Annotated in this window: 54 protein-coding genes (1 of these 54 running past the window's edge); 29 read left to right on the forward strand and 25 right to left on the reverse strand. The window is 69.3% G+C overall.

What is annotated here, in order from left to right:
• On the reverse strand, positions 1-826 hold the 5' portion of the coding sequence (locus ACFWNN_RS05795) for a pirin family protein (protein WP_382438699.1). It extends 116 nt beyond the left edge of the window; the window shows 826 of its 942 coding nt (coding positions 1-826); its start codon is at positions 824-826; the stop codon falls past the left edge of the window.
• A gap of 32 nt (positions 827-858) precedes the next feature.
• On the opposite strand from ACFWNN_RS05795, the gene zapE reads away from it, so the two are divergent.
• Both zapE and ACFWNN_RS05805 read left to right on the forward strand, forming a co-directional pair.
• Positions 859-1797 (forward strand): cell division protein ZapE, encoded by a 939-nt coding sequence (gene zapE, locus ACFWNN_RS05800; protein ID WP_382438700.1) that lies wholly within the window; start codon positions 859-861, stop codon positions 1795-1797.
• 64 nt (positions 1798-1861) lie between these two features.
• Positions 1862-2635 (forward strand): ion transporter, encoded by a 774-nt coding sequence (locus tag ACFWNN_RS05805; RefSeq protein WP_382438800.1) that lies wholly within the window; start codon positions 1862-1864, stop codon positions 2633-2635.
• A 277-nt stretch (positions 2636-2912) separates the two neighbouring features.
• On the opposite strand, the gene ACFWNN_RS05810 is transcribed toward ACFWNN_RS05805, so the two are convergent.
• From ACFWNN_RS05810 to ACFWNN_RS05830, 5 genes are all read right to left on the reverse strand, one after another.
• Positions 2913-3632 (reverse strand): hypothetical protein, encoded by a 720-nt coding sequence (locus ACFWNN_RS05810; protein ID WP_382438701.1) that lies wholly within the window; start codon positions 3630-3632, stop codon positions 2913-2915.
• Positions 3629-4489, reverse strand: coding sequence for a hypothetical protein (locus ACFWNN_RS05815; protein WP_382438702.1), 861 nt, complete (start codon positions 4487-4489; stop codon positions 3629-3631). Before ACFWNN_RS05815 ends, ACFWNN_RS05810 begins: the two co-directional genes overlap by 4 nt.
• Positions 4490-4616: 127 nt before the next feature.
• Complete coding sequence (locus ACFWNN_RS05820; protein WP_382438703.1) at positions 4617-4853, reverse strand: hypothetical protein; 237 nt, start codon at positions 4851-4853, stop codon at positions 4617-4619.
• Positions 4854-4881: 28 nt separating this feature from the next.
• The gene (locus tag ACFWNN_RS05825) at positions 4882-7758 is read right to left on the reverse strand and encodes a nitrous oxide reductase family maturation protein NosD (protein ID WP_382438704.1); all 2877 of its coding nucleotides are present in this window, start codon (positions 7756-7758) and stop codon (positions 4882-4884) included.
• A gap of 252 nt (positions 7759-8010) precedes the next feature.
• Positions 8011-8649 carry a TetR/AcrR family transcriptional regulator gene (locus ACFWNN_RS05830; RefSeq protein ID WP_382438705.1) on the reverse strand — a complete coding sequence of 213 codons (639 nt, stop codon included), beginning with the start codon at positions 8647-8649 and terminating at the stop codon, positions 8011-8013.
• Positions 8650-8727: 78 nt separating this feature from the next.
• On the opposite strand from ACFWNN_RS05830, the gene ACFWNN_RS05835 reads away from it, so the two are divergent.
• The 3 genes from ACFWNN_RS05835 (at position 8728) to ACFWNN_RS05845 (ending at position 12038) form a co-directional block, all read left to right on the forward strand.
• Complete coding sequence (locus tag ACFWNN_RS05835) at positions 8728-9876, forward strand: MFS transporter (protein WP_382438706.1); 1149 nt, start codon at positions 8728-8730, stop codon at positions 9874-9876.
• A 243-nt stretch (positions 9877-10119) separates the two neighbouring features.
• The gene (locus ACFWNN_RS05840) at positions 10120-10974 is read left to right on the forward strand and encodes a geranyl diphosphate 2-C-methyltransferase (protein ID WP_382438707.1); all 855 of its coding nucleotides are present in this window, start codon (positions 10120-10122) and stop codon (positions 10972-10974) included.
• On the forward strand, positions 10974-12038 hold the full coding sequence (locus tag ACFWNN_RS05845) for a family 2 encapsulin nanocompartment cargo protein terpene cyclase (protein ID WP_382438708.1): 1065 nt from the start codon (positions 10974-10976) through the stop codon (positions 12036-12038). Before ACFWNN_RS05840 ends, ACFWNN_RS05845 begins: the two co-directional genes overlap by 1 nt.
• Positions 12039-12060: 22 nt before the next feature.
• Here the strand turns inward: ACFWNN_RS05845 and ACFWNN_RS05850 are convergent, their stop codons facing one another.
• The 6 genes from ACFWNN_RS05850 to ACFWNN_RS05875 form a co-directional block, all read right to left on the reverse strand.
• A complete protein-coding gene (locus tag ACFWNN_RS05850; RefSeq protein WP_382438709.1) occupies positions 12061-12951 on the reverse strand; it encodes an alpha/beta hydrolase in 891 nt (296 codons plus the stop codon).
• Positions 12948-13766, reverse strand: a complete 819-nt coding sequence (locus tag ACFWNN_RS05855) for a carbohydrate ABC transporter permease (protein WP_382438710.1) — start codon at positions 13764-13766, stop codon at positions 12948-12950. The genes ACFWNN_RS05850 and ACFWNN_RS05855 overlap by 4 nt, the downstream gene beginning before the upstream one ends.
• Entirely contained in the window at positions 13756-14643 is an 888-nt protein-coding gene (locus ACFWNN_RS05860) for a carbohydrate ABC transporter permease (RefSeq protein ID WP_382438711.1), read from the reverse strand. The genes ACFWNN_RS05855 and ACFWNN_RS05860 overlap by 11 nt, the downstream gene beginning before the upstream one ends.
• Positions 14640-15740 carry an ABC transporter substrate-binding protein gene (locus ACFWNN_RS05865; RefSeq protein ID WP_382438712.1) on the reverse strand — a complete coding sequence of 367 codons (1101 nt, stop codon included), beginning with the start codon at positions 15738-15740 and terminating at the stop codon, positions 14640-14642. Before ACFWNN_RS05865 ends, ACFWNN_RS05860 begins: the two co-directional genes overlap by 4 nt.
• A 111-nt stretch (positions 15741-15851) precedes the next feature.
• Positions 15852-17447 (reverse strand): FAD-dependent oxidoreductase, encoded by a 1596-nt coding sequence (locus ACFWNN_RS05870; RefSeq protein WP_382438713.1) that lies wholly within the window; start codon positions 17445-17447, stop codon positions 15852-15854.
• Between the two features lie 16 nt (positions 17448-17463).
• Positions 17464-18453 (reverse strand): LacI family DNA-binding transcriptional regulator, encoded by a 990-nt coding sequence (locus tag ACFWNN_RS05875; RefSeq protein WP_382438714.1) that lies wholly within the window; start codon positions 18451-18453, stop codon positions 17464-17466.
• A 136-nt stretch (positions 18454-18589) separates the two neighbouring features.
• Between ACFWNN_RS05875 and ACFWNN_RS05880 the strand changes: the two genes are divergently transcribed.
• The 4 genes from ACFWNN_RS05880 (at position 18590) to ACFWNN_RS05895 (ending at position 21576) form a co-directional block, all read left to right on the forward strand.
• The gene (locus tag ACFWNN_RS05880) at positions 18590-20368 is read left to right on the forward strand and encodes a hypothetical protein (RefSeq protein ID WP_382438715.1); all 1779 of its coding nucleotides are present in this window, start codon (positions 18590-18592) and stop codon (positions 20366-20368) included.
• 130 nt (positions 20369-20498) lie between these two features.
• Entirely contained in the window at positions 20499-20675 is a 177-nt protein-coding gene (locus tag ACFWNN_RS05885; RefSeq protein ID WP_382438716.1) for a hypothetical protein, read from the forward strand.
• A gap of 90 nt (positions 20676-20765) precedes the next feature.
• On the forward strand, positions 20766-21071 hold the full coding sequence (locus tag ACFWNN_RS05890; RefSeq protein WP_382438717.1) for a hypothetical protein: 306 nt from the start codon (positions 20766-20768) through the stop codon (positions 21069-21071).
• Between the two features lie 37 nt (positions 21072-21108).
• A complete protein-coding gene (locus ACFWNN_RS05895; RefSeq protein WP_382438718.1) occupies positions 21109-21576 on the forward strand; it encodes a general stress protein in 468 nt (155 codons plus the stop codon).
• Here ACFWNN_RS05895 and ACFWNN_RS05900 read toward each other — a convergent pair.
• Entirely contained in the window at positions 21564-22487 is a 924-nt protein-coding gene (locus ACFWNN_RS05900) for an anti-sigma factor RsbA family regulatory protein (RefSeq protein WP_382438719.1), read from the reverse strand. The genes ACFWNN_RS05895 and ACFWNN_RS05900 overlap by 13 nt on opposite strands.
• 196 nt (positions 22488-22683) lie before the next feature.
• On the opposite strand from ACFWNN_RS05900, the gene ACFWNN_RS05905 reads away from it, so the two are divergent.
• On the forward strand, positions 22684-23013 hold the full coding sequence (locus ACFWNN_RS05905; RefSeq protein WP_382438720.1) for an STAS domain-containing protein: 330 nt from the start codon (positions 22684-22686) through the stop codon (positions 23011-23013).
• Here ACFWNN_RS05905 and ACFWNN_RS05910 read toward each other — a convergent pair.
• Entirely contained in the window at positions 23010-23381 is a 372-nt protein-coding gene (locus ACFWNN_RS05910) for a VOC family protein (protein WP_382438721.1), read from the reverse strand. The two genes, ACFWNN_RS05905 and ACFWNN_RS05910, sit on opposite strands and share 4 nt — an antisense overlap.
• Before the next feature lie 217 nt (positions 23382-23598).
• Between ACFWNN_RS05910 and ACFWNN_RS05915 the strand changes: the two genes are divergently transcribed.
• Complete coding sequence (locus ACFWNN_RS05915) at positions 23599-24282, forward strand: M15 family metallopeptidase (protein ID WP_382438722.1); 684 nt, start codon at positions 23599-23601, stop codon at positions 24280-24282.
• A 39-nt stretch (positions 24283-24321) separates the two neighbouring features.
• Here the strand turns inward: ACFWNN_RS05915 and ACFWNN_RS05920 are convergent, their stop codons facing one another.
• The 3 genes from ACFWNN_RS05920 to ACFWNN_RS05930 all read right to left on the reverse strand — a co-directional run bounded on the left by ACFWNN_RS05920 (position 24322) and on the right by ACFWNN_RS05930 (position 26222).
• Entirely contained in the window at positions 24322-24762 is a 441-nt protein-coding gene (locus ACFWNN_RS05920) for a hypothetical protein (RefSeq protein ID WP_382438723.1), read from the reverse strand.
• A gap of 72 nt (positions 24763-24834) precedes the next feature.
• Positions 24835-25383 (reverse strand): DUF305 domain-containing protein, encoded by a 549-nt coding sequence (locus ACFWNN_RS05925; RefSeq protein WP_382438724.1) that lies wholly within the window; start codon positions 25381-25383, stop codon positions 24835-24837.
• The gene (locus ACFWNN_RS05930) at positions 25368-26222 is read right to left on the reverse strand and encodes a lytic polysaccharide monooxygenase (RefSeq protein ID WP_382438725.1); all 855 of its coding nucleotides are present in this window, start codon (positions 26220-26222) and stop codon (positions 25368-25370) included. The genes ACFWNN_RS05925 and ACFWNN_RS05930 overlap by 16 nt, the downstream gene beginning before the upstream one ends.
• A 201-nt stretch (positions 26223-26423) precedes the next feature.
• Between ACFWNN_RS05930 and ACFWNN_RS05935 the strand changes: the two genes are divergently transcribed.
• Together ACFWNN_RS05935 and ACFWNN_RS05940 are read left to right on the forward strand one after the other, a co-directional pair.
• Positions 26424-26768, forward strand: a complete 345-nt coding sequence (locus ACFWNN_RS05935) for a VOC family protein (RefSeq protein WP_382438726.1) — start codon at positions 26424-26426, stop codon at positions 26766-26768.
• Positions 26769-26853: 85 nt separating this feature from the next.
• Positions 26854-27099 (forward strand): DUF2630 family protein, encoded by a 246-nt coding sequence (locus ACFWNN_RS05940; protein WP_382438727.1) that lies wholly within the window; start codon positions 26854-26856, stop codon positions 27097-27099.
• Here the strand turns inward: ACFWNN_RS05940 and ACFWNN_RS05945 are convergent, their stop codons facing one another.
• Both ACFWNN_RS05945 and ACFWNN_RS05950 read right to left on the reverse strand, forming a co-directional pair.
• Positions 27100-27591 (reverse strand): GtrA family protein, encoded by a 492-nt coding sequence (locus ACFWNN_RS05945; RefSeq protein WP_382438728.1) that lies wholly within the window; start codon positions 27589-27591, stop codon positions 27100-27102.
• A gap of 75 nt (positions 27592-27666) precedes the next feature.
• On the reverse strand, positions 27667-28587 hold the full coding sequence (locus ACFWNN_RS05950) for an AraC family transcriptional regulator (RefSeq protein ID WP_382438729.1): 921 nt from the start codon (positions 28585-28587) through the stop codon (positions 27667-27669).
• 70 nt (positions 28588-28657) lie between these two features.
• Here ACFWNN_RS05950 and ACFWNN_RS05955 point away from each other — a divergent pair, with 70 nt between their 5' ends.
• The gene (locus tag ACFWNN_RS05955) at positions 28658-29281 is read left to right on the forward strand and encodes a class I SAM-dependent methyltransferase (RefSeq protein ID WP_382438730.1); all 624 of its coding nucleotides are present in this window, start codon (positions 28658-28660) and stop codon (positions 29279-29281) included.
• 123 nt (positions 29282-29404) lie between these two features.
• On the forward strand, positions 29405-31378 hold the full coding sequence (locus ACFWNN_RS05960; protein ID WP_382438731.1) for a WD40 repeat domain-containing serine/threonine protein kinase: 1974 nt from the start codon (positions 29405-29407) through the stop codon (positions 31376-31378).
• Here ACFWNN_RS05960 and ACFWNN_RS05965 read toward each other — a convergent pair whose 3' ends face one another.
• Positions 31379-31846, reverse strand: a complete 468-nt coding sequence (locus ACFWNN_RS05965) for a hypothetical protein (RefSeq protein ID WP_382438732.1) — start codon at positions 31844-31846, stop codon at positions 31379-31381.
• A 78-nt stretch (positions 31847-31924) separates the two neighbouring features.
• Between ACFWNN_RS05965 and ACFWNN_RS05970 the strand changes: the two genes are divergently transcribed.
• Together ACFWNN_RS05970 and ACFWNN_RS05975 are read left to right on the forward strand one after the other, a co-directional pair.
• Complete coding sequence (locus ACFWNN_RS05970; RefSeq protein WP_382438733.1) at positions 31925-33538, forward strand: purine-cytosine permease family protein; 1614 nt, start codon at positions 31925-31927, stop codon at positions 33536-33538.
• A 51-nt stretch (positions 33539-33589) separates the two neighbouring features.
• Positions 33590-35287, forward strand: coding sequence for a cation:proton antiporter (locus ACFWNN_RS05975; RefSeq protein ID WP_382438734.1), 1698 nt, complete (start codon positions 33590-33592; stop codon positions 35285-35287).
• Between the two features lie 5 nt (positions 35288-35292).
• Here ACFWNN_RS05975 and ACFWNN_RS05980 read toward each other — a convergent pair whose 3' ends face one another.
• Positions 35293-36054, reverse strand: coding sequence for a GntR family transcriptional regulator (locus ACFWNN_RS05980; protein ID WP_382438735.1), 762 nt, complete (start codon positions 36052-36054; stop codon positions 35293-35295).
• A gap of 278 nt (positions 36055-36332) precedes the next feature.
• On the opposite strand from ACFWNN_RS05980, the gene ACFWNN_RS05985 reads away from it, so the two are divergent.
• From ACFWNN_RS05985 to ACFWNN_RS06005, 5 genes are read left to right on the forward strand one after another with little or no spacing between them, the layout of a single operon-like run.
• Entirely contained in the window at positions 36333-37469 is a 1137-nt protein-coding gene (locus ACFWNN_RS05985; protein WP_382438736.1) for an extracellular solute-binding protein, read from the forward strand.
• Positions 37466-38410 (forward strand): carbohydrate ABC transporter permease, encoded by a 945-nt coding sequence (locus ACFWNN_RS05990; protein WP_382438737.1) that lies wholly within the window; start codon positions 37466-37468, stop codon positions 38408-38410. The genes ACFWNN_RS05985 and ACFWNN_RS05990 overlap by 4 nt, the downstream gene beginning before the upstream one ends.
• Entirely contained in the window at positions 38407-39231 is an 825-nt protein-coding gene (locus tag ACFWNN_RS05995) for a carbohydrate ABC transporter permease (RefSeq protein ID WP_382438738.1), read from the forward strand. The genes ACFWNN_RS05990 and ACFWNN_RS05995 overlap by 4 nt, the downstream gene beginning before the upstream one ends.
• Positions 39228-40631, forward strand: a complete 1404-nt coding sequence (locus ACFWNN_RS06000; RefSeq protein WP_382438739.1) for a beta-N-acetylhexosaminidase — start codon at positions 39228-39230, stop codon at positions 40629-40631. Before ACFWNN_RS05995 ends, ACFWNN_RS06000 begins: the two co-directional genes overlap by 4 nt.
• A complete protein-coding gene (locus tag ACFWNN_RS06005) occupies positions 40616-41983 on the forward strand; it encodes a cellulose binding domain-containing protein (protein ID WP_382438740.1) in 1368 nt (455 codons plus the stop codon). Before ACFWNN_RS06000 ends, ACFWNN_RS06005 begins: the two co-directional genes overlap by 16 nt.
• Positions 41984-42022: 39 nt before the next feature.
• Here ACFWNN_RS06005 and ACFWNN_RS06010 read toward each other — a convergent pair whose 3' ends face one another.
• Positions 42023-43117, reverse strand: a complete 1095-nt coding sequence (locus ACFWNN_RS06010; RefSeq protein WP_382438801.1) for an RES family NAD+ phosphorylase — start codon at positions 43115-43117, stop codon at positions 42023-42025.
• Positions 43118-43129: 12 nt separating this feature from the next.
• Positions 43130-43762 carry a hypothetical protein gene (locus ACFWNN_RS06015; protein WP_382438741.1) on the reverse strand — a complete coding sequence of 211 codons (633 nt, stop codon included), beginning with the start codon at positions 43760-43762 and terminating at the stop codon, positions 43130-43132.
• Between the two features lie 156 nt (positions 43763-43918).
• On the opposite strand from ACFWNN_RS06015, the gene ACFWNN_RS06020 reads away from it, so the two are divergent.
• From ACFWNN_RS06020 to ACFWNN_RS06050, 7 genes are read left to right on the forward strand one after another with little or no spacing between them, the layout of a single operon-like run.
• Entirely contained in the window at positions 43919-45076 is a 1158-nt protein-coding gene (locus tag ACFWNN_RS06020; RefSeq protein ID WP_382438742.1) for a hypothetical protein, read from the forward strand.
• A complete protein-coding gene (locus ACFWNN_RS06025; protein ID WP_382438743.1) occupies positions 45066-46940 on the forward strand; it encodes an AAA family ATPase in 1875 nt (624 codons plus the stop codon). The genes ACFWNN_RS06020 and ACFWNN_RS06025 overlap by 11 nt, the downstream gene beginning before the upstream one ends.
• On the forward strand, positions 46934-47551 hold the full coding sequence (locus tag ACFWNN_RS06030; protein WP_382438744.1) for a 4Fe-4S single cluster domain-containing protein: 618 nt from the start codon (positions 46934-46936) through the stop codon (positions 47549-47551). Before ACFWNN_RS06025 ends, ACFWNN_RS06030 begins: the two co-directional genes overlap by 7 nt.
• Positions 47539-48027, forward strand: a complete 489-nt coding sequence (locus tag ACFWNN_RS06035) for an FHA domain-containing protein (RefSeq protein ID WP_382438745.1) — start codon at positions 47539-47541, stop codon at positions 48025-48027. The genes ACFWNN_RS06030 and ACFWNN_RS06035 overlap by 13 nt, the downstream gene beginning before the upstream one ends.
• On the forward strand, positions 48024-48746 hold the full coding sequence (locus ACFWNN_RS06040) for a PP2C family protein-serine/threonine phosphatase (protein WP_382438746.1): 723 nt from the start codon (positions 48024-48026) through the stop codon (positions 48744-48746). Before ACFWNN_RS06035 ends, ACFWNN_RS06040 begins: the two co-directional genes overlap by 4 nt.
• Positions 48743-51349, forward strand: a complete 2607-nt coding sequence (locus tag ACFWNN_RS06045) for a hypothetical protein (RefSeq protein WP_382438747.1) — start codon at positions 48743-48745, stop codon at positions 51347-51349. The genes ACFWNN_RS06040 and ACFWNN_RS06045 overlap by 4 nt, the downstream gene beginning before the upstream one ends.
• Entirely contained in the window at positions 51349-55407 is a 4059-nt protein-coding gene (locus tag ACFWNN_RS06050; protein WP_382438748.1) for a CHAT domain-containing protein, read from the forward strand. The genes ACFWNN_RS06045 and ACFWNN_RS06050 overlap by 1 nt, the downstream gene beginning before the upstream one ends.
• 13 nt (positions 55408-55420) lie before the next feature.
• On the opposite strand, the gene ACFWNN_RS06055 is transcribed toward ACFWNN_RS06050, so the two are convergent.
• On the reverse strand, positions 55421-55822 hold the full coding sequence (locus ACFWNN_RS06055; protein WP_382438749.1) for an MmpS family transport accessory protein: 402 nt from the start codon (positions 55820-55822) through the stop codon (positions 55421-55423).
• A 76-nt stretch (positions 55823-55898) separates the two neighbouring features.
• A complete protein-coding gene (gene kstR, locus ACFWNN_RS06060) occupies positions 55899-56474 on the reverse strand; it encodes a cholesterol catabolism transcriptional regulator KstR (RefSeq protein WP_382438802.1) in 576 nt (191 codons plus the stop codon).
• Between the last annotated feature and the right edge of the window lie 58 nt (positions 56475-56532).

Below are 56532 nucleotides of genomic sequence, written 5' to 3' on the forward strand. Positions count from 1 at the left end.
CGCGGTACGCGGCGATCTCGTCGTGGGTGCGGCCGACGAAGTTCCACCACATGACGATCTCCTCGCCGAACGGTTCGCCGCCCAGCAGCACGACCCGCGCGCCCTCGACCGTTGAAAGCGTCAACGACGTGTGCCCGGTGCCGAGGTAGCCGAGCGAGTTCGGGTCGAGCGAGGTGTCGCCGAGGCGGAGGTCGCCGGTGTCGAGGAGGACGCCGTGCTCGAACTCCTCCGACACGTCGAGGGTCAGCGAGGTGCCCGGCGGGAGCACCAGTTCGGCGCCCAGGAGCGGGGTGAAGGTGCGGACCGGGGAGGTGGAGCCGGCCAGGGTGCCGAGGAAGACGCGGACCGAGGCGCCGTCGACGTCGACGGTCGGCGGGGCGTAGTGCTGGAAGTCGCGCGGGGCGTCGCGGTGGGCGTCCGGGAGGGCCAGCCAGAGTTGGACGCCGTGCAAGGTGGTGGAGGACGGGGTGGACTGCTCGGAGTGGCAGATGCCCCGGCCGCCGGTCATGAGGTTCAGTTCGCCGGGCCGGACGTAGGCGTGCACGCCGTGGCTGTCGCGGTGTTCGATCTCGCCGGTGAAGAGCCAGCTCACGGTCTGCAGGCCCGTGTGGGGGTGCGGGGCCACGTCCATGCTGGTGTCGTCCGGGCCGTAGTGGTCGCAGAAGCACCAGGCGCCGATCAGCGAGCGTTGTTTCTGGGGGAGCGTGCGGCGGACCGACATCGCCCTCGGGCCGCCCAGCGGGACGTCGCGCGGGGTGAGGACTTCCACGCCGCCCGGGGTGGAGGTGCACGTCACTTCTGCGGGCTCGGCCTCGACATTGCTCACGGTGGTGATCGTAGGCTGGCGCGGGGGTAACTGTGGATCTTCGTGCGCACGTGTCCGCCGGCGGGTACGAGCTCGATGCGGCCCAACTCGCGGCCGTGGAACGGTTGGAGGAGCTCCAAGGGCGACGCAAGGGTGTCTACCTGCACGGGCCGGTGGGGCGGGGGAAGAGCTTTCTGGCCGACGCGGTGTTCGACGTGCTGCCGGAGCCCAAGAAGCGGGTGCACTTCCACGCGTTCTTCCAGGAGCTGCACCGGCGGATCTCCGCACGGCTGCACGTGCGCGGGGCGGTCGCGAAGGCGGTGCGGGAACTCGTCGGGCGGGCGAAGGTGCTGGCGTTCGACGAGCTGCACGTGCACGACGTCGGCGACGCCGTGCTGATGACGCGGTTGTTGGAGGAGCTCCAACGGCGGCAGGTGATGATCATCGCCACCTCCAACTACCCGCCGGACGGCCTGCTGCCGAACCCGCTCTTCCACGACCACTTCCTGCCGGGCATCGCGCTGATCAAGCAGCTGATGGACGTCGTCCACCTCGACGGCCCCACCGACTACCGGCACCTGCACGGCGCGCCGCGGTCGCGGTTCGAGACCGGCGCGATCGTGACGGCGGCGGCGCTGCCCGCGACCCCGGTCGTGCTGGAGGTCAACGGCCGGGCGATCACCGCGCTCGGCGAGGAATGCGGCAAGGTCTGGTTCGACTTCGGCGACCTGTGCGAGAAACCGACCTCGACCCAGGACTACTTGGAGCTCGTCCAACGCTACGACGACTGGGTGATCGCCGGCGTGCCGAAGCTCGAGAACCGCGATCGCGAGGCACGGCAACGGTTCGCGAACGTCGTCGACGTGCTGGTCGACGCCGACGTCAGGTTGACACTGGTGAGTGAGCACCCGCTGGCCGAGATCCTGGGCGGCGAGGTGCGTGACCTGGATCGCACCGCCAGTCGACTGGAGCTGATCAACACGACCGGGTGAACAGTTGGCCCCGCTCCACCGCCGATAGGTAGCAAAACCCCTGTCGTAGGAGCAGCAAGTGAAGATGGTGCGCGCCCGCGTCGGCTCGCTCGTGGAGAGCAACCCGTTCCAGATGTTCATCTTCGCCGTGATCGTGATCAACGCGATCACCCTGGGAGCCGAGACGTCCACGGTTCTGCACGCGAAGTTCGGGACTGCCCTGACGGTGATCGACCACGCGGCGTTGGCGATCTTCACGGCCGAGCTGGCGGCACGGCTGTACGCGTTCGGCTGGAAGTTCTTCAAGGACCCGTGGAACGTCTTCGACTTCGTGATCGTGGCGATCGCGCTGATCCCGACCGCGGGACCGCTGTCGGTGCTGCGGAGCCTGCGGATCCTGCGCGCGCTGCGGCTCGTCGCGATGGTGCCGAGCATGCGCCGGGTCGTCACCGCGCTCGTCCGGTCCATCCCGGGCCTGGTGTCGCTGTCCGGGTTGCTGGTGCTGCTCGTCTACATCGGCGGTGTGATCGCCAGCAACCTGTTCGGCGACACCGGCGACCCGCGCTTCACCGGCCTCGGCCCGACGCTGCTGACGCTCTTCCAGATCACCACGGGCGACGGCTGGTCGGACGTGATGCGGGACCTGATGGAGCAGAAGCCGTTCGCGTGGATCTTCTTCCTCGTCTACCTGATGGTCGGCTCGTTCACGATGCTCAACCTGTTCATCGCCGTGGTGTGCAGCGCGATGCAGGAGGAGATCACGTTGCCGGCGCCCCGCTCCGCCGCGCACGACGACCTGCTGCTGCGCGAGGTGAAGGCGCTGCGCGAGGAAGTGCGCGCGATGCGCCAGAACGCCTAGCGCCTGTCCTGTAAGCCGCGTTGTAGACGAGACTGGCGACCCGACGCCGATCGTCGCGCGGCCCAGGGCTTCGCACCGCCGAGGGAATGGATCGTCGAGGTCGAACCGCTGGTGTCCGAGAGACCGCGACCTGTGACCCGACCTGGTTCGTTGAGGCCTGTCCGGTGAGCAGTTGATCACGGCTCGGTATTTCTCGGCGCCACCAGCATCAGTGGCTTCGGTTGTGGACCGAGGGCGGCACACGAGCGCGGATCCGGTGCTGATGGGCCGACAGACCTCAGTTCGATGCTGCCGCGAAATACGCGGCGATCACCTTCACCTCGACCGGCGGAGAGAGCTTCTCCGGGGATGGATCGAGCCTGCCGCGCTGAACAGTCCAGACCGGCTTGGAGCGATCTGCCACATGCCCCGAACCCGTGAGCAAGTACTGCCCGGGCTTGTCGCACACGTAGTCGCTCAGGAGGTTGTTCTCTCCAGACGAGGAGCTTCCAACCGCTAGAACGCATTTCGTGCCACCGTCGAGCTCGAGGCCCCAAGGCTGAGGAGACTCAGGAGAACCGAACTTCCCCACAGCAACGTCCGTTCTCACCACTCGGAGTGTCTTCTCCCAGGGTGTGTTGCCGCACAGAAGGACTGTCCGGCTGGCCGTGACCCAGCAAACGTTCGTTCTCCCACCCCCGCCACTCGAAGCGCACGAGACGATGTCAACTCCGACTGACGCCGGCGACCGTTCACATCCGGTTACCCTGCCCTCCGCCACGCTGGTGTACCCCTCAGCAGGATTGCCGGCCGCGTCGACCGCGACGACGTTCACCACCGTGGTCTTCGGCTCTGTCGTCGAGCGCGACGCCGTGCTTCCACCAATCGGGTACCGCTCGTTCTGGACCGTCTCCACAGCGATGCTCGGTCCGCTCTTCTCCGGCAGAGCACGAACAGCGAAGATTCCGCCGGCTGCCACGACCACAGCGAGCACTGCCGCCCACGCCCACTTGATCATGACGCGCGGCCGATCTCAGCGAGCACTGAGCGCACCTTCGCAGCCGTGCAGTCGAAGAGTTGCGGATCAGACCTGGTAGGGACCCACTCGGTGGTCCCTGCCGGGTAGAGCAAACAGGTGAACTTGGTCTTGTCCTGCCCCGGTTGCACGATGAGCCTGGCGTACTTGCCGGCATTGATTCGATCGAACTTCGCGATGTCCTCGCCGTTCAGTGGCAAGGACGCAGTTCCCTTCGTCGTGCCGGTGGTGACATCGGCGACGATTCGACCGGAATAGGAATACTTGTCGTCGCTCTTCAACACCAGCTCCAGGTTCCCTTGTTCGCCCGGCTCCAGGTTGAAGGCGAACGGACGGTTCCCTCCCTGAGATTCGCCAACGATCTCCTGCGCTTTGCGGTCCCGGTCAAGCCTGAGTTCAAGAAGCGCCGTGTCGGCGTTGCCGCCGTCCGGGCAGTGAAAGTGCATGACAGGCTTGGCCTCGTACCGCTCCACGTCCACTGCGCGCAGATTGTCCACAGTCAGCATCGCGCCGTCCTGCGCCGTGCTGCGGATCGATATGCGCTGGTAGGGCGGACTCTCCGTGCCAAACCGCCGCAACCACTCGATCATCTCCATGTTGCAGTAGACCCCGCTGTCGGTCTGCGGCAGCATTTCCAGCGGCACGTCGAGAGGCAGCGCGAAGTCGGACACGAAGGGCTTGTTGATCGGCTCAGCGGCCAGGCTGGACACCTTGGTCTGTTCCTTGCTGATTTCCGGCACTGGGCCAGTCAACGCAACCACGAGGCTGAGTACGGCCACGACAACGCCGGCCAGCAGGAACCACGGGCTCTTGACGATCGAGGACAACCGGTTGCTCACCCGACTTGCGCTCCCTTCCGAGTTTGGTGACTGGAAGGGTCATCGACCAACCTGGCGAAAGAGTTACCGCGAGAGATGCACTCGCGAACGGTGCCGGTGCCGGTGCCGTTCTCGCTGGAGTTCGGGCCTAGTGCGTCTCCTGTAAATCTTCGAAGCCGAGCGCGATGGTGAGCTCACTCTTACATCGGGCGACGCTCATGGCGTGGCGGGTCAGCAATTGCGTGGTTGTGAGCAGCACCGACATTGGCCAGACAACGCTCGTCGAAACCAGCAAGGCCTCAGGCGCTGCGAAGCCCGCACCCCCCACTAAGGGTGCGGGCTCCGCGTCCTGCCAGGGATCCCGATCGGCGACGCCGCCGTACACCGATCGGGACCCCTGCAACCCCCGCCTTCTACGGGGTGACCGGGATGTTCGACACGCCCTTCTTGGCCTTGCTGGCCGTGTTCGAGGCGTAGACGACATTCGGGCTGGCCTTGCACTTCGACGTGGACGACACGTACACGGCATACTCGCCGACGTTGCCCAGGTCGGACTTGTTGTTGCGCCACACGTTCCCGCAGCCGTTCGCGAACGACGGGGACGTGCTCGGGTTGTGGGTCTCGTAGCCGTTCTTGAACGTGCCCGGCGAGGAGAATGTGCCGGTGTTGTTCTCGATGCGGTAGCCGAAACCCTTGACGTCGATCCACGAGTCGGCCGAGTTGGCGCCGGAGATGCCGGTGCCGTTGAAGGTGTTGCCGCTGATCAGGCCGCCCTGCGTGCCTTCCTTGACGTCGATGTGCTCAGCCGAGACGCCGGGGCCGATCTTGTTGTTCAGCACCTGCACGCGGTCGGACTTGTCGACGCCGCCGGAGTTGCCGTGGCACTTCCAGTTGGAGTTGGCCGAGCCGATGTAGACGCCCTCGCCGTAGTCCTTCGTGACGACGCCCGCTTCGGTGATCGTGGAGTTCTTGATGACGCCGTCCGCCGAGCTGCGGCGGAAGTGGACACCCTCCTCGTCGGTCCTGCGCACGGTGACGCCGTCGATCGTCACGTGGTGGGAGTTGTCGAGGATGATGCCCTTCTTCGACTCCGCGATCGTGATGCCCTTGATGGTCCAGTAGGGCGCGTTGTACAGCCACAGGCCGTAGCCCGAGTCCCAGCCCGCGGTGGGGACGGGGCAGGACGGGGCGGTGCCGGACGGTCCGTCGTTGATCAGCACCGCCGACGAGGGCCCGGAGATCGTGATCGGGTTGCTGGACGTGCCGGACTTCTGGCTGACGAACGAACCGCGGTAGGTGCCCGCCGCGAGCTGGATCGTGTCGCCCGGCTTCGCGTTGGCCAGCGCGGCCTTCAGCTGGTCGGCGCTGGCCACCGGGATCGTGGCCTGCGCGCCGAAGTTGTCCTCGGTGGACCCCGTGGCGAAGTTCACCGGGATGTTCTTGAGGAACAACGACTTCGCCGCGTCGGTCTTGGTCGCGTCGAGGCCGTGGCCACCGGTGTAGTCGCGCTGCTCGTTCTTCGCCCAGTCCGCGATCGGGGTGCCGCCGACGTCGAGGTGCTTGTAGGCGGTGCCGTTCCAGCCGAACTGGTAGATGCGGCCCTTCTCGGAGTAGAAGGCGTCGTACGAACCGTTGGTGGACAACTGCTTCGTCATGCCGTTGTTGAAGAACACGTTGCGCGGGCCCGAGGCACCGGACCACTTGACGGCCTTCTTGCCGGCGCCCCACCAGATCGGGAACCAGTTCGAGTCGTCCGGACCGCCGCCGCCTTCCTCGCCGCAGTTCGCGCGGCAGTTGCCGGAGCGGTGGGCGTAGGAGATCTTGACGCTGTTGTTCTCGAACAGGTTGTTGCGCTCCCAGCCGCCGTGCAGGTTCAGGTCGGAGTCGAAGTCGTTGCCCACCACGACGTTGCCCGACGCGGACCACTGGAACGTGAAGTGCCGCAGGTTGCGCGACGTGTTGCCGGCGTACAGCGAGTCCCACACGCGGGAACCGCGGAAGTAGCCGTTGCCGCCCTTGCCCTTGTTCCACGAACCGTCGAGGTGGTTGTCGACGATCTGCAGGTTCTTGGCCTCCTCGGTGACGATCGGGTGCGACCCGGTCATCTCCGCGCGGATGCCCTTCACCCACGAGTTGGCGGCCCACTTGAAGACGATGCCGTGCATCTCGTCCGCCGGCGCCATGTTGCCGTAGTTGTTGACGGCCTCGGCGGGGTTGAGGTTCGGCATCGCCTGCGTGAAGCCGAAGTTCTCGAACCCGACGCCGAGGACCGGGTCCACCAGCGGCGACACCTTGGAGTCGTATGTCGCCCCGTCGATCGCCGGTGAACCGTCCGAGGTGGAGTTGACCGGGACGTCGAACTCCAGCGGTTTGTCGAGCGTGACCGTCGTGCCCGACACCGATGCCACGGTGAAGATCTGCTGGCGCATGTGCATGTTCAGGTACGGCCACTCGGTGCCGTTCGCGAACTGCTGCTCGTAGAACTTGACCGAGTTGGCCGCGCGGACGTTGACGAACATGCCCACCTTGATGTTGGCCACCGACGCGACCTTGATCGCGCGGTCCCCGGCCTTCGCGGCCGTCGAGATCTTGGCGCCCGCCTTCCAGTGCACGTTGATCGTGCCCTCGAAGATGTCCTTGCGGTTCTCCGGCGCCGACGCGTAGTCGCTCGCGTAGCTCGAGTGCACGCCGCGCGACTGGACCCGGAACAGGCCGCGGCCCGGCCACAGCCAGCCGCCCTTGCCCTGCCCGTACGTCATGCCGTCCTCGTCCCAGTCGGAACCGTCCGGCGTGATCGCGTCGTAGCGGGTGGAGGCGTCCGGCGTGTAGACGATCTTCGTGGCGGTCGCGCCGGCACCCCTGATGATCAGGTAGTCGGCGTCGACGTGGAGCTCCTTCGAGACCTTCAGCTGGCCCGCCGGCAGCGTGATGGTGCTGAGCTTCGTGTAGCTCGCGCTGGGCGAGCACTGCGTCCTGATCGCGTCGATCGCGGCCTGGAGCCCCGCCGTGTCGTCGGCCGCGTCATTCGGGCGCACGTTGAACTGCGAAGCGAGTTCGGCCGCCGTGATCTGACAGGCCGCGCTCGGATTCACCTCATTGTTTCCCGGCAGGACGCCATTGCCGCGATAGCCCGCTTTCGACCAGTCGTACATGCCTGAAATAGGTGCGCGACGGTTGCCTGACGAGACGTCCAGGCCCGTCAGTGCAGGTGCAGCGGTCGCCGTGGCGGCAGGGACGGCCAGGGAACCGATTAAGAGGAGCGTGAGCAGGGGTAGGGAGGTTTTCGTCATTGATTACCCTCGTTTGGCAGGGCGGGGCCATTTCTTTGTAGTCGATGGTTTAGATGTGTGTCAAATATTCACGTCTGTGAAATGGGTAATGCTGCAATGCTTTTCAATGACGGATCTTTGCCTCTTCGGACAGTGAGTGGTCCAGCTCACGCCTCTGAATCGAGGGAGTCCGGGAGGCCGGTCGCGGCCCGAGTGGACGTGAGGGGGCCTCGGAACGGAGTACCGGGATTTTGGGTTCGTGCCCCGGACGGCTCAGCCGCGGGGTCCGTACGCCCGCAGGAACGCCCGCACGCCGGATGTGACGAGCGCCTCGACCTCGTCGTGGGGCAGGGGGACGGCGCCGTAGAACGTCTGGTGGTTGACCTCGGTGATGGTCAGCAGGGTGAGGTGGGCCGACGCGCGGTCGGCGTCGTCGAGGACGAGCAGCCCGCGGTCGGCCAGCGCGCGCAGGTACGGCGCCAGCCGCAGGTGGGCGGTCTGCGGGCCCGCGTCGATCCACGCCTTGAGGATCGCGGGCGGGATGCGGGACGCCTCCGCCTCGATCGCCCGCACCAGCGCGAAGTGGTCGGGGAAGACCTGCATCGCGGCGACCCGGTCGAGGGTGAAGTCGACCAGGTCCTGCTCCAGGTCGACGATCTTGCGCAGGTGCCGGTCCATGATCCGGCCGATCTCCGCGGTCACCTCGTGCGCGCCCTCCAGGGCGACGTCGAGGAACAGCTGTTCCTTGTCCGCGAAGTGGTTGTAGATCGTCCGCTTGGAGACGCCGGCCTCCGCGGCGATCGCGTCGACGCCGGCGCGGCTGTAGCCGTCACGGCCGAAGACCTTGCGCGCCGCCTGCGTGATCGCGCGCCGCTTCTCCGGCCTGCCGTGCGGTTCCTGCCGGTCGATCATGCGCGCAGTCTAGAGGTCGTTCAACTGAAGTAAACAGCTCGGTGCACAAATTGCACTCATCGGTGTACTTTGGGTCGCGTGATCACCCAGACCACCGTTGACCAGCGGGTGTCCGTCGCGTGGCTCGCCCTGCTCGCCACCCCGACCGCGCTCGGTGCGAACGCCGCCACGACCGCCATCCCCGTGCTCGCCACCGACCTCGGGGTGTCGACCGGCGCCGCCACGTGGATCGCCACGGCCTTCGGCTGGGCGGCGCTCGTCGGCACACCGGTGACGGCGGCCCTGGTGCGGGCCCGTGGTGCGCGGGTCGCCGTCGTCGTGAACTCCGTGGTGGTCGTGCTGGGCACGGTGCTCGTGCTCGTCGCTCCCGGCCTTCCCGCGCTGGCCGCGGGGCGGGCGTTGCAGGCGGCCGGTGGGGGAGGGCTGGTCGTCCTCGGCTACGGGCTCGCGGGAACGGCCCGGCGCACCGGTGTCCTCGCCGCGAGCTTCGGCCTCGTCGGCGCCTGCGGGCCGGTGGCGGGAGCGGCGCTGGCGGAGTTCTCGTGGCGGGCCGCGCTCTGCCTGTCGCTGCTCGGGTTGCTCGCCGTCCCCGCCGTGCTGCGGCGGGCGCCCGCGCGGCAGAGTGCGAGCGCGGGGGACGGCGTCGGTCTGGTGCTCGTGCTGGCGTTGCTGAGCGCGATCGTCCTGGTGCCGAGGTTCCCGTGGGTGCTCGTCGCCGTCGCCGGACTCGGCGTGCTCGTCACCTGGCACGTGCGGCTGCGGCCGGAGGGGTTCGTGCCGCTGGACGTCGTGAGGACGCGCGCCTTCCGTTCCTCCGCGATCGTGGTGTGCGCGATCTCCACCTCCTACTTCGTGTTGCTCTACACGGTTCCCCGGTTGCTCGAACGGCAGTGGGCGGTGGACCGGATCGGCATGTCTGCGCTCGTGGCGATGGCGGCGGGATCGGTCGCCGCGATGGTGCTGGCGCGGTGGCCGGCGTGGTTCGTGCCGGTCGTCGCCGGTGTCCTCGCGGTGGTGCTGGTCCTCGCGACCCCGTGGCCGGTGGCCTGGGTGGCGGCGCTCGCGTTCGCCGTGTTCGCCTCGGCGACCGGGATGGGGTGGGCCGCGAGCCGCGCCACCTCGGCCGTGGCGCCCGGCGACCGGGCGGTCACCTCGGGGCTCGTCACCCTCTCCTACCAACTCGGCGGTGCGGCCGGTCCGGCGATCGCGGCGCTGACGATCGGGTGACACCCATTTCGGACGGCGTGGAATATCGAGGACGCACGTCATGCGGTTGGTCGCCAGGAACCCACGAAAGTGGGGCTGTCCCAGGGCTTGCGTGGGTTATGACGCCTACCTAAACGCAGTATCGGGCACACCCGTTCGTGTCCGAACCAAGCCTGAACGGCGGATCGCCGGTTGGGCCGACAGCTGCAAAGGTCTGTTCCTGTTCGGCAGTGAGCGTTCCAACGAACAGGAGCCACTCAGGTCATGGCGAGCCCCACTGTGAAGCCGGTTCTGCGCACCGACTACCAGCGTTCCGTCGCGGACTACTGGAACAAGGAGAAGGACCCGGTCAACATCAAGCTCGGCGAGGTGGACGGGCTCTACCACCACCACTACGGGCTCGGCCAGTACGACCCGGCGGTGCTGGAGGCACCGGCCAACGTCCGCGACCAGGTGATGATCGCGGAGATGCACCGGCTGGAGACCGCGCAGGCGGAGGTGCTGCTCGACGCCTTCGGTGACCTGCCCGCGAACCCGCACCTGATGGACGGCGGATCCGGGCGCGGTGGCACCAGCTTCATGGCGAACCAGAGGTTCGGCGCGCGCATCGACGGCGTCAGCATCTCCGAGGAGCAGGTCGCGTTCGCCAACGGCCAGGCGAAGGAACGCGGCGTCGCGAACGACGTGAAGTTCCACTTCAAGAACATGCTCGACACCGGCTTCGAGACCGGCTCGTTCAACGGCATCTGGACCAACGAGACCACGATGTACGTGGACCTCCAGCAGTTGTACGGCGAGTTCGCGCGACTCATCGCGCCCGGCGGCCGGTACGTCTGCATCACCGGCTGCTCCAACGACCTCACGGGCATGCGCTCGCGGGCCGTCAGCCAGATCGACCAGCACTACATCTGCAACATCCACCCGCGCAGCTACTACTTCAGGGCGTTGGCGGACAACGGTTTCGTGCCCATCAGCGTCGTCGACCTGACGCCGGAGACCATCCCGTACTGGGAGCTGCGCGCGCAGTCGTCGGTCGCGACCGGCGTCGAGGACCCGTTCCTCACCGCGTACAAGGAAGGCAGCTTCCACTACCTCCTGATCGTCGCGGACCGCATCTGATGAAGGACCTCCTCACCGGGCCGTCCGGGCTGGGCACCTCCGCTGCCCGGCTCGGGCGGCCCGAGGTCGTGGAGCCGCCACCCGAACCGGGCTACGCCGAACGCCCGTGGGGTGACGGCACCGCGCCGCCGCTCTACGTGCCGGTGCTCGAACGCGAGGACCCGCTGCTCGCGGCCGCCGTGGACGAGCGCCTCGTGGCGTGGGCCGAGGAGTGCGGTTTCGAGGAGCCGGAACGGTTCCTGGGCGGCATGTTCGGCAGGCTGGCGGTGCTCACCCACGTCGACACGAACGACGTCGACCAGCTGCTCATCGCGGCGAGGCTCAACGCGGCGTGGTGGGCGGCGGACGACCTCTACGCGGACGACACCGAGATGGGCGCGATCCCGGCCGAGTTGCCGCCGCGCCTGGCGCTGGCGATGGCCGCGATGGACCCGGTGGCGCCCGCCGCCGAGTTCACCACCGCGCTGGAGGAGCGGATCGCGTCCGACCCGGTGCTCGTCGGTCTGCGTTCGGGCATCGCGCACCTCACGTCGCGCTCCACGGCGACCGTCGTGCAACGGGTCTGCTACTCGACGTTCGCGATGTTCGTGTCGTGGAGCGCCTACGCGGCATGGCGGCACACGGGCAACTACCCGCCGGCGTGGCAGTACCTCGCGACCCGGCAGCACGACACCTTCTACACGTCGATGACGTTGATCGACGCCGTCGGAGGCTACGAGCTGCCCGCGCCGCTGTACTACGACCCGCGCGTGCGGCAGCTGCTCACGGCCGCGGGCACGGCGTCGGTGATCGTGAACGACCTGGTGTCGGTGGAGAAGGACGCCGCCGACGAGAAACCCGTGTGCAACATGGTGTTGCAGATCGCGGCGGACCGGGAGTGCTCGATCGCCGAGGCCACCGAACGGACCGTGGAGCTGCACAACCAGCTCGTGCGCGACTTCGAGGCCGGGCACAAGGCACTGCTCGCGGTTCCTTCCGTCGAGCTGCACCGGTTCCTGAAGGGCACCAAGGCCTGGATGGGTGGCGGCTTCGAGTGGCACACCACGCATCCGCGCTACCAGTAGAGAGGTGCGAGCGGCGGCCCCGTCACGCGAGCACCCGGCGCAGCCACGCCATCCTCGTGGCCCGGGCTCGGTGGGACAGGGCCGCCGCCGGCGCGATCTGGTCGAACCCGTGGCAACCGCCCGGCCAGACGTGCAGCTCGGCGTCCCCACCCGCCTGCCAGATCCGGGACGCGTAGGTGACCACCTCGTCGCGGAACACGTCCACCGAGCCCACGTCGAGGTAGGTCGGGGGCAGGCCTTCGAGATCGGCGGCACGAGCCGGAGCGGCGTGCGGCGACACGTCCGGACCGCCGCGCGCCTCACCGAGCAACGCCGTCCAACCGGTGAGGTTCGACGTGCGGACCCAGGTCGTGCCTTCCAGGAACTGGTGGCTGGAGGGCGTTTCGCAGCGGTCGTCGAGCATCGGGCACATCAGCAGCTGGCCGCGGATCGCCGGTCCGCCCTGGTCCCGCGCCATCAGCGTCACCGCCGCCGCGAGCCCTCCGCCCGCCGAGGTGCCGGCGATGATCGGGGTGCCGAAGCCGGTGCGTTCCATCCAGGTCAGGGTGCGGTAGCAGTCCTCGACCGGGGCGGGGTGCGGGTGCTCGGGGGCGAGCCGGTACTCGGGGGAGACCAGGGTGACGCCCAGCTCCGCCACCCATTCCGAGAGGGCCTGCAGGTCGGAGCGACGGGTTCCGGCGACCATGCCTCCGCCGTGGATGTGCAGGAGGGGAGCGGAAAGCGAGCCGTGTGCAGGTCTGAGGACCAGCACCGGCACGCCGTCCGCGTCCTCCTCGCTGAACACCACCGCCCCACCCCGCGACAGGTCGGCATCCGTGACCACCCGGCCGTTCGCCCGGCGCCACGGAATGCGGTCCGGCGTCAGCGGCGGCACCGAGAAGTCCATCGCCGCCGCGATCTCCGGGTCGATCATCCCTTCACGCCCGTGTGCGCGAGCCCCTCGATGAACTGCCGTTGCGCCACCACGAACACCACCAGGATCGGCACCGCCGTCATCGTCGCGGCGGCCAGCTGGACGTTCCACATCGGCCCACCGTAGATGTCCACGAACTGGGTGAGCGCCTGCGGCAGCGTGAACATGTCCGGAGTGGACAGGTAGACGATCGGCTCCAGGTAGAGGTTCCACGAGTGCAGGAACGTGAAGATCGCGACCGCGCCCAGCGCAGGCCGGGACAGCGGCAGCGCGATTCGGTAGAAGATCCCGGCACGCCCCAGACCGTCCATCCGCGCTGCCTCCTCCAGTTCCGGCGGCAGCGCGAGGAAGAACTGGCGCATGATGAAGATCGCCAGCACGCAGGGCGCCCCGAAGATCGGCACGATGATCAACGGCCAGTGCGTGTTCGTCATCCCGAGCGACTGGAAGAGCTGGAACAACGGCACGATCGTCACCTCGCTCGGGATGAGCAGGCCGGTCAGCACCACGACGAACAGAGCGTTCTGGCCGGGGAACCTGATCCGTGCGAACGCGTAGCCCGCCAACGCCGCGACGGCCATGGTGCCGACGGTGACGATCACCGCGATGTAGAGGCTGTTCCAGTACTGCTGCCCGAACGGCTGCATCTTGAACACGGTCTCGTACGTCGAGAACGTCCACTCCGACGGCAGCAACGACTCCGAGAAGATCTCAGAGATCGGCTTCATCGACGAGGTGACCATCCACCACGTCGGGAACACGAACGGCACGCACAGCAGGCACAGCAACCCGTACAGCCAGGCCTTACGACTCATGGAGCACCCACTTCCGGCGCATCCGCCACTGCACGAGCGTCAGCCCGGCGACGATGACGAACAGCAGCACCGAAATCGTCGCGCCGTAGCCGAAGTGGTGGAACTGGAACGCCTGCTGGTACAGGTAGTAGATCAACACCGTGGTGGACGTGCCGGGACCGCCCTGCGTGAGCACCGCGATCTGCGCGAACACCTGCAACGAGCCGACGATCGTGATGATCGACGTGAGCAGGATCGTCGGGCTGATCAACGGGATGGTGATGCGGGTGAACCGGGTCCACGCGCCCGCGCCGTCGATCTTCGCCGCCTCGTACAGCGGGGCCGGAACCCCTTGCAGGGCAGCGAGGAACAGCACCATGTTCAGGCCGACGTTCTTGATCACCTGCACGACGATCACCGACACCATGGCCGAGGACTCGCCGCGCAGCCAGTTCGGGCCGTCGACGCCGACCAGGCCGAGCAGGTCGTTCACGCTGCCTTCCGGCTGCAGCATGAGCTGCCACACCAGCGTCCACGCGACCAGCGACACCAGCACGAGGGAGAAGAACAACGTGCGGAACAGCGTGGTGCCGCGCAGTTTCTGGTTGAGCAGCACCGCGAGCAGCAACGCCAGCGACAGGTTCAGCACCACGAGGCCGGCGGCGAACCAGGCGGTGGCGACGAGCGAGTCGCGCAGCTTCTCGTCGGCCAGCAGACGCTGGTAGTTCTCGCCGCCGATGAACTCGAACGTGCCGCCGAGCACGTTCCACTCGTTCAGGCTGTACCAGCCGACCATGCCGAGCGGGATCAGCACGAACGCGAGGCTGCCGAGCAGAGCAGGCGCGACGAACAGGTAGCCGACCAGGTTGTCGCGCCTGCGATACGTCCAGAACGTCACGAGCGCTCCAGCAGCGGCTTGATCTTCGCGCACACGCCGTCGAGGACCTCCGCGACGTTCGCGTCCGGCTTCCACAACGGGTCGAGCGCCGCGCGGATCGTCTGGTTCAGCTCCTCCTGGCCCTGGTGGCTGGGCTTCACCACACCCTTGCTGATGCCGTCGATCACGACCGACTGCAGCTGCTCCGGCTTGATCAGCGGGTTGCTCTTGGCGAGCGTGTCGGCGTTGAGCAGCGACTGCCGGACCGGCGGGAAGAACTGGGCGAGCTTCGCCGAGTTCGCCGCGTTGGTGAAGAAGCCGAGGAAGTCCGCGGCGGCCTCGGCGTTCTTCGAGCGCTTCAGCACGCCCACGCCCGCCTGCCCGATCACCGCGTAGTCACCCTTCGGGCCCTTCGGCAACGGCAGCAGCGTCCAGCCGAACTTGGCGTCCTTCAACGCACCCGCCCGCGAGATCTGGCTGATGGCCATCGCCGCGTTGCCCGCGAAGAAGTCCACGGTCGTGCCGGGGCCGGGGATCGCCTTGTCGGTGAAGATCGCCTTGTGGATGAACGTCATGGCGTCCTTCATCTCCGCGCTCGCGAACCCGCACTGCTTGCCGTCCTCGCTCCACGCGTTCGCGTCCCAGCCGCGCCAGATCGCCGACAGCACGGCCCAGTTCTGGTACTTGAAGTCCGGCAGCACCAGGTTCTTGCCGGCGGACGCGGCGACCGCCTCGTCCCACGTCGCCGGCAGGGCCTCGACCAGGTCGGTGTTGACGAACAGGCCGAACGGCGAGGTGGAGAACGGGTAGGCGAAGAGCTCGCCGTCCTTCTCCCACAGCTTGGTGGCGGACGGGACGAGCTCGTCGGCCTTCTCGACCTTGGATTTGATCGGCGCGAGCGCGCCGGACGACACGAAGTCCGGCGCGGACTCCTCCAGGATCCACGCGAGGTCCGGGGCGTTGCCGCCGGCGATCTGCGTGGTGAGGGTCGTGGTGTAGCCGTCGGCCGGGATCGAGTCGAACTTGATCTCGGTGACGTCCGGGTGCGCCGCCTTGTACTCGGTGGCGATCTCGTTGAGCAGCTTGAGATGCGCCTCATTGGCGGTCCACACGGTCATGCGCAGCGATTTCGGCCCTGACTGAGCCGAAGATCCACTACACGCGGTCAACGCGATGAGAGCTGTGACGACAAGTGCGAGAAGCCTGGACATCGTTGTCTCCCTGGGCTTTCAGTAACCGGACACGTCCGGCCAGCGGAGCTCGACCCCGTCGCGTTCCAGCCGGTGCTGGAAGTCCGCGAGCAGGCCGGGGGTGTTGCGCACCGCGCGAGGGGTGACTCGGTGCGCCAGGCAGAAGTCCGCGAGCGCGCCCGCGACCTCGCCGACGTTCCACTCGACCGGGTGCAGCCGGTGGGAACCGTTGGTGATGTGGGTGGTGCCGATGTTCTTGCCCGCGGGCAGGAGGTTCTCGACGCGCCGGTGGATGAGCGCGCCGAGCGGGATCTCGAACGGGCAGCTCGCGACGTCGAGGTAGTTGTCGCCGCCGGTCGACGGGTGCAGGTCGATGCGGTACATGCCCACACCCACGGCGTCGGCGTGCTGGACGGCGCCCTTGTCGCCGCGCACGGCCAGCGACAGGTCCTGCTCGACGATCGTGTACTCGGTCCGCATCCGCCGCGACTCCCGGATGTACGGGGCCTGCGCCAGGCCGTCCGCGCTGCCGGTGACGTCGCCGCGCAGCCGCAGCCCCGGGAACCCGGTGCCGCCGTCCGGCCGTGGCGCCTCGGTCTGCAGCCAGTAGAGGACGGACTTCGACAGTTCCCTGGCCGCCGCGATGTGGTGCCCGGCGTCCGGCACGTCGATCACCGGCGACTCGAAGTAGTCGATCATCGGCCAGTTCACCAGGCAGATGTCGCTCTCGTACGCGCCGTCGACGAAGTTGCGGCGGGCGGCGATGCGGCGGAACGTCCACAGGTTGCTGTCGCCCGCGCTCAGCCGCTGGTCGGAGAGGACGGCGAGCGGGTCGTCGTCCGGGTTCGGCGTGAAGGTGCGCTCGGCGGTGCTGAGCGTGCGCGGGTCGGGGGAGCGGAAAGACAGCATCCGGTCGCCCCAGTACGAGGGCTGGTACTCGCGCCAGAAGCCGTACCGCTCGGGCCGGTCGATGGTGTGGTCCCCGTCGACGTGGTCGATCGCGAAGCACACCGACATCGCCTGCATGTTCGCCGGTTGCGCGGTCTCGGGCGCGCTCGGCTCGCCCGTGTCCAGTGTGGACTCGAAGCCGGTGACGTACTCCGCGCCGGACAACGGGAGCAGCTCGCCGGTCTCGGTCGCGTCGAGGATGTAGGGCGCGGCCAGTTCGATCTGCGTGCCGTTGTGCTCGACGGTGACCGACACGATCCGGTCGCCGTCGGTGCGGGCCGCGACCGGCCGGGCGGGCTGGAGGACCGTGAGGCGGCCGGAGCCCCGGTACGGCGCCAGCATCTCGTCGATCACGGCGACGGCCACGCGGGGTTCGTGGCAGAGGCGGCTGACGTTGCCCGCGCCGGGGTTGAGCTCGCGCCACGCCCTCGCCCGCGGGGTCAGCGGGTAGTGGCGGCGGTAGTACTCGCGGATGCCGTCGCGCAACGCCCGGTAGGACGCGGTGACGCCGAAGCGCTCGACCCAGCTGTGCTCGTCCGGCGGCACGGCCTGGCTGGTGAGCTGCCCGCCGAGCCACTCGAACTCCTCGGTGAGCACGACCCGGCGCCCGGCGCGCAGCAACGCGAGTGCCGCGGCGACCCCGCCGAGCCCGCCGCCGACGATGACGACGTCAGTGTTGTGGGACAACAGATTCCTCCAGAACTCAGCCGAGCGTGGTGCCTTCGACGAACTCGCAGGCCAGCAGCTCCTGCGGGGTGGTGCCGTGTTCGAGCACCTCGGTCAGCGCCTGCACGGCCCGCCGTCCCATCTCCCGGCGCGGGATCCGGAACCCGGTCAGTGCGACGTCGTCCGGCGCGGGCCTGGTGGCCGCCCCGAGCGTGAGCACGGACAGGTCGCCGGGGACCGACAGGCCGCGCTCGCGGGCGGCGAGGACGAGCGCGGCGCCGTCGGAGACCTCCTCGGCGAGCACGCACGTGACCGCGTTCTGGCGCAACTGGTCGAGCCCGCCGAACTGGACGTGCGTGCCGTCGACCCCATGCGCCGCAACGGCTTGCTTGAAGCCACGCAGCCGGTCGGCCGACGACTCCGCGCCCGTGCCTGCGCCGACGTAGGCGAACTTCCGATGCCCCAGGGCGACCGCCCGGTCCACCAGGTCCCGCACGGCGGCGGTGTAGTCGGCGCCGACGTGCGGCACCGGCCCGCCCGCGTCGTCGCGACGGCCGATCGACACGAACGGGACGGCCTCCGCGACGAGCTGCGCGAGGTCGTCGCGGTCGACGGTGCGGCCGAGCAGCACGCATCCGTCCGCGAGCCGGATCCTGCTGTCGTCGTTGAAGATCCGCCGCTTGCCCTCGGCCGCCTTGGCACTCGTGAACAGCAGCAGGTCGCAGCCCGCCTCCTCGGCCTGCTCCTCGATGCCCTCGAGGAACGGCTGGTAGAAGTCGGCGCGGGTGCTCGGGAACACGGCCTCGTAGGTGAACACGCCGAGGATGCGGTTGCGCTGGTCGTGCAGGCGGCGCGCGATCGGGTTCGCGACGTAGCCCGTCCTGCGGATGACCTCCAGGACGCGCGCACGGGTCTCGTCCGCGATACGGACGCCGCTGTCGGTCCGGTTGTTGAGCACCAGTGACACCGTGGCCTGGCTGACGCCCGCCATCCGCGCGATGTCCTGCTGGGTGAGCCTCTTGGCCATTGAACACCTGCCAATTCGAATTGGCACGGAGTCTGCGCCAGCACCAGCGCCGCCGTCAACCCAGTAATAATTCGAATTAGCACCTTGACGGGCCGGGTGCGGGGGAGCGAGGGTGCTCCGCCAAGGAGGTAGGCCCGTGAACGCATTCAGCCGTCGCAGCCTGATCACCGGCGCGACCGCGGCCGGACTGCTCGCCGCTCTGCCCACGTCCGCGCTCGCCTTGCCCGCACCCCCGCCCGTGACGCCGGACCGCCGCGCCTTCGCGCCGGACGAACAGCGGTTCGCGCAGTACCTGATGCTGGTCGCGCCGATGGTCGCCGACATGAACCCGGCCGGGTTCTTCGGCGGAGGCTGGTGGCGCAGCCCGAACGTGCCGTACAACGCCCGCGTCCAGGAGCACGTGTACACGCTGGCGTGGTTCGCCACGCAGTCCCGCCCGTGGAACCCGTACCGCGGCGACGCCGAGGTGCTCGCCGCGCTGGACGCCGGGCTCGGCCACTACCTGGGCCTCCAGCACGCCGACGGCTCGTGGCCCGAGTACTCGCCCGACCAGCACTCGCTCGCCGCGACGGGGTTCGCGATGGGCTACCTGAGCAAGACGAACGCCCTGCTCCGGCGTTCCGGAGTGCTGCCGGCGCGGCAGACCCAGATCTCGGGCGCCCTGTGCCGGGCGATGACGTGGTTCCTCGACCCGGCCAACCCCACGGTCTGGCAATCGCCGCTGACCTGGGCGAACCAGACCACCTCCGGGCTCGCGGGGTCCGCGCTCGCGTTGCGCCAGGACCCGGACGCGGGCCTGGGCAGGCAGCTGACCGACGCCTTCCGGCGGCTCGCCGTCGTCGGCCAGAGTCCGGCCGGCTTCTTCTACGAGGAGTCCGGCGCCGACACCAACTACAACTTCGAGGTGATGCTGCCGGAGCTCGCCGACGCGTGGCGGCAGACCGGCGACCCGAACCTCGTCCTCATGGTGCGCCGGTACACCGACTGGCTCGGTTACAACCTGCTGCGCGAACCCGACGGCTCCGGCTGGTTCGCGAACATCGCCCCGAACTCGCGCACGTCCTCGAAGTTCTACGCCGACGTCCGCCCCGACCCCGAGCGCACGGCGCTGAACGCCCAGTTCGTGCCCGAGGTGGCCGGCCTGGCGGCGTTCGTGTCGAGCCGCGAGGACCTGGCCGCCGCCCGCACGGCCTGGGCCTCGTCCCCGGAGCCGGTGCCCGCCCTGGCCAAGCAGGACACCTCGCCGCGCATCCTCGCGCACGCGATCTACGGCGAGCGCTACCCGAGCCGTGCGCAGCGAACCGCGGCCATCGCGCGGTTGCCGCACCGGCGCGCGCACTTCACCGAACTGCGCAGCGACCAGGGTCAGGACTTCCTGTTCGTGCGGCGGCCGCGGTGGTACGTCGGCGGCTACTTCGGCACGCGCCGGGCGACCTCGTTGGCACGCACCGGTCTGACGTTCCTGTGGCATCCCGTCGCGGGCACGCTCGTGCAGTCGATGAACAACAACAACCACGCGTGCTGGGCCACGGTGTTCCCCGGCCAGAAGCCGGACTCCGACGGCGTGCAGCAGGCGGAGTTCCTCGGCAGCGAGCCGTACCGCTTCCGCTACCGCACGCCGTCCGGCTCGGTGGTGACGGACGTGACCGTCGGCTCCCGGATCACGCGCTCGGTGCGCGCCACGTCGGCGGCGGTGGAGCAGATTCCGTTGGTGGTGCGGGATTCCGACACCGTCGCGGTCGACGGTCGCGGGCTCACCCTCACCCGCGGCCGGACGGTGATCCGGTTCGACTGGGGGAGGGTGCTGGAGCCGCAGTTGCGCCCGGCGTCCACGATCACGTATCCGGGACGGCGGATGCACGTCCTGACCGTGCCGCACGACGGGACCTTCGACCTGGTGGTGTCGGTGCGTTAGTCCACTGTGGACGTTCGGTTCACCCTGATGTCGCAACGCCGCAAGGCATGTCCGCGCTGGTCACGGGGTATTCGGTGGGTCCAAGCCCATTTGGTCCCCACCGAGCACCACCCGCGAGGGAGTGGTTGTGATGGCTCACGTGCGCCGCCTTGTCGACGTCCACACCGGAGACGAGTTCGACCAACCGGTTCCCTTCGGCCTGGTGTACCCGATCTGCACCGCGGACGGCTCCGCGCCGCCGAGCCAGCGCGGCCGCACGTGGGAACACCTCGCCGCGAGCGACCGGGACCTGCGCCAGGTGTCGTGAGGACCCGGTTCGAGGACGCGCGAAGCGGGTAGTCTCGCGTGGGGCGTCAAGCAGTCGGCGCGAGGATTCCGACTGTGAAGGCAGGCGAGGATGACCACCGAACTCGACGAGCCCGCGTCCCGTCAGGTGCGCGCGACGGCGCTGGAGAACCTGGACAACGCGGTCTGCTCCGCACTGGCCGGTGTGGACTCCGACGACGCCCGCAGAGGCCTCCAGGAGGCGCTGGACGCCTGCACGGCGGCGGACGCGTCGGTGTCACCGCAGGTCATGGACTGCGTCGAGGCCGTGAACGAGCACCTGCGCTACGGCGAGCGGATGGAGGCGCGGACGTTGCTGACCGTCGCCCACCGGCTGCTGTCCCGCAGGCCCCGTCCGGCCGGAGCCGCGCGAAGTTGATCGTGTCAACGGCGCCGCGCGCGGGTAACCGGTGATCGTGGACATCAAGCACGAAGTGCCCCAGGAAGTGACCAGGGTCGAGTCGTCACTGCTGGCGAGCTACCCCGACTACCTCGACGCCCAGCGGCTCGTGGACCGGATGTCCGACGACGGGTTCCCGGTCGAGAGCGTCCGGATCATCGGCGAGGGCGTCCGGACGGTCGAGCAGGTGACCGGGCGGCTGACCCGTGGCCGGTCGGCGACGCTGGGCGCGATCAGCGGTGCCTGGTTCGGTGTGTTCATCGGCCTGCTGGTCGGGCTGTTCACGGCCGGCACCGGCTGGGTGTGGTTCCTGGCGGTCAGCGTCGTCGCCGGTGCGTTCTGGGGTGGCGTCTTCGGGTTCGTGGCGCACTGGAGCACGCGCGGCCGCCGTGACTTCGCGAGCACGATGACGTTGCAGGCGCGGCGGTACGAGGTGCACGTCGACAAGGAGCGGGCCGCCGAGGCCGCGCGTTACGTGCTCTGAGACCCGCCCACGCTCACCCGCACGGTGAACCCGTCGCCGTCCCGGCCCATCGCCACGTAGTCGCACGTGCGGTGCAGGATCCACAGGCCGAGCCCGGCCGACAGCGTCTCCCTGGTGGGCATCAGCCCCGCCAGCGGGTCGGACGGGCCGGGGCCCTGGTCGGTCACCGACACGACCACGCGCGAGCCGCCCGCCCAGAGCCGGAGCCGGACCGGGGCGACGCCGTGCGTCAGGCCGTTCGTGACGACCTCGCTGGCCGCGTAGACGACGTCGTGCGCGTCGTCCTCGGACAGGTCCAGCGCTGCGATGGCCTTGCCGACGGCCTCGCGCACCGCGCCCGCCGAGACGTCGAAGAGCTCGACCAGCGGGGAGCCCTGTTCGAGCGGGTCGACGACCTGCGGTGACGCGGCGAGGCCTTCGCGGTAGCCGGGGTTCGGTTCGTGCGTGCCGGGCGCGGAGGTGATGTTCGGGTGCGTGCTGAGCACGTCCGCGAGCACGTGCTCCGGCGTCGTCCTCGTGTCGTACGGGCACAGCCCCCACACCGGGAACTCGGCGTACGCCCGGTTCACAGCGGCTTCGTACCGCGCCCACCAGTCCCAGCACGCGCCCACGCCGGAATGCGGCACGTCGCCGACCACGCGCATCTGCCGCGCCCCGCCCGCCGTGTGCTCGGCGAACAGCGCGCGGTAGTTCGTGATCGCCTCGGACGGCCGCGAGTACTGGTCGGCACCCGGCAGGTAAGTCACGGCCGCGTCGCCGAGCGCGCCGCGCAGCAGAGCCGTGTTCCGCTCGGTGCACGCCACGACCGACGGCTCGCCCGCGCGCAGGCCGCCCTCGACGAACGGCACGGCGTGGGCGAGGAACTCGTCGTCAGAGCCGTAGAAGGCGGTCTCGTGGAAGAAACCGGTCACGGCGACCGATGTTACGCGCGCAACTCGTGGGCCATCCGAGGGAACCTGTCACGCGAACGGCACTCACACACCGAGTGCGCTACGGTTCTTGCGGGTTGAGCAGCCAGCCCCGGTGACGGCCGTGCGTGCCGTCCCTACTGGAGGTTGCCACGTGCTCCCCAACGGACAAGTACCTTTCCGCACGAACTGCGAAAGCGTGGGCGTCTCCATCCTCGTCCGGGTCGGCGGCGAGGTCGACTGCACGACGGCCGGCGAACTGGCCGAGTGCCTCACCCAGGCGGTCGCGGCGGTCATCCCGCCCGCACCCGTCGTCGTGGACCTGAGCGGTGTCCGCTTCCTCGGCGCCCAGGGCATCGGCGTGCTGCTCGACCACCAGGACCTGTGCCTGCGCCACGGCAGCGCGCTGATCGTCGTCGCGAACACCGCCGCGGTGCTGCGCCCGTTGCAGGCCCTGGAGCTGATGAGCGTGCTGGGCGTCCGGTCCTCGGTGCTCGACGCGCTGACCCCGCCGGAGGTCCCCGCCTAAGCCCGTTCGGCGGCGCTGCGCAGCACGCAGAACTCGTTGCCCTCGGGGTCGGCGAGCACCGCCCACCCCGAGCCGTCGGGGTTGCGGTGGTCGCCGACGAACGTCGCGCCGAGCCCGAGCAGCCGCGCGACCTCCTCGTCGCGCGTGGTGTCCGGGCGCAGGCAGAGGTGCAGGCGGTTCTTGACGGTCTTGGGTTCCGGCACCTCGTTGAAGTACAGCACCGGCCCCTCGGCCATCAGCACCTCGCACTCCGGGTCGCCCGGCTTGTCGTCGGGGTGCAGCGGGCGACCGGTCACCTCGCTCCAGAACAGCGCGAGCTCGTAGGCGTTCGCGCAGTCGATCGCCACGTTCTGCAACACCGAAGTCATGCGCGTGATCCTAGTTCGTCCACAAAGGACTTGCGTCCTTTCTCCCACGTGCCGGCCTCGGTGTGCCCCTGGTTGTCGCACGACCGGAGGTTTTGGGCAGAGTCGAAACGTCTCAGCGAAGTTGACGTTGTTCGCACATCGCTGGCAGGGTCGATCCCGAGGGCTTCTTCGCGCGGCTGGGACGTCATAGCAGAGATCGAGAGGAAGTTCTTTGAGGTTGATAACCAGAGTTCTTGCGCTCATCACGTTCACGCTGTCCGCGGTCCTGGTCAGCACCGCGCCGGCGCCCGCCGCCACCGCCCAGGCCGTGGAACTCGCCGCGCCGGCCGGCAGCGGCCTCCCGCCCTACGTCGCCGTCATCACACCCGTGACCGCGAAGCGGCTCGCCTCCAGCTGGCGCGAAGGCTGCCCCGTCGGACCCGGTCAGCTGCGGCTGGTCAGCCTGAACTTCGTCGGCTTCGACGGTGCCGTGCGTCGTGGCGAACTGGTCGTCAACGCCGATCTCGCCACCGAGGTCGCCCGCGTGTTCGCCGACCTGTACTTCGGCCGGTTCCCCATCCAGCGGATGGAGACCATCGAGAAGTACAACTCCGACGACGACGCGTCGATGGCGGCGAACAACACCTCGGCGTTCAACTGCCGGCCGATCACCGGCGGCACCGCCTGGTCCAACCACTCCTACGGGCGGGCCATCGACATCAACACCGTGCAGAACCCCTACATCTCCCGCAGCGGTGCGGTCTATCCGCCCAACGGCGCGCCCTACGTCGACCGCACCCAGAACGTGCCCGGCATGATCCACGCGGGCGACGCCACCGAGCAGGCGTTCACCACGCGCGGCTGGACGTGGGGCGGCTTCTGGGACACCCCGATCGACTACCAGCACTTCGAAAAGCCCTGACAGCAGCATGAGAAGCGGTCGCCGCGTACCGGCCCGGCTTCATCGTCCGTTGATGTCGTGCCACCAGTGATCGTCGATGGTCACTTCGTTCGTGCCGAGCAGGTGCATGAACTCGACGATGTCCACGGGTGGTGGGGGAACGGTCATTGCCGCGGTGACTTCAGCCGGAAGCCTGACGTTGTGGTCTTCGACGTAGTGGGCGAGCCCTTCAGGCCAGACGAAGTGCACGCCATCGGTCAGCTCCGTACTCCCGTTGGCCCTTCCGCAGATGCGACAGAACGACATGCCGGCGGCAGCGACGAACACAGTCCCGGAGCGAAGGTAGGCGACTGTTCGATCGCGCTGTGCGGCGTCCGGTGACGGATCGACGAACGCCCGGACGTCAGGCCATCCAGGCGTGTCGGGACCGAGCCAGTATCCGATCAGTCGCAGGTTCCTGGTCGACATGTTCACCAGGACATCGTCGCAGACACCGATCATGAGCGACCTCGTCGCGTCAACGCCCTTGGCGGCCCCGTGGCGGCCTTCCCAGGTCCGCCACGGGGTACCCGGTCACGCCCGGTCGAGGAACCCCTTCATCATCGCGATCTGCGCGGTCCGCGACTTGTCGATGCGGTCCGCGAGGTCCTTCACCTCCTGGCTCGCGCCGCTGCCGGTCTCCCAGCGGGCCATCTGCACGGCGTCGTCCTGGTGCGCGATCATGACGTTGAGCAGGCGCTGGTCGAACTCCGCGCCCCGCAACGCCGACAGCCGCCCGACCTCCTTGGGGTCGGACTCGCGCATGCCGCCGTGGCCCGTGTGCGCGTCGGGCGGTGCCGTCAGGGGTTCGCCCCACGACGTGAGCCAGTCGCGCATCGTGTCGGCCTCGGTGACCTGGGTCTGCTCGATCGCGACGGCGAGCGTGCGCAGCTCCTCGTTCTGCGCGCGGTCCTTCGCGAGCGCGACCATCTCCACTCCCTGCTGGTGATGGGGGAGCATCATCTGCAGGAACATCACGTCCAGCGGATCGCCGCGCAACACGGTGTCCGGCTGCGTCGCAGCGCAGCCGGACACCATGAAGGCGAGCAGCAGCAGGAAGAACCGCATCAGAGGCGTCGCCACAGGGCGGGCGTGTTGGGCGGTTCCCAGCCGGCGATGGCGGTGTGCGCGAGCTGGCACTCGTAGTTCACGCCGCCGTAGGTGACGCGGTTGCCGACCGAGTAGGTCGTGCCCGCGGCCCACGTGCCACCGGCCGGCGGCTGCGTCGTGGTGGTCGTGGTCGTGGGCGGCTGGGTCGTCGTCGTGGTCGTCGGCGGGTTGGTGGTGCCGCCGCCGAAGTCGACGTCCGAGCACGTGTAGAACGCCTCGTTGCTGCCCACCACGCGCTGCCAGATCGAGTAGACGATGTGGCGGCCCGAGCGGTTCGGCAGGTTCAGCGTCCAGTTGGTGAACGTGGACGGGTTCTGGTTGTTGAACGTCTGGAGGTGCACGAGGTCCGACCACTTCAGCGGCATGGTCGGGTTCCAGCCGTCCCTGGTGATGTAGAACTCGAAGTTGCTGTTCGAGTGCGGTGCGGACGCGTGGTACGTGACGGTCAGCGAGCCCGGCGAGACCCGCTTGGCGGGCCAGTCGGCGCGTTGCAGGTCGAGACCGCGGTACTTGTCACGACCGGCGCTGCAGAGCTTGCCGTCGGGGATGAGCTGGCGGTGGCGCCCGCCGGCCTCGAGCAGCGAGACCTCGTTCCAGTCGTAGTACGCCTGGGTGCCACCGGCGGCGACGGCGGCCTTGCAGGCGTCGGACTTGGGCGTCTCCGGACCCTCGTTCTTGCACGTGTAGACGCGGCTGGCCGGGTCGGACATCGTGCCGTGGGCGATCGCGGGTGTCGTGGGAACGATGAACGCGACGACGATCGCGGTGGTGGCGGACAGGCTCGCGAGGGCAAGCCGAGTGCGTGTCTTCACAAGCGCCTCCTGGCAGGCGGAGGTGGCGACCACTTCCCTGGGGAGGCGGTCGCGTGACGGGTCGGCGGCCCTGGTTCACGAGTGTAAACAATTGGTTGAACCATTTCGCTGGACCAATCGGGCGAATCGCCCACCCTGCGATGAGTTCCGGGGACACCGACGGTCTGCCTGCACGACGGATCTCCGGAAGGGTGGGGCAGCGTGGACCTGCACAGCGTGATGTGCGTGAGCGACCTGGCGCGGTCGTTGGAGTGGTACGGGGTGTTCTTCGGCCGGGCGGCGGACGAGGTCATCGGCGAGGAGCACCTGTGGCAGGTGGGGGAGAACGCCTACGTCGTGCTCGACTCCCGTGACGTCCGATCGGCGCGCGTTGGCGGTTCGATGGTCACGTTCGGGGTGTCGGTGAGCGAGTTGGGCGGCGCGTTGGAGCGGCTCGCGGCGCACGGCGTGACGCACGATCCCGTCGAGACGTATTCGAACGGTGTGCAGCACGTCGAGGTGCTCGACCCGGACGGCAACAGCCTCTCGCTCGCCGCACTGCCCTGAGTCCTCCTGCGACCAGATGCGCACCTGCTGGCGGTTCGTCGTAGAGTCGGGCTAGGTCAGCCGCTTCGAGACGGGACAGGCGTAGATGAGCGACGAGAACGTGCTGGGGCGCATCAACGAGCTGGTCGCCGAGGAGCACGAGCTCCGGCAGCAGCTCGCGTCCGGCGAGATCTCCACGGACGAGGAGCACGCACGGCTGCGGTCGCTCGAAGAGGCCCTCGACCAGTGCTGGGACCTGCTGCGGCGGCGCCGCTCGGCCCGGTCTCTGGGCGAGGACGCCGAGGACGTGCCCGCCCGCTCGGTCGGCGAGGTCGAGGGCTACCTGCAGTAGTCAGTTCTTCGTGTCGCGGAAGATCACCCAGCGCATGACGCTGTACATGAACGCGGCCTCGCACGCGCCGGCGGCGATGCGGGACAGGTGGTACTGCAGGCCGAACTCGGTCAGCGCGCTGCCGACCCCGAGGATGAACGCCAGGTAGTTGATCAGGATCGCGACGGCGTAGAGCCCGGCCTGCGGGCCGACCGGCGCGTGCGAGCGGAAGTTCAGGGCCCGGTTGAGCACGAAGCTGAGGCCGAACGCCAGGACGTAGGCGATCGTGAACGCGATCGGGACCGGCAGGCCGAGGCCGCTGCGGAACAGCGTGAGCAGCAGCAGGTCGATGCCGAACGTGAACCCGTTGATCAGGGCGAACCCGAGGAAACTCGGCGCGACGACGCGGGACAGGCCGAACGGCAGCCACCTCACCACGACTTCCATCCGGTCGTGGAACCTCGTGCCGAGGTCCCGGTCGTTCTCGTGCGTGGTGGGCGTCCCGCCGGTCATGGTCACGACAGTGCCACGTCCGAGAGGGACGAAAGCGACGAAACGCCTGGTGATCGACAGGCCGACCACAGGTGTTCAGCGGGTGTTCAGGTGGTTGAACCGCCGCCAACGCGTGGGGCTCATTCCGTGCAGTTTGCCGAACGTGCGCGCGAAGTAGCCGGCGTCCGGGATGCCCACCTGGCGCCCGATGTCGCCCACCGGGAGGTCGGTCACGGCCAGCAGACGCCTGGCCTGCACCATCCGGCGTTCGGTGATCCACTCGCCCACGGTGCGACCGGTCCGCTGACGCACGGTCGACGTGAGGTGGCCGGGGGAGATGCTGACGGCGGCGGCGACCTCGCGCAGCGACAGCGGTTCGGGGTAGCGGCGCTCGATCACGTCGAACACCGCGGCCAGCAGCGGTTCGGCGTTCTCGCGCAGGTCGCCGACCAGGTCCGCGGCCAGCCTCGACACCCCGACCAGCAGCAACGTGAGGTGCGCCGACACGGCCTCCCGGTAGCCGTCGCGGCGCTGGGACAGTTCGTCGTGCAACGCCTCGACCCGAGCCGCCCACTCGGCGCGTGCGGGAGCGGGCACCTTGAGTCGCAACGCACCGGTGGCGCCGCCGTGCACGAACGGGAACAGCAGCGGGTGCGTGCGCCACGCCAGGTGCGTGCCGGGTGTGTCGGAGCTCAGCACGTCGGCGGTGAAGAAGACGCCCCAGCCCCGCGCGCCCAGGAGGTCGTCGCTGCGGGCCCGGCCCATCACGTCGCCGGGCGCGATGACGAACAGGTCGCCCGCCTCGACGTGGCGGACCTGACGGCCGTGCCGCACGACGCCGCCGGACGTCTCGAAGTACGCGATGCCGGGGAAGTCGTGCGAGTGGGCCTCGTGCGCGCCGTCGACCTCCACGCCGTGACCGAGCGGCACGACCGCCACCGACAGCTCGCCGGGAGCGGGTCGCCAGGCGTACTTCGCGGGCTCGTCGCCGGTCATCCGCGTTCGTCGGGTGCGCACCGTCAAATCATCCCACTCAAACCACGGATCGGCACAGAAATCAGTGTGTGCTGGGAGGCAGGATGGACGCATGGCCGAAAAATCGTCCCAGGAGCGCGACTACCTGCCCGGTATGGGCAAGCACTACCTGCTGCCCTTCTACGACCTCCTGCACCGGGTGTCCTCGCTCGGTCGCGTCCACGCCGAGATGGTCGGCCTGGCCCGCCCGCAACCCGGTCAGCGCGTCCTCGACGTCGGCTGCGGCACCGGGAACCTGTTGCGCGCCACGGCGAAGAGGCACGCGGGCGTCGAACTCGTCGGCGTCGACCCCGACCTGAAGATGCTGGCACGCGCCGAACGGAAGCTCCGGCGCGCCAACGCCAGGCTGGACCGGGGGTTCGCGCAGGAGTTGGCGTTCCCCGACGACTCGTTCGACGTCGTCTTCTCCAGCCTGATGTTGCACCACCTCGATTCGCGCTCGCAGGACGAGATGCTCGCTGAGGTGCGCCGCGTGCTGAAGCCGGGCGGCGTCCTGGTGCTCGCTGACCTCGCGTCCCACGGGCACGGCCACGGTCACGGGGAGTCCGGTCACCACCACGGTGGCGACGCCGTCCGGCAGCGGATCGAGGCGGCCGGGTTCACCGCGGAGCCCACCGTGCTGCGCAAGTTGCGGATGTTCGGCACCATAGGAATCGAGGTCGCGAGAGTCCACTAGGGACAGGTCCATTGTCGACCGATTGATTGGGCACGATGTTGCTTTGCTCCCAACGGATCCAATGGATCACGAACTTTCCGGTTACCGACGTGAGAGCGCGTTCTCCCCTCTAAGCTGCCCGCCGTGACAGATGCGACGGGAAGTCTGGTGGCACAGCGCTACCGGCTCGTTCAGGTGATCGGCACCGGCGGCATGGGCCGGGTGTGGCTCGGCCGTGACGAGGTCATCGGCCGTGAGGTGGCCATCAAGGAGCTGCTGCTCCCGGCCGGTCTCGACGCGCAGCAGCGGGCGGTGCTGTGCCAGCGAGCCATGCGCGAGGCGCAGCTCGCCGGCCAGCTGAACCACCCCGGCATCGTCACCGTGCACGACGTCGTCGAGTACAACGGCACCCCGATGATCGTCATGGAGTTCGTCCGGGGCGGGTCGCTCTCCGACCTGATCAAGACCCAGGGCGCGCTGCCTCCCGACCAGGTCGCGTACATCGCCACGTCGATGCTCAGCGCGTTGCGGGTGGCGCACCAGGCCGGGATCGTGCACCGCGATCTCAAGCCCGCCAACGTGTTGCTGTCCGGCGACCGGGTCGTCATCACCGACTTCGGCATCGCCCGGCTCACCGGCGACGTGCCGCTGACGACCGACGGGTCGATCGTCGGCACGCCCGCGTACATGGCGCCCGAGCAGGGCACCGGCGCGCCGATCACCCCGGCGACGGACCTGTGGTCGCTCGGCGCCACCCTGTACGCCGCGGTCGAGGGCAGGCCGCCGTACCAGGGCCAGGACTTCATGACGACCCTGTCGATGCTGCTCACCCAGGAACCGCCGCCCCCGCAACGCGCCGGGCACCTGTCGTCGCTGCTCGGCGGCCTGCTGCGGAAGAACCCCGCCGAACGCGCCACCGTCGACCAGGCCCTCGCGATGCTCGCCGGCGCCCCGGTCGTGCTGCCGGTCGTAGCGAGCCCGAAGTCCAGCGTCAGCAGGCGCACGGCGCTCTTCGCGGGCATCGGCGCGGTGGCGGCCATCGGTGGCGGCGCCGCGTGGTGGATCACCTCGCGCAACACCGACGGCGAGGGCGCCCAGCTGCCGTCCACCAACGACAACAAGGCGGCCTCCAACAAGGAGGGCGGCTCCGAGCAGTCCCCGACCAGCACCAAGGCCGATCCGGGCACGCCGAAGGAGATCGCCGAGCACGTCCAGTTCGTCGACCACAAGGACGCGATCGCGTCCATCGCCTGGAGCCCGGACGGCAAGTTCCTCGCCAGCGCCGAGGACGGCCTGGGCGACGGCGGCGACCTGGTCCGCATCTGGGACACCACCACGAACAAGGTCGTCGGCACCGTCCAGCTGCCGTCCGGCCCCGGCGGCGCGGCGGCCACCGCGGTCGCGATCAGCCCGGACGGCAAGATCCTCGCGGCGGGCGGCAACCGCACCGGCGACTTCACCACGTACCTGTGGAACATGGCCGACCGCTCGATGATCGGCGGCCTCGACGAGAGCCGCTCGATCATGAAGACCCTGCGCTTCCACCCGGACGGCAAGACCCTCGTCGGCGTCACCCACACCGGCCGCACGCAGGTCTGGGACGTGGCCACGCGCAAGGTCAAGATCGGCCTGAACGAGGTGCGCGGCAGCAGTGAGCTGTCGTTCAGCCCGGACGGCAAGCTGCTCGCCTACGCGGGCAGCAAGTACCAGGAGATCAGGATCGTCGACCCGGCCTCCGGCAAGACGGTCAAGACCATCAACGACTCGACCGGCGACGGCGGCTCGTTCTCGCCCGACGGCAAGACCCTCGCGGTCGTCGACGGCGACGGCAAGAACAGCATGCAGCTCTGGGACGTGGCGTCCGGCCAGAGCAAGGCCGTGTTCCTGCGCGCGGACGACGACCTCACGCTGTCCAGCGCGCTGTTCCACCCGGACGGTGACACGGTCGCGGCCTGGGGACAGGGCAACTTCGTGCAGTTGTGGGACGTGGAGACGAAGAAGATCCGCGCCACCGTGATCGGGGCGGCCGGGCAGATCCAGGCCGTGGCGTTCTCGCCGGACGGCAAGCGGATCGCGGCGGGCGGCGACGACAAGATCGTCCGGATCTGGAAGCTCTGACTAGAGGCCTTCCAGCTCGAAGACGTCGATGCCGTGGCGTTCCAGCGTGTCCGCGAACGCCTCGATGACGTTGTCGAGGATCCACTCGCACCGCGCCTTCAGCACGGCTCCCTCCGCGCTGCGGAACGCCGGGATGGTCGGCGTGAGGCGGGCGGAGACGGTCCAGTCGGTGTCGTACTGCCACAGTTCGGCGGCCGGGGTCAGCAGGATCCCGGCCTCCTTGAACGCACCGGGGTGGGTCGCGCTCGGCGTCCTCGTGGTCAGCACCAGCCAGCCGGACGCGATGCGGACCTTCTGGTCGCCGACCCGGTCGTTCAGCGTGTGCTCGGCGGGGATCTGGTGGTTCGTCAGCAGGACCACCACCTTGCGTCCCCACTCCGAGATCGTCGCGGCCCGCTCGGCCCACAGCCGCGCCGCCGCCTCGTCGGCGCGCTTGCGCTCCTTCATGAACGTCACAAGGTCATCCATGATCGGTGAACATAGCGTGACTCGGCCGTCACAAACCGTGTGATCGCTGGAAACGCGCGGTTCGTAGCGTCGAACTCCATGACCCTTGACCAGGTTGTGGAGCGCGCGGAGGCTCCGGCGGCGTCGAAAGAGACGCTGGAGGACTACACGCTGCGGTTCGCCCCGCGGACGTACCGGCGCTGGACGCCGGCCGTCGTCGGGGCGTCCGCGCTGGGCGGGATCGCCTACATGGCGGACTTCTCGATCGGCGCGGGCATCGCTCTGACCCACGGCACCGGGAACGCGTTGCTGGCCATCGCGTTCGCGGCCGTCGTCATCTTCGTGACCGGCTTCCCGCTGGCCTACTACGCGGCGCGGTACAACATCGACCTCGACCTGATCACCCGTGGGTCGGGCTTCGGCTACTACGGCTCGGTGATCACCAGCGTGATCTTCGCGAGCTTCACGTTCATCTTCTTCGCCCTCGAGGGCTCGATCATGGCGCAGGGCCTGCGGTACGCGCTGGGCCTGCCGTTGTGGCTGGGGTACCTGGCGTCGACGCTGGTCATCATCCCGCTGGTGATCTACGGGATGAAGGTGCTCGCGAAGCTGCAGAGCTGGACGAACCCGTTGTGGTTGCTGCTCATGGTGGCGCCGCTGCTGTACCTGGTGATCGCGGACCCGTCGTCGGTGAGCCGGTGGCTGTCGTACGGCGACCAGGGGGTCAACCTCGCGGCGGTGATGCTCGGCGCGGGCGTCTGCCTGTCGCTGATGGCGCAGATCGGCGAGCAGATCGACTACCTGCGGTTCATGCCGCCCCGCACGGCCGAGAACCGGCGCGCGTGGTGGACGTCGATGGTGATGGCGGGGCCCGGCTGGGTGGTGTTCGGTGCGCTGAAGCAGGCGATCGGCGCGTTCCTCGCGATCTACGTGCTCGACGCGGTCGGCAAGGTCGCGGCGGTGGAGCCGATCGAGCAGTTCACCGGCGTGTTCAAGCAGTTCATGCCCGCGTGGCTGGTGGTGCCGCTGGCGCTGGTGCTCGTGGTGCTCAGCCAGGTGAAGATCAACGTCACCAACGCCTACTCGGGGTCGCTCGCGTGGACGAACTCGTTCACCCGCGTGACGAAGCGCTATCCGGGCCGCTTGGTGTTCGTGCTGGTCAACCTCGCGATCGCGCTGATCCTGATGGAAGCGGACATGTTCAGCTTCCTCAACAACCTGCTGAGCTTCTACTCGAACTGCGCGATGGCGTGGGTCGTCACGGTCGCGGCGGACATCGCGATCAACAAGTACGTGCTCAAGCTGTCGCCGAAGCAGCCCGAGTTCCGCCGCGGCATGCTGTTCGCGGTCAACCCGGTGGGCGTCGGGTCGTTCCTCGCGTCGTCCATCCTGTCCATCTCGGTCTACTTCGGACTGTTCGGCGCGGGCGTCCAGCCGTACTCGCCGCTGGTCGCCGTCGGCATCCCGATCGTGCTGACGCCGCTGCTCGCGATCGTCACGCGCGGCCGGTTCTACCTGCGCCGCACCGACGACGGCATCGAGGAGCCGCTGCTGGACTCCGACGGCAACCCGAGCGGCACGCGGTACGACTGCGTGGTGTGCGCGGAGTCGTACGAGCGGCCGGACATGACGGCGAGCGCGCAGGGCGGCCAGATCTGCTCGCTGTGCCTGAGCACCGACCGTGACGGGCGCCACGTGCTTCCCGCCACCTGACCGGCGCGCCTCCACGGGCGAGGTCCGTTCTGATCGAGCAAACTGCACGTCATGCAGGAATGGGCCTTGCTCGCCGTCGCGGCGGTGCTGATCATCGTGGTGGTGTCGTACGCCGCGCCCAAGCTGGGCGTGGCGGCGCCGGTGCTGCTCGTGCTGGTCGGCATGGCGTGCAGTCAGGTGCCGGGCGCACCGCACCTGGTCGTGGAACCCGAGTGGATCCTGGTGATCGTGCTGCCGCCGATCTTGTACTCGGCGGCGGTGAACGTGCCGGTGGTCGACTTCAGACGCAACTTCGCGACCATCGGCGCGCTCTCGGTCCTGCTCGTGATCGTGTCCGCGTTCGGCACCGGGCTGCTGATCTGGTGGCTCGTCCCGGACATCGGCTTCGCGGCCGCGCTCGCGCTGGGCGCGGTGATCAGCCCGCCGGACGCGGTGGCCGCCACGTCGATCGGCAAGAAGCTCGGGTTGCCGCCGCGGCTCGTGACCATCCTGGAGGGCGAGGGCCTGGTCAACGACGCGACGGCGCTGGTCCTGCTGCGCACGGCGATCGTCGCGATCACGGCCAGCGTGTCGTTCGGCAGCGCGCTGGGCGACTTCGCGTACGCCGTGTCCGTGGGCGTGGCGATCGGTGCCGCCGTCGGCATCGTGTCGGTGTGGGCGCGCTCGAAGATCCAGGGCCAGCCCGTGCTGACGACGGCGATCTCGTACGTGGTGCCGTTCCTGGCGTTCATCCCGGCCGAGGAGGTGCACGCGTCCGGCGTGATCGCCGTCGTCGTCGCCGGGCTGATCACCGGTCACCAGAGCGCGCGCAAGTTCACCGCGCACGACCGCATCTCCGAACGCACCAACTGGCGCACCATCCAGCTGATCCTGGAGAACGGCGTCTTCCTGCTGATGGGCTTCGAACTCACCTCGGTCGTCAGCGCCGTGGCGGACGACGGCCTGGCGCGCACGCTGGTGATCGGCGCAGTGGCCACGGTCGCGCTCGTCGTGCTGCGGGTGGCGTTCACCATCCCGGTGATCGCCCTGCTGCGGCGCCAGCAACGCCGCGCCGACGCGTTCACCAGCAAGCTAGAGGCCTTTGTGGACAGGTTCACCGCACGCGGCCCCCAGCCCGGCGAGGAGAAGCGCTACGACCGCGGCATCCGCATGCTGCAACGCAAACAGGCCGACGTGGCGTTCTACGCGACCGAGGGCCTGAGCTGGCGCGGCGGCGCGGTGCTCGCCTGGTCCGGCATGCGCGGCGTGGTCACCGTGGCGGCCGCCCAGACGTTGCCGGAGGACCTGCCGTACCGCAACGAACTGATCCTGATCGCGTTCACCGTCGCGATCCTCACCCTGGTCGTGCAGGGCGGGTCGCTGCCGCTGGTGATCCGGTGGCTCGGCATCAGGGGCGATGACGACGACCACTCGCGCCGCGAGTACGCCCGGCTGGCCGGCGAGCTCGTGACGGCGAGCCGGACGTTGCTGGAGAGCGACACGTTGTGCCGGGAGAGCGGGGAACCGTTCGACGAGCACCTGCTGGAGCAGACGCTCGAACGCATGATCGCGATGAGCGAGGGCATCGAGAAGAAGTTCCTCGAACAGGACCCGGACAAGTCGGTGCACCAACGGTTCGAGCTGCAGCGGATGATGACGGACGCGCAGCAGAACGCCCTGCTGGACGCGCGGGCCGGCGGCACCTACGCCTCGCACACGCTGGAACGCGCGCAGACGTTCATCGACAGCCAGAGCGCCCGCTTCATGTGACGCGGTCAGAACGGGTTGCCGCTCACCTTCGCCTGCACGTCCACCGCGTTGCGCGGCGACGCCCCGAGCGTCAGCCGTGACACGATCTTGTACCGGTCACCCCGGTAGATCGAGTGCACGTACTCGACCTGCCGCCCCTCGGCGTCGGTGGTGAGCCGCTCGAACAGCAGAGCCGGCGCCAGCACCGGAACCGCGAGCAACGCGGCCTCCGACTCGTTCACCACCGTGGGCTCGATCGACTGCACCGCTTCGGAAACGTGCACGCCGTGCTCGCGCAGCCGTTCGTAGAAGTCCCCGGACTCCATGTCGTGCAACGTCAACGAAGGCGCGACGGAAGCCGGCACGTGCAGGTACTCCAACGCCATCGGCTCGCCGTCGACCAGCCGCAGCCGGGCGATGTAGTGGATCTCGGCGGCGGGGGAGACGTGCAGCCGCCGGCCGACCCTCGCCCCTGCCGGGATGCGGGCGTGCTCCAGGACGCGCGACGACCACACCCCGCCCGCCTGGGGCAGGGACATGGACCCCGTGTCGGACACCATCTCCTGGGTGATCTTGGCGCGGGCCACGAAGGTGCCCCTGCCGTGCTGGCGGACCAGCAGGCCGGTGTTGACCAGTTCCTCCACCGCCGAGCGGACGGTGGGGCGGGACACCGAGAGCTGTTGGCACAGCACGCGTTCCGCCGGGATGGGGGCTCCTGCGGGGTGGGTCTCGATGAGTTCGAGCAGGTGGTCGCGGACCCGCTCGCGCTTCAGGATCGCTTCGGCCATGCCTCTCCGCTTCGTCGGCGGCCAGTATGGCATACCACTGGTAAGTAACCAGCCCGTTGAAGATCGAGAGCGCTCCCACGCGTCCGAACTGGGGATTGACCGGAGAAGTGGTCTATGCCACTTTCTACCTCACCCGTCGAGACCTGACCAATTGGTCACATCCCAGCGAGAGGTGAGTCGTGTCGCGCTCCGCTGCCTTACTGGTTCTTGCACTCGCCCTGTCCGCCTGCGGCACGGAGGCAGGAGGGGGTGAGAAGCAGGAGATCACCGTGTGGCTCATGAAGGACACGGCCACGGACGACTTCGTCCAGAGGTTCGAGACCGAGTTCGAGAAGGACCACGCGAACCTCGACCTGAAGATCCAGATCCAGGAGTGGAACGGCATCACGCAGAAGGTGACCAGTGCGCTGGCCAGCACCGATCCGCCGGACGTGATCGAGGTCGGCAACACCCAGGTCGCGCAGTACGTGGCCAGCAAGGGCGTCACGGACCTGTCCGGCAGGAAGTCCGAGCTGCAGGGTGACGACTGGATCCCCGGCCTCGCCGACCCCGGCGCGGTCGACGGCAAGCAGTTCGGCGTTCCGTTCTACGCGGCCAACCGGGTCGTGATCTACCGCAAGGACCTCTTCGAGGCCGCGCAGGTCACGCCGCCGAAGACGCGCGAGGAGTGGCTCGCCGCCACCGCGAAGCTCGACCAGGGCGAGCAGCAGGGCATCTACCTGCCCGGCCAGAACTGGTACACGCTGTCCGGGTTCGTCTGGGACGAGGGCGGCGACCTCGCGAAGCAGGACGGCGGCAACTGGAAGGGCTCGCTCAACACCTCGGAGGCGTTGGCGGGCATGGACTTCTACAAGCGGCTCCAGGCGCTCGGCGACGGCCCGAAGGACGCCGACGAGTCCAAGCCGCAGCAGACGGACGTGGTCGCGGGCGGCAAGGTCGCGCAGTTCATCGCGGTGCCCGGCGCGGCGAAGCTCGTCACCAAGGCCAACCCGGCGCTGGAAGGCAAGATCGGCTTCTTCCCGATCCCGGGCAAGGCCGCGGACAAGCCCGGCGCGGTGTTCACCGGCGGTTCGGACCTGATCATCCCGCTGGCGTCGAGCAGGCAGGACGGCGCGTACGAGGTCGTCAAGGCGCTGGCCGGCGAGAAGTGGCAGGTCGAGCTCGCGAAGGCGATGAACTACGTGCCGAACCGCAAGTCGCTCGCGAACGCGGTCGGCGGCGATCCCGGCACGGCGGCCATGGCGCAAGGTGCGGCCAACGGGTTCGCCACGCCGAACTCGCCGAACTGGGCGGCGGTCGAGGCCCGCAACCCGATCAAGGAGTTCCAGACGGCGGTGCTCACCGGCGCCGACCCGAAGACGGCCGCCGCGAAGGCCGACGAAGTGATCACCCAAGCGCTCAACTCCGGCAAATGACGCTCCTCGCCGAGAGGCCGGTGCAGGAGACTGCACCGGCCCCGCCGCCGAGGCGCAAGCGTCCGATCCTGCCGTACCTGCTGATCGCACCCACCCTGCTCACCACCGCGTACCTGCTGCTGTACCCGCTCATCCGCAACGTGATCATCTCGGTGCAGGAGTTCGGGCTGCCGCAGCTCGTCCGGGGCGACGCGAAGTTCGTCGGCCTGGCCAACTACGCGAAGGTGCTCTCGGACCCCGAGTTCTGGGGCGTGGTGCGCAGGACGCTGTACTTCACCGCGATCAACGTCGTGCTCATCATGGCGCTGTCCACTTTGGTCGCACTGCTGCTGGTGCGGCTCGGCAAGTGGTTGCGGTTCCTGGTGATGGGCGGCCTGGTGCTGACGTGGGCGACGCCGATCATCGCCGCCACGACGGTGTTCCAGTGGCTCTTCCAGTCCCGGCTCGGCATCGTGAACTGGGCGCTGGTCGCGCTCGGCTTCGAGGAGTATCGCGGCTACACCTGGTTCGCGGACGGCGACGCCACGTTCGGCATCCTCGTCGCGCTGATCGTCTGGCAGTCGGTGCCGTTCGCCGCGCTGTCGCTGTACGCGGCGATGATCACCGTGCCGCAGGAGCTGTACGAGTCGGCGCGGATCGACGGCGCCGGCGCCTGGCGGGTGTTCACCACCATCACGTTCCCCATGCTGCGCGCCATGTTCGGGCTGATCACGTGCCTGGAAGTGATCTGGGTCGTCAAGGCGTTCGTGCAGATCTGGGTGATCAGCCAGGGCGGTCCGGGGCAGGCCACGACGACGTTGCCCGTCTACGCCTTCCAGGTCGCGCAGTCGTTGCAGCGCTACGACCTGGGCGCGGCGGTCTCGATGCTGATGGTCGTGCTGCTGGTGCTCGCACTGCTGGCGTACTTCCGCCAGCTCTACCGGCAGGAGCGGGAAGCATGATGATCGGGAGGATCTCCCGCACGACGGCGGCGCTGGTGGTGTTCGCGATCTCCGTCTTCCCCGTCTACTGGATGGTGCTGACGGCGTTCAAGCCCACCAAGGACATCCAGAGCGAGACGCCGACGTTCCTGCCGATCCCGCTCACGTTCGACCACTTCGGCACCGCCATCGCCGCCCAGGGCTTCTTCTCGTTCTGGCGCAACAGCCTGCTGGTCGCGGGAGGGGCGGTGCTGCTGGCCCTCGGTGTCGCACTGCTCGCCGCGTTCGCGATCGCCCGGCTGCAGTGGAAGGGGCGCAGGGCGTTCGTGCTGATGGTGTTCGTCGCGCAGATGACGCCGTGGGAGGCGTTGCTGATCCCGATCTACGTGATCGCCCGCGACACCGGCATGCTCGACACGCTCTGGATCCTCACGCTGGTCTACTTCATGATGACGCTGCCGTTCACGATCGTGACGTTGCGCGGGTTCCTCGCGGCCATCCCGGTGGACCTGGAGGAGGCCGCGCAGGTCGACGGCTGCACGCGCGGCCAGGCGTTCCGCAAGGTCGTGTTCCCGCTGCTCGCGCCGGGTCTGCTGGCGACCTCGCTGTTCGGGTTCATCACGGCCTGGAACGAGTTCGCCTTCGCCAACGTGCTGATCATCAAGGACCAGGACGACCGCACGCTGCCGGTCTGGCTGTCGTCGTTCAACAACACGTTCGGCACCGACTGGGGCGCCACGATGGCCGCCTCCACGCTGTTCATGCTGCCGGTGCTGCTGATCTTCGTCGTCTTGCAGGGCCGGGTCACCACCGGCATCGTCGGAGGGGCGGTGAAGGGATGATCGTGCCGCTGCCGACCAGGATCGTCCGGCGCAGCAAGGGGTTCACGCTCGACTGCGGCACCAGCATCAGGGTCACACCCGGCGCCGAGTCCGCCGCCCGGCTGCTGCGGACGTTGCTCAGGCCCGCCACCGGACTGCCGTTGCCGCTCGCGGACTACGGCCAGGTCCTCATCGCGCTCGACGCCAAGCTCGTCGGCCTCGGCGAGGAGGGCTACGCGCTCACCGTCAACGAGCACGGCGTCCTGCTCAGGGCGGCCACGAAGGACGGCCTGGCGCACGGCGTCCAGACCATCCGCCAGTTGCTGCCACCCGAGGCGCTGCGGCCGAACCGGGTGTCCGATGTGGAGTGGACGCTGCCGGGCGTCGACATCCGGGACGTGCCGCGGCTGCCGTGGCGCGGGTTCATGCTCGACGTGGCACGGCACTTCCAGCCGGTGCACGTGCTGCGCCGGTTCATCGACCTGATGGCGTTCCACAAGCTCAACGTCCTGCACCTGCACCTCACCGACGACCAGGGCTGGCGCGTGCCCGTCCCGGCCCACCCGCGGCTCACCTCGATCGGCGGCTGGCGCACCGAGACCAACGGCGACGGCGTCCCGCACGGCGGCACCTACACGCGCTCCGAACTGGAGGGGCTCGTCGCGCACGCCGCCGACCGCGGCATCCGGGTCATGCCGGAGATCGAGATGCCCGGTCACGCCCGCGCGGCGCTGGCCGCGTACCCCGACCTCGGCATCGCCCCCGAGCCGTTGCCGGTCTGGACCCATTGGGGCATCAGCGATGCCGCGTTCGGCATGCACGCCCTCGGGTTCGTCCGCGAGGTGCTGGCCGAGGTGCTGGAGATCTTCCCCGGCGACCACGTCCACCTCGGCGGCGACGAGTGCCTGCTGCCCGAGGACGTGCACGCCCAGTTCCTGAAGCAGGCGAGCAAGTACGTGCTCGACCGCGGCCGCACCCCGGCGGCGTGGGAACCGACCGGCGACGCGCGGTCCGTCCTCATGCCGTGGAAGGACGAAACCCAAGCCACCAAGGCACTTGATCGCGGCCAACCGGTCGTGATGGCCCCGCACACCTCCACCTACCTCGACTACCCGCAGACCGACGGCACGCACGAACCACCCGGCCAGCCCGGGTACGTCGTCACCACCCGCGACGTCTACCACGTGCCGCTGCCCGACGGCGTGCTCGGAGCCCAGTGCCAGCTGTGGACCGAGCACGTGCGCGACCGGAACCACCTGGAATACCTGGCATTTCCCCGACTGGCCGCGCTGGCCGACACCCTCTGGTCCCAGCGCCCCGAGTGGGAGGGCTTCACCACCAGGATGCGCCTCCACTCGTCAAGGCTCGCCGCCCTGTCCGTCCCTGCCGAAATGAGGAGAGAACGTTGCGAGCACTCCTAGCCGCGTCCTGCGCGGCACTGGCGGTGGCCGCACTGGCCGTCGCACCGAACGCGTTCGCCGCCGACGCGATCACCGCCCAGTACCGGACCAGCGCGTCCGGTGCCACGACCGACCAGGCCGAACCCTGGTTCAAGCTGGTCAACTCGGGCAGCACGAGCGTGCCGCTGGCCGACGTGAAGATCCGCTACTACTTCAAGGCCGACACCCCGGACGTCGGCTACCGGTTCGCCTGCTCGTGGGCCGTGCGCGGCTGCGGCAACGTGACGGGCCAGTTCGGCACCCTCACCGGCGGCCCGGCCGACCGCTACCTTGAGGTCGGCTTCACCTCCGGCGCCGGCACGCTCAACCCCGGCGCCGACTCGGGCGACCTGCAACTCCGCTTCTACCGCACCAACTGGGGCCCGATCACCCAGACCGACGACTACTCGTTCCGCGGCGAGAGCACCTACTCGGCGTGGAACAAGGTGACCGTCCACCGCGGCAGCACGCTGCTGTGGGGCACGCCGCCCGGTGGCACCCCGCCCACCACCACGACGACCACGACGACGCCGCCGAACCCCAACGGCCCCAAGATGTTCGACGACTTCGCCTACACCAACTCCAGCGACTCGCGGATCAGCCAGCGCGGCTGGACCGTGCGGTCGGGCGCGGGCGGCCCCGGTGTCCCCGGCGCCGAGTGGGACGCCTCGCGCGTCACGTTCCCGACCGTCGACGGCCAGAAGGTCATGCGCCTCGACTCGTGGAACAACGGCTCCGCGGCCAAGCAGACCGAGATGTTCCACCAGCGCAAGTTCTTCGAGGGCACCTACGCGTCGCGGGTGAAGTTCAGCGACGCGCCGGTGTTCGGCCCGGACGGTGACCACGTCGTGCAGACGTTCTTCACCATCACCCCGCTCGACGCGCCGATGGCCCCGAACTACGGGGAGATCGACTTCGAGTACCTGCCCAACGGCGGCTGGGGCGAGCAGGGCAACATCATGTACGAGACCACGTGGGAGACCTACCAGAACGAGCCGTGGGTCGCCGACAACATCCACAACGAGCAGCGCCAGAGCTACAACGGCTGGCACGACCTGGTGTTCCAGGTAGCGAACGGCCGGGTGAAGTACTACATCGACGGCACCCTGGTCGCCGACCACGGCGACAAGTACTACCCCGAGACGCCGATGTCGATCAACTTCAACCTCTGGTTCATCTCGGGAGGCCTGCAGGGCAGCAGCGCCGAACGCGCCTACCAGCAGGAGGTCGACTACGTGTACTTCGCCAAGGACCAGGTGCTGAGCCCGGCCCAGGTGAAGACGGCGGTGCAGGACTACCGCAACGCGGGCGTCACGCACACCGACAACGTGTGACCGCGGACGGGCGCCCCGAAGCTCTTCGGGGCGCCCGTCTCAGTCCTTCAGCAGCTCGTCCACCAGCACCGCGATGTCGTGGTCGCCGTACCCGCGCCGCAGGTGGTGCATCTGGATGTGCACGAGGTGCTGGAGCTCCGGGGGCAGCGACTCGGCCCGGAGCGCGCCGCGCAGGCCGACGAGCACCGGGACCACCTTCTTGTCGTGCTGGTGCGCGAGGATCAGCTCCTTGCGCACCCAGTCCTCCGGATCCTCCAGGAACCGCCTGCCGTCGTTGTTCGTCTGGCTCTCCCAGCGCCGGCCGACGACGGCGATCAGCGTCTCGCAGCCGCGCACGTTCTCCTCGAGGGTCTCAGCGAAGTCGGGCAGGCCCGGTCGCATCGACCGCACGTCGTAGAACACGGCCTTCTCGCCGAGCCGGCGGACCAGTTCCCGGTGCAGCAGCTCGGGAACGGCCTCCGCGTCACCGGTGCGGAAGTTGATGAAGAACTTCGGCGACGACGGCAGCGGTGGGTTCACCTCGACGCCGTACGGCTTGAGCAGGTCGATCAGCCACGGCAGCTCCGCCGGGTCGTCGAGGGCCCGGGACGGCCCGGCTGCCGGAGGAGCGGCGCACCGGTCGCTGAACAGGACGACCGTCTGCTTCGGCATGTCCGCGATGGACTGCCAGAGGATGCCGTCCGCCCAGGGAACCACGCGGTGCAGCCACTCCGCCCACTCCCTGGTGGCGTGGAACAGGTTCGGCGTGGTCATGGTGAGCCAGAAGTCCTGGTGGACCGCGGCGAGGTCGGGTGCGTAGTACAGGCGGACGAGGTTCAGGTCGGCGGTGGTGCGCATCTCGGTGAGCACCTGCCCGGTCAGCGCCGACCGCTGGAGGAGCCGCTGGCTGCCGTCCGCGAAGGCGAACTCGCGCAGGAACCGTTCCCCGAGAGCGGTTTCCGGTGCGGCGGACATGCAGAGCGTGTGGTGCTCGGCGCCGACGCACGCGTCGAACCTCCCACCACCGAAGACGCCGCGGTGCTGGGGGTCGAAGAGGTCGGCGTCCAGGTCCGCGCGGTGGACGCGGTGGAACGTCGCTCCCGCTGGGATCGTCTCGCGGACCGGTGTACCGGTGAGCGCCGGCGGGGGAGGCATCTCGGGCACGGCTCAGCCCTCCGTCACCGCGACGGCGGCGGCCAGCAGCAGGTCGTCGGATGTCCGTCCGATCAGCTCGTACGGCGGCTCGGCGAGCCAGGCGTTCGTGCTGAACCACCAGTCCGCCGCACCCCACGGGTCCTCGTGGGCGCGCAGCAACCAGTTCACCCGCAACACGACCTCCAGCGGTGTGCCCGACTCGTCGAACTGGAACAGCGGCACGGACGCGCTGCCGTCGTCCCGGTGCAGCTTGATCACCCCGAACGCGTCCGGCGCGTGCCCGCGTTCGCGGAGATCCGCCGCTGATTCCCAGTCGTGCGTGAGAATGCGTTCTTTCGCGCTGCGCGGCCTTCCGTACAAGCGCGCGTCACCGGAGATGGCAACGAGAAGGCGGTCGAGCTCGCGAATTTGCCCTGGGTTGGCATAACGGACTCCGGCGTCGGCGAAAACCGGGTCGTCGTGGGGGAGGAGTTCGCCGAGCAACCGCGTCAGGGCATGTGCGATGGCCGCCCGTTCGTCGGAACTCTGGGCTGACCGCAACGCGTCCACCAGCCCGCGCAGCCGGGTGCGCCCGTCAGGTCCGAGCAGGTGGGTGACCCTGTCCCAGTCCGCGACGAGCGCGTCGATGATGTGCTGCACCGCCACGCGCACCACTCCCGTTCCGTAGACGGGACATTCTGCCCTGGTAGCAGCGGGAAAATTTGGTCAGAAAGAGGACATTTGATTGTCGTGCCCGGGAAATGAGCGGAACGGGACGTAGCTTCTTCATCCGTCCGCAGCCCCAGGACAGCGCGAGGTTCAATGAGCTCATCCGTCGGTTATTACATCTCGGCCGCCGACATCGAAGCACGACGCAGGCGGGAGTTGCGCGCCGACGTGGCTTCCGCGCTCACCCGGCTGAACGGGCTGCGGGCACGGGCTCGCGGCATCGGGGTCAAGATCCCCGCCGTGCGGGCCGGCTTCACCGACGACACCACGAGCGACGACCTTCAGGAGCTCCTGCAGGAGGTGACCACCGCGCTTCAGGGCGCCGACGAGTCGATCAACGCCGCCTGGAAGCGCACCTGGCAGGCCGAGATCAGCAAGCTGGACGTCGTCGTCACTGGGCTGTCCGCGCGGGCCGAACTGGCGCGCGCCAAGACCGAACCGGACCGCGACTCCCCGGCGGTGCGGAACGCGGTCGCCGACGCCGAGTCGCTGATCGCGAGCCAGGGCCACCGCTGCGACGACGAGGGCGTCACGTCCGCGCGAGAGGTGTTCGCGGACCTGGCGAAGGCCACGACCGTGTCGCGCGCCAGAACGTTGTCGCTGGAGATCGCGGTGATCATCCAGAAGTCGATCGCACGCCGCCAGGACGCGGCGACCCTCGAGGCCGAACGGGTGCGGCTGCTGGAACTGGTGCGCGACGCGAGGCCCGCCGACCAGGAGTCCCTGCGCGAACTGGTCACGACCACCGCAGACCTCGACGCGGCGGCGGACGCCGTCTTCGGCTCGGTCGAACGCGAGGACCGCGAGCAACATCGGCGCAAGGTCGCGGACGCCGCCGCGGCGGCGCTGGCGGAACTGGGGTGCGTGGTCGGCGAGGAGTTCGAGTCGTTGCTGATGACCGACAACCAGGCCGTCGTCGGGTTCCGCGCGCGGGAGGGCTACGGCCTGCTCGTCCGGCTGCCCGAGGACGGCCAGTCGCTGCTCACCGCGGTGGTGCGCGCCGGGGACCAGGCGGCGACCGGGACGTACGCCGAGGCCGTGCAGACCGCGTACTGCGACGAGACTCTGCCGGAGCTGCACACCAAGCTGCGCGAGCGCGGCGTTCACCTCGACGACCACCCGTTCCTCAGGGGCGATCCGGGCAGAGCGGTCCCGGTCACCCCGAGTCCCTTGCCGGGCGGGCCAAGTGACGCTCTCGGGACCGTGAGGGCTCTCGGGACCGTGAGGAAGGAGAAGAGCCGTGAACTCTGAGGTGCCGGCCTGGGTCCGCGAGCTCGACCTGTCGCTCGTCACCCACCCGCAGATCCTGCTGGTCGGCAACGTCCGTGACCGCTACTTCCTGCCGTCCGGGAACGGACCGGCGCTGGTGCCGCTCGACCTGCCGCAGGTGGTCGAACGGTCGTGCCGGTTGCGCGGTTTCGCCGCGCTCACCGTGTTCGACATCGCCCGCGACCGCCTCGACGTGTGGCGGCTGCGCGACGACGAACTGCCGTTGCCGGACGCGTTGCGGGAGTTCATCGCGGACGACGCGCTGTCGGCGCAGGGCAGGGACGGCGGCGCACCGGACGACCTGGTGCTGCGCCGGACCCGCCGGGTGTTGCGCGAGATCGTTACGTTCCGCGCCGCGCCCGTCGGCCTGCTGTTCCCGTTCGCGGCCAGGCTCGGCTCTCCGCGCGCGGAGCTGACCGGCGAGGGCAAGCTGCTGATGGCAGCGGCGGAAGCCCTTGCACACGAGGCACGACCGGTTCCGGGGGCGTCGCCGGTCATGCCGTACAACACGGTCTTCTGGGTCGCCGAACGCCAGGAGCAGCTGCCGGTCGAGTTCGCGATCTCGCCGCGCACGGTCAAGGTGATCACCGTCCCGCCCGCGCCCGCCGAGCAACGGCTCGCGGCGGCCAGGCACGCGGTGACCGTGGTGACGGCCAAGGCGGGCCAGGCCGCCGACCAGCGCACGGTCGACACGGCCGCGGAGAACCTCGTCTCGGTCACGCACGGCATGAGCAACGCGGAGGTGCTCGCGGTGAGCAGCGTGGCCGTCGACCGCGGTCTGCCGGTGAGCAGGCTCGACGAGGCCGCGCGGCTGTACCGGGTGGGCGTGCGCGACAACCCGTGGGCGGTGTCGTCCATCCGGCAGACGATCACCGGCGCCGACCCGGCCGCGATCGGCGTGATCGGGCAGGACCACGCCGTGAAGAAGGCCATCGAGATCTTCATGCGGTCGGCGGCCGGGCTGACCGGCGCGCAGTCGTCCAGCTCCCCGAACCGGCCGCGCGGCGTGCTGTTCCTCGCCGGACCGACGGGGGTGGGCAAGACCGAGCTCGCGAAGGGCGTGGCGCGGCTGATCTTCGGACGCGACGCGGAGCCCGTCCGGTTCGACATGAGCGAGTTCCAGCAGGAGCACGCGCGCGAACGGCTCGTCGGCGCCCCGCCCGGCTACGTCGGGTTCGACGCGGGTGGCGAGCTGACGAACGCGGTGCGGTCGAACCCGATGAGCGTGCTGCTGTTCGACGAGATCGACAAGGCGCACGAGCGGTTGTTCGACCTGTTCCTCCAGGTGCTGGAGGACGGCCGGCTGACCGACGGCCGCGGTTCGACGGTGTACTTCACCGAGAGCGTGCTGATCTTCACCTCGAACCTCGGCGTGGCCGATCCGCAGGCACCGCCCGGCGCACCGCCGCGATTCACCTACCGCGACGACCCGGCCGAGGTGCGCCGGGTGTTGCAGCAGTCGTTCGAGTCGTTCTTCGACAACAAGATCGGCAGGCCGGAGCTGCGCAACAGGCTCGGGGACGCGTTCATCGCCATGGACTTCATCCAGCCCGAGATCGTGCCCGCGTTGCTGGACAAGGCGCTGGCGTCGGTCGTGCGGCGGATGGACGTCGTGCACCGGGTACGCCTCGAGATCGGCCAGGCGGCGCGCAGGACGTTGTACGACAAGGCGATCGAGAACCTCGGCCACGGCGGGCGAGGGGTGAACAACGCGGTCGAGGCGGCGTTGATCAACCCGCTCTCGGAGATGGTGCTGCGCCGGCCACCGGTGCCGGACGAGACGTGGCGGGTCGACCAGCTGGTCGCGGGCGCGCAGGGGTGGAGCGCCGAGGTGACGCGGTGCTGAGGACGAGCCGGGTGCTGCACCCGATCACGTCGCTGGGACCCGGCCGCCGGCTCGGAATCTGGCTGCAGGGCTGCACCTTGGCGTGCAAGGGCTGCATGTCGCTCGACACGTGGGACGCGGGTGCGGGGACGTCGTTGAGCGTCGACCACCTGCTGGCGTTATGGGAGGAGTCGGGCGCCGACGGCTTGACGGTCAGCGGCGGCGAGCCGTTGCAGCAGGCCCCCGCCCTGACCGAGTTCCTGGCGTCGTTGCCGCGCGACGGCCGGGACGTGTTGCTGTACACGGGCTACGAGCTCGACGAGTTGGACGACGAGCAGCGGGGCGTGCTCGCGCACGTGGACGCGGTGATCACCGGCCGCTACCGCGCCGGCGAGCAGCCGGGGTTGATCTGGCGCGGCTCCGCGAACCAGTTGCTCGTCCCCCTGACCCCGCTCGGCGAGGAGCGCTACCGGCCGTTCGCGGACCTCGCCGGACGGGCGGAGGTCCAGGTGCGGGTGGACGACGGGCTGCTCTGGCTGGTGGGCGTGCCGCCGGCGGGAGTGTTGCCGAAGGTCGAACGACGCTTGCGCGACAACGGGATCGTCTTCGAGGAGGCCGCATGGCGACCCTGACCTACCGCTGCCCGGACGACCCGGACGGCTGCCCCGTCTCGGTCAGCCCCGGGTTCTGCGCCGTCCACCCGGCGACGATGCTGGAGCCGGTGCGCGCGGCGGCGTTCAGCGGCACGCAGACCACCGCCGAGGCGCCCGCCGAACCCCCTGCCGGGTCGCCGCTGACTTTGCGCTTCCTGGGACAGGTGATCGAGGTTCCGGCGGAGGGGATGGAGATCGGCCGCGAGACCGGCCCGCTCGCGTCCGTCCCGGGGATGGCGGAGCTGACCCAGGTGTCGCGCCTGCACGCCAGGATCCACCTCCTCAACGGCCATCTGTACGTCAGCGACGAGGACTCGCTCAACCACACCTACGTGGACGGTCGGCGGCTCACGACCTCGCGCCGTTTGGAGGCGGGACAGGTGCTGCGGCTCGGCCAGGACGTGGAACTGCACGTCGAGGGCGCGCGGTACGACGAGTTCGGACTGCCGTCGTGAAGCGCGTGGAGGTCGCCGCGCTCACCAGCCGAGGCCTCGTGCGCGCGGGCAACGAGGACCGGGTCTCGGTCTTCGGCTGGTCGGCGCCGCGGGAGATGACCGAGCCCGTGCTGCTCACCCGGGAGACGTCCGAGCCGGTGCTGGTCGTGGTGGCGGACGGCCTCGGCGGGCACCAGGCGGGCGAGGTGGCGAGCGAGTTCGCGGTGACGGCCCTGCACACCGCGCTGCCGGACGTCGCGGCAGACCCCGCGCGGGCGTTCGGCCGGGTGCACGAGGACCTGCTGGCGCTGGGCGCGTCCCAGCCCGAGCTCGAAGGCATGGCGACGACAGCGACGGCGTTGCTGGTCACCGACGTGATCACGATCTGCCACGTGGGCGACAGCAGGGCGTACTACGTCGAACCCGGCTTCGTCTCGCAGCTCACGACGGACCACGTCGAACCCGGCGGCGCGCTCACCCAGGTCCTGGGCGGGCGACCTGGCCGTGAGGTCGTACCGCAGGTGCGTGAGGTGGAGTCCGCCGAGTGCTCGAGGTTCCTGCTGTGCTCGGACGGACTGCATTCCTACGTGGACGCCGCCGTCGTGCGGGAGGGGGCGGCGCTGGAGTCGTCTTTCGGCGCGGCCAGGGCGTTGCTGCGGGCGGCTGTCGAGGCCGGCGCTCCGGACAACGTCTCGGTGTGCGTGGTCACCGTGTGGCTCGAAGGAGAGAAGAATAGATGACGGAGCCGGTTCCGAGACCCAGCACGCCGACCGTGCAGCAGGGGTCGAACCCGACGGTCGCGCAGAACGGCAGGTCGGTTCCCACCGTGCAGCAGGGTTCGGTGGCTCCGCCGCCGGAGGACCACGAGGCACCGGAGTTCCCGGACCGGCTGCGGGACCGGTTCGAACCACTCGCGGTGCTCGGCACCGGAACCGAGGGCGTGGTCTGGAGGTGCCGCACACCGGACGGCGCCGAGATCGCGGTGAAGGTGCACTGGGCGAACCACAAGGCCGACACGGCGCTGCTGGAACACCTGGACAGGAGCGAGTTCCGGCGTCACGTGCCCCGACTGCACGGACACGGGTCGTTCATCAGCCCGTACGGGCCGATCCACTGGGTGGCGATGGAGATCCTCGAAGCCACGCTGGAACAGGAGATCCGCGAGAGGTCCGCCCCCTGGTGGTCGGAGCAGTGGTCGCTCGACGTGGTGCGCGAACTCGCGCAGGCGTTGCACTTCTGGCAGACGGAGGTGGGCCGCAACCCGATCGACGTCAAGCCGGACAACTGGATGCGGCGCGGGAACGGCGAGTACGTCGTGGTCGACTTCGGCGGGGTCGTCGGGTTCACCGCGAGCCAGCAGATCGGCAGCACCACGATGGCGGCGCGCGCCTACACGCCGCCGGAGCAGTACTGGCAGGAGAAGGGCGGGCCCTGGCCGTGGTGGACACTCGGTGAGATCGCGTACCAGCTCTTCACCGGGCACATGCGGTTCCAGCGCGCCAACGGCGAGATGCTCTCCGACGAGGCGATCTCCCGCATCCGCGCCCTCGGTGAGCTCGACCTGACCAACATCACCGACGAACGGTGGCGGCTGCTGATCTCCGGGCTGCTGACCACCGATCCGGTCGACAGGTGGGGGTGGGCGGAGGTCGAGAACTGGCTGGCGGGCGGCAGTCCACCGGTCGCGGCCCGCGGACGCGCCGCGGCCTCGGGGCACTCGCCGATCACGTTCGTGGACGGCAGGACGTTCAACGACCCGGCCGACCTCGCCGTGGCGATGCTCGACAACCCGCACGCCGCCGAGCGCTGGCTGACCGGGGAGGGGCGTCAGGACCTCGACACCTGGCTGAAGAAGGAAGAGCTGCAGAACCGGTTCGACATCCTGCGGTTCCGGGGAGCCGCAGCGGGATCGGCACGACTGCACAGCGGGGTGCTCGCGTTCGGGGCGGCGTTCGCTCCCGAGGTCACGCCCCGCTATCGCGGCCGTGCGGTCGACGCAGACGGCCTCGTCGCGGTGCTCGCGGAGTCCGACGGCTTCGAGTTCGCGGGCGAGGTCGTGCTCGGGGACGTCCTCGGCACCGCCGGTGGCTACCGCTGCCGCCACAGCGGATGTGCCGGCCGGTGCGCGGTGCTGGACCGCGCCGCCGCCGAACTCCCCGTGCTGGTGCAGGCGGCGGAACAGATCGTGGCCGGATCCGGGTCGGGCCCCTTGAGCTCCGGTGAGCGGGAACGCCTGCACGGCATGGCCCTGCTGCTCGTGCTGCGCCCGGAGCAGGCCGCACGCGTGCTGCGGCCGTCGCCGTGGGTGCGGATGGCGGACGTCCCGTGGTGGCGCCCGATCGCGAGGCAGTTCCCGTCGGCTGCGACCGCCGAGGGCCGCGCGACCCTGCTGGCCCAGGGAATCCTGCAGGAACGGGCCGTGATGCAACGGCCGCGGCGTGAGGCCAGGGGGATCTCCGTTCGCGGTGCGCTGCGCAAGGTGGGCGCGGTGGTCGTGCTCTGGTACGCGATGATCACCGCTGCGTGGGTCGCCGTCGTGCTGAGCAATGCTTCGATCGCGTTCGACGGTGGTCCGGACGGCGAACGGCAGGCCGCGATGCTCGGCGCCTCCGCCCAGATGGTGCTGGCGTTGCCGTTCATGGTGCTGGCCGTTGAACTGGTGCTGCTCGTGCGCACCAAGGGAGCGGTCGCCGGCGGCGTGGTGTCGGCGGTCGTGCTGGGACTGGCCCTGCCGCACCTCCCGCTGTTCGGCCCCATCTCGTCGCCGGACATGATCGCGACCCAGGTCTCGTCGATCGCCGAGGTGTGGGCGGAGGGCATCGTGGTGGGCCTGGTCCTCATGACCGTCGGCGGTCTCGGCCTGGCCGGACTGGCCCGGTCGTGGCTGCCGGAGACGGTGTCGCGGCGTGGCACTCGGTGGCGCGGCAGCCGCGTTGCCGTCTACCTGTTCGCGCTGGTGGCGCTGGCGATGCTGTTCTGGGCGGCGGTCGTCCTGCGGTTGACCGCCTTCTCGGAGGACGTCGCCACGGCGGACCCCGGTGGCTACGCGGCGTCGCTGCAGAGCGGCTACCTGCTGGCGCTGGTCGGGGTCGCCGCCGTGGTCGCGTTGTCGGGCCGCAACACCATCGGCACGCTGACCGTCGGCGTGCTGGCCGTGCTGGTGCTCGCCCTCATCGCGAAACCGTTGCCCGAGCTGAAGTTCCTGTGGCTGCCGTACCTGCGCGAACCGCTCGCGTCGTTCGCCGCCGTCTGGGGTCCGGGCGCCTTCTGGGCCGCGCTGCTCGTGCACCTCCCTCTGACCGTGCTGTGCCTGCGCGGGATCCGCCGGGCGGTGGACGCCTGATGACCGACGACCACCTGGAACGCTTCGACCGCGTCGAGACCATGCTCGCCGACTTCGACACGAAGATGGACGAGGGCGATCCCGGCGACCAGGAGCTGCTGGACGAGGTCCGCTACCACCTCGACTGGATCCAGGCCGTGGCGGGCGAACCGTCCTTCGACTGGCTCTGGGCCCGCTACCTGAGCGCCCAATGGCACCGCTGCCGCGCCCGCATGTGGCAGGACATCCACGAGATCGACGCGGCCATCGCCGAACTGCGCCTGATCATCGGCTACTCCGACACGTTCTACTTCCGCCTCGACCTCGTCGACCTGATCCAAATTCGCTACTACGTCACCGACACCGACGACCGGCTCTACCTGGCCGAGGCCGTTGTCGAGTTGCGCGGCCTGGCGTTGCGAGAAGCCGACGACGAGGAGGAGGGCGCGCGGGCGTTGTCGTTGCTCGGACAGACGCTGCGCGAACAGTTCCGGCGGGAGCTGAAGGAGGACGAGAACCCGTCGCCCGAACTCCTGGACGAGGCCGAGAAGCACCTCTACGACAGCATCGAACGACTTGAGGACGAGGAGTGGCGAACCGAGGCCGTGGTGGACCTCGCCAAGCTCCTCACGTTCCGGTACGGCACGACCGTCACCGCCTACGCCCGCGACCGGGAAGCCGACCGGCAGGAAGCGATCGCCCTCTACGAGATGGTGGCTCTCGACGACCCGAACGCGGCCTTCGAGCTGAGCGACCTCCTCACCGAGGGATCCGACGAGATGGCCGGCCGGCCGGAAGCGCTGCGGGTGCTCGACACGGTCAAGCGCTCTCCGCACTGGGAGAACCACAAGGGGCGGTACGCGGCCCGGCGCAGCGACCTGCTGCTGAGCCGGGCGCGGGACAACCCAGGGGAGTTGCCGGAGCTGATCGACCACCTCGTCGCCGAGTTCGCCGCCCACCCCGACCAGGGATCCGTCGGGCGGACGTTGATGGAGGCGCACTGGCTGGCGGGCGACGCCGACGGCGTGGCCCGGTTGGTCGCCCAGCTGGAAGACATCACCGACGGCCACGACGTTCCTCCGTCCGAACTGCTGCTGCCGCTGCGCGCCATCGCGACGGCCTCCCTCGCGCTGCGCGGTCGTGCCGACCGGGTGGAGGCCGAGCGGCTCCTGCGGCTGTCCGTCGAGGAACCGTCCGAGCTGGGCTGGACCCTGCAGTTGCCGCTGGCGTTGCTGGCGATGGTGGTCGACGAGCAGGCCGTGGTGCCGGACGCCCTCGCCGCCTCCGTGATCGGTGACGGCAGGGAGAAGGAGGTGGCGCGGGATCTGCTCGACTGGCTCACGCGGCACGAGCGGACCGGCCCCGACTGGCTGCGGGCCGTGGCGGCGCTGACGTTCAAACTCGTGGAGGATCCGGACAGCAGGCTGGTCTCCCTGAACGCCACGGCCGCGGCTCGTGCCGCCGGATTCGACCGGGGAACGCTGGCACTGGATTTCCTGGTGCAGCACGCGATGCTGCTCTCGGGCCGCGCCGAGGACACCGACGACCGCGACGCCGAGATCGAGGCGGCGGTGCTGCTGGACGAGTACTTCGGCCTCGTGGATCGGGACCATCCGCTGTGGACTGTCGCGCTGGGACTGCACGGCGCGGTCGTGGCCGATGTGCACGCACGCGGAGGGGTTGTGGGAATTCCGCTGGAACGCGCCAGGAGCGCCTTGGAGAAGGCCAGCTTCGACGCGGAGGTCGATCCTTTCCTCCGCACGGTGTTCCTGGTCCAGCTCGCGCGCCTGGAGCTGCTGCTGACCCTGCAGGACCACGACGACCGGTACGGGCTCGCGATCAGCCACTGCCGTGAGGCGATGCGCCTCGCGCCACGGGGCACGGACGAACACGACAACGCCTGGTTCCTGCTGGGGGCGTTGCTGCTCGGCCGGTTCAACGAGCACGGAGACCGCCAGGACCACGAGGCAGGTTTCCGGGAACTGCGCGCGCTGCGGAAGTCCAAGTTCGATCGAGGGCTCGACGTCGCTGACATCGACGCCATGACGCGGGTGCTGAAGCCGTACCTCTCCGGGAGCCTCGTCGACGCCGGCCTGACTCCTGAGGAGATCTACCCGCGGCTGGAGGCGCTGGACGGCCGGAGGGACGTCGTGGCCGTGCTGGCGGAGCGGGTGGAGCTGCTGCAGACGCTCCTGCTCCGGGGGCAGGAGAAGAACGACCTCGCGATGATGGCGCACGCCCTCGACCAGCTCGGGAAGGCCTCTGGTGGGATCGAGGTCGGATCGGCGATGCACGCCTCGACGACCATCGCCAGTCTCTGGGGTTCGACCGCGGCGGCGGCCACGAGAGGCGACCACGCGCAGTTCCAGGCCGGGGTGGCCCGGCTGGAGGCGCTCAGGGACGATCCCGCGACCAACCGGGTGGACCGCGGTCTCGCGGTGTTCGGCCTGTCCGCCCTCTGGAACGCTCGGCACAAGATCACCCGGAGCACGGCGGCCCTGGACGAGGCGTTGCGCCATCACGCCGACCTCGACTTCGGTGTGCTGAGCCTGCGGGACGCGACCGGACTGCTGGACCTCGTGGCCGACAGTTGCTGGAGCCTCGCCTCGCTCGGGTACGGGGAATCGGCCATCTCGGTCGGGTTCGACGCGCTGAAGTTCCGCGCACGCCACGTCATGATGCAGTCCGGCAGCGAGAACGCGGCGGTGCGGGCGGCCGACGCGGCGGCCCGAGGTCAGCGGGTGGCGTTGCGCTGTGCCGCGTCAGGCGAGTTCGGGCGAGCTGTGGAAGCCGTGGAGTGGGGGCGTGGGCTCGTCCTGCACAACGCCACGTTCACGTCCGGCATCGCGGCGAAGCTTCGCGCCGCCGGGTACCCCGAACTCGCCGAGGAGTGGGTGAAGACCGCAGGCTCGGACCCGGATCTCGTGCCGAGCGACGTGCGGCGGAGGGCGTTGGCGGTACTGGGGAACGAGGTCGAGGCGTTGGCGCCGCCCTCGGTGGAGGAGATCGGCGTCGCGTTGCGGAGCCTGGAGGCTGATGCCCTCGTACACCTGGTGCCCGGCCAGGAAGGGCACACCGGGCGGGCCCTCGTCACGTCGGCGGACGGTGCGGTCAGCGAAGTGTTGTTGCCGCTGTTGGTGGACGGGCCGGACAGCGAGGTCGGCAGGTATCTCGCGCTGGACGACCGGCAGCGGCGGAAGGCGCTGCCCTCGTTGTGCGCGTGGGCTTGGCGGGCGGCGGTGGAGCCGTTGCTGCACCGGTTCTCCGGAGACGTACCGTGGCTGGTGCTGGCGCCTGCCGGGGCGCTGGGCGTGGTGCCGTGGCACGCCGCGGCGGCTGCGGAACGGATCGCGGTGCGGGAGGCCGGGTTCACATACGCGGCCTCGGCACGGCAGTTGTGCGAGTTGGCGCAACGGGAGCGGCAACCTGTCGGTGCGTCACCGGTGGTGGTGAGCAACCCCGCCGGGACGTTGGCCGCGACGCAGTACGAGGCGGAGTTCCTGCACGGGCTCTTCCCAGACGCGCACTTCTACGGGCAGGTCGGGTCCGGTGTGCCGGTGCGCGGACCGGGTACGCCCGACCAGGTGCTGGAGGAGAGCGGGGCCTCGTTGTTGCACTTGGGGTGTCACGCGCGTGCGGAGGCCACGCCTGCGCAGTCAGCGTTGGAGTTGGCGCGCGCGGATTTGTCCGTTGACCGGATGTTGCGTCATGCGGCCGTGCGACGCAACGGCGGGCTGGTCGTGTTGGCGGCGTGTGAGAGCGATCTGACGGCGAGCCTGCACGACGAGGGGCTCACGTTGGCGGCGGCGTACGTGGCGGCGGGCGCCACCGGGGTTGTGGGCACCAAGTGGAAGGTGGATGACGTCGAGTCGGCGTTGTTGATGTGCGTGTTCTACGACTTCCTCGTGCGTCAGGACATGCGGCCGCGGGACGCGCTGCGGGCCGTGCAGTTGTGGGCGTTGGACCCAGGTCGTGCGGTGCCTGGCGACAACGTGGCGCGACTGCTCGCCGAACGGGGGCGTGCGGCCGCGCTCGCGGATCCCGTGTACTGGGCTGCGTTCGCGCACCACGGGTGGTGACGGGCGTTCGCGCTCAGGTCCCGGTCACGGCCTCGCAGTCGACCTTCTGACCGGGCTTGCCGGTCGCCGTCGCGAGTTCCTTGACGCCGTCGAGCAGGATGCGGCACGTCAGCACCTGGTCGCCCTTCGGCGTCACGGCGACCTGCGCCTTCTCGCCCGCGTTGATGATGACCTCGGTGGTCCACGGCAGGGGAGCCGACGTGCTGGTGTTCTGCGGGGTCTCCTTGCGGTTGCGGTTGGGCGACTCCGCGTACGTCACGTCCGCGAGGGTCTCCGCCGGTTGCGCGGACACCTCGTAGGTGATGGCCCAGGACTTGCCGACCAGCGTGTTCCAGCCGCCGAAGTGGTTCACCAGCGCGACGGTTCCGCCGCCGACCACGGCCAGCACGGCTAGGACGACCAGGAGCGTCTTCATAGGACAGACGGTAGTGGTGACGGCGTGCACCGGCATCGTTCGCGGGTGTGACTCCGGGGTCATCCCGCAGGACGACTCACTTGAGCAGCAGGCGGACCGTGAGTTCGAGGCGGTTCGCCACGTCGGTGGCCGTGGCGCGGCGGGTCACCCACGCGACCAGGTTGGACAGCCACACGTCGCCGATCACGCGGGCGATGGCCTTCTGCTCGTCCGTCGGGGCGTCGTCGCTCATCGCCTTGGTGAACATGCTCTCCATCAGCCACGAGACCCGGTCGATCTCGGCGCCCGCGGAGGCGTCGGCGAACGTGAACGCGCGCGTCATCGCCTCGGTGAGGTGCGGATTGCGCTGCAGGCCGCGGGTGATGCGGCCGAGTACGAACAGCACGCGCTCGTACGGGCTCTCGCCGGGGACCGTGGTGCGGTCCATCTTCTCCTGCGCGCGCTCCAGTTCCACCGCGAGGCTCGACACCAGCAGGTGGACCTTCGAGGGGAAGTAGCGGTACAACGTGCCCAGCGCCACGTCCGCGCGGTCGGCCACGGCACGCATCTGGACGGCGTCGAACCCGCCCTTGGACGCCAGCGCGATCGTCGCGTCGACGATCCGCTTGCGGCGCTCGCGCTGGGCGGCCGAGCTGAGCTCGTCGCCCGCCATGAGCGCGTCCGTGCGCGACTTCGAAGGTGACACGGAGATGATCCTCCTGAAACGTGTT

This window comes from Lentzea sp. NPDC058450 (assembly GCF_042721395.1).
Lineage (GTDB): Bacteria > Actinomycetota > Actinomycetes > Mycobacteriales > Pseudonocardiaceae > Lentzea.

Coding starts and splice junctions, on each gene's coding strand:
- ACFWNN_RS05830 (WP_382438705.1), bottom strand. CDS start 8,649: ATGATCGACCGGCAGGAACCGCACGGCAGGCCGGAGAAGCGGCGCGCG.
- ACFWNN_RS05910 (WP_382438721.1), bottom strand. CDS start 23,381: ATGACTTCGGTGTTGCAGAACGTGGCGATCGACTGCGCGAACGCCTAC.
- ACFWNN_RS05885 (WP_382438716.1), top strand. CDS start 20,499: ATGGCTCACGTGCGCCGCCTTGTCGACGTCCACACCGGAGACGAGTTC.
- ACFWNN_RS05975 (WP_382438734.1), top strand. CDS start 33,590: ATGCAGGAATGGGCCTTGCTCGCCGTCGCGGCGGTGCTGATCATCGTG.
- ACFWNN_RS06010 (WP_382438801.1), bottom strand. CDS start 43,117: ATGCCTCCCCCGCCGGCGCTCACCGGTACACCGGTCCGCGAGACGATC.
- ACFWNN_RS05875 (WP_382438714.1), bottom strand. CDS start 18,453: ATGGCCAAGAGGCTCACCCAGCAGGACATCGCGCGGATGGCGGGCGTC.
- ACFWNN_RS05825 (WP_382438704.1), bottom strand. CDS start 7,758: ATGACGAAAACCTCCCTACCCCTGCTCACGCTCCTCTTAATCGGTTCC.
- ACFWNN_RS05965 (WP_382438732.1), bottom strand. CDS start 31,846: ATGGATGACCTTGTGACGTTCATGAAGGAGCGCAAGCGCGCCGACGAG.
- ACFWNN_RS05840 (WP_382438707.1), top strand. CDS start 10,120: ATGGCGAGCCCCACTGTGAAGCCGGTTCTGCGCACCGACTACCAGCGT.
- ACFWNN_RS05990 (WP_382438737.1), top strand. CDS start 37,466: ATGACGCTCCTCGCCGAGAGGCCGGTGCAGGAGACTGCACCGGCCCCG.
- ACFWNN_RS06000 (WP_382438739.1), top strand. CDS start 39,228: ATGATCGTGCCGCTGCCGACCAGGATCGTCCGGCGCAGCAAGGGGTTC.
- ACFWNN_RS06050 (WP_382438748.1), top strand. CDS start 51,349: ATGACCGACGACCACCTGGAACGCTTCGACCGCGTCGAGACCATGCTC.
- ACFWNN_RS05940 (WP_382438727.1), top strand. CDS start 26,854: ATGAGCGACGAGAACGTGCTGGGGCGCATCAACGAGCTGGTCGCCGAG.
- ACFWNN_RS05970 (WP_382438733.1), top strand. CDS start 31,925: ATGACCCTTGACCAGGTTGTGGAGCGCGCGGAGGCTCCGGCGGCGTCG.
- ACFWNN_RS06055 (WP_382438749.1), bottom strand. CDS start 55,822: ATGAAGACGCTCCTGGTCGTCCTAGCCGTGCTGGCCGTGGTCGGCGGC.
- ACFWNN_RS05845 (WP_382438708.1), top strand. CDS start 10,974: ATGAAGGACCTCCTCACCGGGCCGTCCGGGCTGGGCACCTCCGCTGCC.
- ACFWNN_RS05850 (WP_382438709.1), bottom strand. CDS start 12,951: ATGATCGACCCGGAGATCGCGGCGGCGATGGACTTCTCGGTGCCGCCG.
- ACFWNN_RS05985 (WP_382438736.1), top strand. CDS start 36,333: ATGAAGGACACGGCCACGGACGACTTCGTCCAGAGGTTCGAGACCGAG.
- ACFWNN_RS05855 (WP_382438710.1), bottom strand. CDS start 13,766: ATGAGTCGTAAGGCCTGGCTGTACGGGTTGCTGTGCCTGCTGTGCGTG.
- ACFWNN_RS05995 (WP_382438738.1), top strand. CDS start 38,407: ATGATGATCGGGAGGATCTCCCGCACGACGGCGGCGCTGGTGGTGTTC.
- ACFWNN_RS06035 (WP_382438745.1), top strand. CDS start 47,539: ATGGCGACCCTGACCTACCGCTGCCCGGACGACCCGGACGGCTGCCCC.
- ACFWNN_RS05945 (WP_382438728.1), bottom strand. CDS start 27,591: ATGACCGGCGGGACGCCCACCACGCACGAGAACGACCGGGACCTCGGC.
- ACFWNN_RS05955 (WP_382438730.1), top strand. CDS start 28,658: ATGGCCGAAAAATCGTCCCAGGAGCGCGACTACCTGCCCGGTATGGGC.
- ACFWNN_RS05865 (WP_382438712.1), bottom strand. CDS start 15,740: ATGACCGTGTGGACCGCCAATGAGGCGCATCTCAAGCTGCTCAACGAG.
- ACFWNN_RS05920 (WP_382438723.1), bottom strand. CDS start 24,762: ATGATCGGTGTCTGCGACGATGTCCTGGTGAACATGTCGACCAGGAAC.
- ACFWNN_RS06045 (WP_382438747.1), top strand. CDS start 48,743: ATGACGGAGCCGGTTCCGAGACCCAGCACGCCGACCGTGCAGCAGGGG.
- ACFWNN_RS05980 (WP_382438735.1), bottom strand. CDS start 36,054: ATGGCCGAAGCGATCCTGAAGCGCGAGCGGGTCCGCGACCACCTGCTC.
- ACFWNN_RS06020 (WP_382438742.1), top strand. CDS start 43,919: ATGAGCTCATCCGTCGGTTATTACATCTCGGCCGCCGACATCGAAGCA.
- ACFWNN_RS05890 (WP_382438717.1), top strand. CDS start 20,766: ATGACCACCGAACTCGACGAGCCCGCGTCCCGTCAGGTGCGCGCGACG.
- kstR (WP_382438802.1), bottom strand. CDS start 56,474: ATGGCGGGCGACGAGCTCAGCTCGGCCGCCCAGCGCGAGCGCCGCAAG.
- ACFWNN_RS05810 (WP_382438701.1), bottom strand. CDS start 3,632: ATGATCAAGTGGGCGTGGGCGGCAGTGCTCGCTGTGGTCGTGGCAGCC.
- ACFWNN_RS05805 (WP_382438800.1), top strand. CDS start 1,862: ATGGTGCGCGCCCGCGTCGGCTCGCTCGTGGAGAGCAACCCGTTCCAG.